This is a genomic window from Halopelagius fulvigenes (assembly GCF_055398025.1).
Genome location: NZ_AP043846.1, coordinates 2,368,766 through 2,425,542, shown reverse-complemented (window position 1 = coordinate 2,425,542; position 56,777 = coordinate 2,368,766). Strand labels below are relative to the sequence as shown.

The 56,777-nt window shown below is 66.5% G+C and carries 51 protein-coding genes, 2 tRNA genes and 3 pseudogenes (2 of these 56 running past the window's edge); 30 read left to right on the top strand and 26 right to left on the bottom strand.

From position 1 onward, the window contains the following. Together ACZ522_RS17300 and ACZ522_RS17295 are read left to right on the top strand one after the other, a co-directional pair. A pseudogene (locus ACZ522_RS17300) lies at positions 1-923 on the top strand (LEA/WHy family protein); it begins 302 nt to the left of the window's first position. 179 nt (positions 924-1,102) lie between these two features. Then, positions 1,103-1,513 (top strand): DUF7528 family protein, encoded by a 411-nt coding sequence (locus ACZ522_RS17295; protein WP_379699863.1) that lies wholly within the window; start codon positions 1,103-1,105, stop codon positions 1,511-1,513. A gap of 49 nt (positions 1,514-1,562) precedes the next feature. Here the strand turns inward: ACZ522_RS17295 and ACZ522_RS17290 are convergent, their stop codons facing one another. The 3 genes from ACZ522_RS17290 to ACZ522_RS17280 all read right to left on the bottom strand — a co-directional run bounded on the left by ACZ522_RS17290 (position 1,563) and on the right by ACZ522_RS17280 (position 4,703). Then, entirely contained in the window at positions 1,563-2,594 is a 1,032-nt protein-coding gene (locus ACZ522_RS17290) for a PhoU domain-containing protein (protein WP_379696792.1), read from the bottom strand. A 90-nt stretch (positions 2,595-2,684) separates the two neighbouring features. Beyond that, positions 2,685-3,752: an ATP-NAD kinase family protein gene (locus tag ACZ522_RS17285; protein ID WP_379696795.1), complete on the bottom strand. Its 1,068-nt coding sequence runs from the start codon at positions 3,750-3,752 to the stop codon at positions 2,685-2,687. 237 nt (positions 3,753-3,989) lie between these two features. Beyond that, entirely contained in the window at positions 3,990-4,703 is a 714-nt protein-coding gene (locus tag ACZ522_RS17280) for a competence/damage-inducible protein A (RefSeq protein WP_379696798.1), read from the bottom strand. Between the two features lie 153 nt (positions 4,704-4,856). Between ACZ522_RS17280 and ACZ522_RS17275 the strand changes: the two genes are divergently transcribed. Next, the gene (locus ACZ522_RS17275; protein WP_379696801.1) at positions 4,857-5,861 is read left to right on the top strand and encodes a glycerophosphodiester phosphodiesterase; all 1,005 of its coding nucleotides are present in this window, start codon (positions 4,857-4,859) and stop codon (positions 5,859-5,861) included. Positions 5,862-5,865: 4 nt separating this feature from the next. Here the strand turns inward: ACZ522_RS17275 and ACZ522_RS17270 are convergent, their stop codons facing one another. The 6 genes from ACZ522_RS17270 to ACZ522_RS17245 all read right to left on the bottom strand — a co-directional run bounded on the left by ACZ522_RS17270 (position 5,866) and on the right by ACZ522_RS17245 (position 12,680). Then, positions 5,866-6,663 (bottom strand): DUF5803 family protein, encoded by a 798-nt coding sequence (locus tag ACZ522_RS17270; protein ID WP_379696804.1) that lies wholly within the window; start codon positions 6,661-6,663, stop codon positions 5,866-5,868. Between the two features lie 7 nt (positions 6,664-6,670). Then, positions 6,671-7,348 (bottom strand): DUF2110 family protein, encoded by a 678-nt coding sequence (locus tag ACZ522_RS17265; protein ID WP_379696807.1) that lies wholly within the window; start codon positions 7,346-7,348, stop codon positions 6,671-6,673. Then, the gene (locus ACZ522_RS17260; protein ID WP_379696809.1) at positions 7,348-7,881 is read right to left on the bottom strand and encodes a transcription factor; all 534 of its coding nucleotides are present in this window, start codon (positions 7,879-7,881) and stop codon (positions 7,348-7,350) included. The genes ACZ522_RS17265 and ACZ522_RS17260 overlap by 1 nt, the downstream gene beginning before the upstream one ends. 208 nt (positions 7,882-8,089) lie before the next feature. Next, positions 8,090-9,280, bottom strand: a complete 1,191-nt coding sequence (locus ACZ522_RS17255) for a mechanosensitive ion channel family protein (protein WP_379696811.1) — start codon at positions 9,278-9,280, stop codon at positions 8,090-8,092. 161 nt (positions 9,281-9,441) lie between these two features. Further along, positions 9,442-11,958 carry a collagen binding domain-containing protein gene (locus tag ACZ522_RS17250; protein WP_464391786.1) on the bottom strand — a complete coding sequence of 839 codons (2,517 nt, stop codon included), beginning with the start codon at positions 11,956-11,958 and terminating at the stop codon, positions 9,442-9,444. A 176-nt stretch (positions 11,959-12,134) separates the two neighbouring features. Continuing rightward, the gene (locus ACZ522_RS17245) at positions 12,135-12,680 is read right to left on the bottom strand and encodes a tRNA (cytidine(56)-2'-O)-methyltransferase (RefSeq protein ID WP_379696817.1); all 546 of its coding nucleotides are present in this window, start codon (positions 12,678-12,680) and stop codon (positions 12,135-12,137) included. Between the two features lie 176 nt (positions 12,681-12,856). On the opposite strand from ACZ522_RS17245, the gene ACZ522_RS17240 reads away from it, so the two are divergent. Further along, on the top strand, positions 12,857-13,813 hold the full coding sequence (locus tag ACZ522_RS17240; RefSeq protein ID WP_379696820.1) for an NAD-dependent epimerase/dehydratase family protein: 957 nt from the start codon (positions 12,857-12,859) through the stop codon (positions 13,811-13,813). A 3-nt stretch (positions 13,814-13,816) separates the two neighbouring features. Here ACZ522_RS17240 and ACZ522_RS17235 read toward each other — a convergent pair whose 3' ends face one another. After that, the gene (locus tag ACZ522_RS17235; protein ID WP_379696823.1) at positions 13,817-14,890 is read right to left on the bottom strand and encodes a glutamate-cysteine ligase family protein; all 1,074 of its coding nucleotides are present in this window, start codon (positions 14,888-14,890) and stop codon (positions 13,817-13,819) included. A gap of 277 nt (positions 14,891-15,167) precedes the next feature. Here ACZ522_RS17235 and ACZ522_RS17230 point away from each other — a divergent pair, with 277 nt between their 5' ends. Further along, entirely contained in the window at positions 15,168-15,914 is a 747-nt protein-coding gene (locus ACZ522_RS17230; RefSeq protein ID WP_379696825.1) for a DUF2797 domain-containing protein, read from the top strand. A gap of 80 nt (positions 15,915-15,994) precedes the next feature. Next, the gene (locus ACZ522_RS17225) at positions 15,995-16,399 is read left to right on the top strand and encodes a hypothetical protein (RefSeq protein WP_379696828.1); all 405 of its coding nucleotides are present in this window, start codon (positions 15,995-15,997) and stop codon (positions 16,397-16,399) included. A 9-nt stretch (positions 16,400-16,408) separates the two neighbouring features. Here ACZ522_RS17225 and ACZ522_RS17220 read toward each other — a convergent pair whose 3' ends face one another. Continuing rightward, a complete protein-coding gene (locus tag ACZ522_RS17220; protein WP_379696831.1) occupies positions 16,409-17,539 on the bottom strand; it encodes a glycosyltransferase in 1,131 nt (376 codons plus the stop codon). 41 nt (positions 17,540-17,580) lie between these two features. Then, a complete protein-coding gene (locus tag ACZ522_RS17215) occupies positions 17,581-18,678 on the bottom strand; it encodes a glycosyltransferase family 4 protein (RefSeq protein WP_379699866.1) in 1,098 nt (365 codons plus the stop codon). 101 nt (positions 18,679-18,779) lie between these two features. Between ACZ522_RS17215 and ACZ522_RS17210 the strand changes: the two genes are divergently transcribed. From ACZ522_RS17210 to ACZ522_RS17200, 3 genes are read left to right on the top strand one after another with little or no spacing between them, the layout of a single operon-like run. After that, positions 18,780-19,055 carry a ribonuclease P protein component 4 gene (locus ACZ522_RS17210; RefSeq protein WP_379696833.1) on the top strand — a complete coding sequence of 92 codons (276 nt, stop codon included), beginning with the start codon at positions 18,780-18,782 and terminating at the stop codon, positions 19,053-19,055. A 58-nt stretch (positions 19,056-19,113) separates the two neighbouring features. Continuing rightward, positions 19,114-19,362, top strand: a complete 249-nt coding sequence (locus ACZ522_RS17205) for a YhbY family RNA-binding protein (protein WP_379696836.1) — start codon at positions 19,114-19,116, stop codon at positions 19,360-19,362. Continuing rightward, positions 19,359-20,273 carry a mechanosensitive ion channel family protein gene (locus ACZ522_RS17200; protein ID WP_379696839.1) on the top strand — a complete coding sequence of 305 codons (915 nt, stop codon included), beginning with the start codon at positions 19,359-19,361 and terminating at the stop codon, positions 20,271-20,273. Before ACZ522_RS17205 ends, ACZ522_RS17200 begins: the two co-directional genes overlap by 4 nt. A gap of 39 nt (positions 20,274-20,312) precedes the next feature. On the opposite strand, the gene ACZ522_RS17195 is transcribed toward ACZ522_RS17200, so the two are convergent. Continuing rightward, the gene (locus ACZ522_RS17195; protein ID WP_379696841.1) at positions 20,313-21,125 is read right to left on the bottom strand and encodes an HD domain-containing protein; all 813 of its coding nucleotides are present in this window, start codon (positions 21,123-21,125) and stop codon (positions 20,313-20,315) included. A 60-nt stretch (positions 21,126-21,185) separates the two neighbouring features. Beyond that, the gene (locus ACZ522_RS17190) at positions 21,186-21,665 is read right to left on the bottom strand and encodes a redoxin domain-containing protein (RefSeq protein ID WP_379696844.1); all 480 of its coding nucleotides are present in this window, start codon (positions 21,663-21,665) and stop codon (positions 21,186-21,188) included. Positions 21,666-21,919: 254 nt separating this feature from the next. Between ACZ522_RS17190 and ACZ522_RS17185 the strand changes: the two genes are divergently transcribed. Together ACZ522_RS17185 and ACZ522_RS17180 are read left to right on the top strand one after the other, a co-directional pair. Then, the gene (locus tag ACZ522_RS17185; protein ID WP_379696846.1) at positions 21,920-22,186 is read left to right on the top strand and encodes a Sec-independent protein translocase subunit TatA/TatB; all 267 of its coding nucleotides are present in this window, start codon (positions 21,920-21,922) and stop codon (positions 22,184-22,186) included. Positions 22,187-22,258: 72 nt separating this feature from the next. Further along, positions 22,259-22,331, top strand: a tRNA-Arg gene (locus ACZ522_RS17180). Positions 22,332-22,769: 438 nt separating this feature from the next. On the opposite strand, the gene ACZ522_RS17175 is transcribed toward ACZ522_RS17180, so the two are convergent. Next, positions 22,770-23,300, bottom strand: coding sequence for an NUDIX hydrolase (locus ACZ522_RS17175; RefSeq protein WP_379696848.1), 531 nt, complete (start codon positions 23,298-23,300; stop codon positions 22,770-22,772). A gap of 317 nt (positions 23,301-23,617) precedes the next feature. Between ACZ522_RS17175 and ACZ522_RS17170 the strand changes: the two genes are divergently transcribed. Beyond that, positions 23,618-24,844 carry a sensor histidine kinase gene (locus ACZ522_RS17170; RefSeq protein WP_379696851.1) on the top strand — a complete coding sequence of 409 codons (1,227 nt, stop codon included), beginning with the start codon at positions 23,618-23,620 and terminating at the stop codon, positions 24,842-24,844. A 55-nt stretch (positions 24,845-24,899) separates the two neighbouring features. Continuing rightward, positions 24,900-25,307, top strand: coding sequence for a hypothetical protein (locus ACZ522_RS17165; RefSeq protein WP_379696854.1), 408 nt, complete (start codon positions 24,900-24,902; stop codon positions 25,305-25,307). A 120-nt stretch (positions 25,308-25,427) separates the two neighbouring features. Here ACZ522_RS17165 and ACZ522_RS17160 read toward each other — a convergent pair whose 3' ends face one another. Next, the gene (locus tag ACZ522_RS17160; protein WP_379696857.1) at positions 25,428-26,360 is read right to left on the bottom strand and encodes an alkaline phosphatase family protein; all 933 of its coding nucleotides are present in this window, start codon (positions 26,358-26,360) and stop codon (positions 25,428-25,430) included. Between the two features lie 390 nt (positions 26,361-26,750). Between ACZ522_RS17160 and ACZ522_RS17155 the strand changes: the two are divergent. The 7 genes and pseudogenes from ACZ522_RS17155 to ACZ522_RS17125 all read left to right on the top strand — a co-directional run bounded on the left by ACZ522_RS17155 (position 26,751) and on the right by ACZ522_RS17125 (position 36,523). Further along, positions 26,751-30,219: pseudogene (locus ACZ522_RS17155) on the top strand (type II/IV secretion system ATPase subunit). A 3-nt stretch (positions 30,220-30,222) separates the two neighbouring features. After that, positions 30,223-32,274, top strand: a complete 2,052-nt coding sequence (locus tag ACZ522_RS17150) for a type II secretion system F family protein (RefSeq protein ID WP_379696860.1) — start codon at positions 30,223-30,225, stop codon at positions 32,272-32,274. After that, positions 32,271-32,753 carry a DUF7287 family protein gene (locus tag ACZ522_RS17145; RefSeq protein WP_379696863.1) on the top strand — a complete coding sequence of 161 codons (483 nt, stop codon included), beginning with the start codon at positions 32,271-32,273 and terminating at the stop codon, positions 32,751-32,753. The genes ACZ522_RS17150 and ACZ522_RS17145 overlap by 4 nt, the downstream gene beginning before the upstream one ends. 1 nt (position 32,754) lies before the next feature. Further along, complete coding sequence (locus tag ACZ522_RS17140) at positions 32,755-33,345, top strand: DUF7288 family protein (RefSeq protein ID WP_379696866.1); 591 nt, start codon at positions 32,755-32,757, stop codon at positions 33,343-33,345. Beyond that, on the top strand, positions 33,333-34,355 hold the full coding sequence (locus ACZ522_RS17135; protein WP_379696869.1) for a DUF7261 family protein: 1,023 nt from the start codon (positions 33,333-33,335) through the stop codon (positions 34,353-34,355). The genes ACZ522_RS17140 and ACZ522_RS17135 overlap by 13 nt, the downstream gene beginning before the upstream one ends. Continuing rightward, a complete protein-coding gene (locus tag ACZ522_RS17130; protein ID WP_379696871.1) occupies positions 34,348-35,061 on the top strand; it encodes a DUF7266 family protein in 714 nt (237 codons plus the stop codon). Before ACZ522_RS17135 ends, ACZ522_RS17130 begins: the two co-directional genes overlap by 8 nt. A 1-nt stretch (position 35,062) precedes the next feature. Continuing rightward, on the top strand, positions 35,063-36,523 hold the full coding sequence (locus ACZ522_RS17125; RefSeq protein ID WP_379696874.1) for a DUF7289 family protein: 1,461 nt from the start codon (positions 35,063-35,065) through the stop codon (positions 36,521-36,523). Between the two features lie 48 nt (positions 36,524-36,571). On the opposite strand, the gene ACZ522_RS17120 is transcribed toward ACZ522_RS17125, so the two are convergent. Further along, a complete protein-coding gene (locus tag ACZ522_RS17120) occupies positions 36,572-37,345 on the bottom strand; it encodes a DUF7289 family protein (protein WP_379696876.1) in 774 nt (257 codons plus the stop codon). Between the two features lie 99 nt (positions 37,346-37,444). Here ACZ522_RS17120 and ACZ522_RS17115 point away from each other — a divergent pair, with 99 nt between their 5' ends. Beyond that, the gene (locus ACZ522_RS17115) at positions 37,445-37,735 is read left to right on the top strand and encodes a DUF8066 domain-containing protein (protein WP_379696878.1); all 291 of its coding nucleotides are present in this window, start codon (positions 37,445-37,447) and stop codon (positions 37,733-37,735) included. An 18-nt stretch (positions 37,736-37,753) separates the two neighbouring features. Here ACZ522_RS17115 and ACZ522_RS17110 read toward each other — a convergent pair whose 3' ends face one another. Continuing rightward, complete coding sequence (locus tag ACZ522_RS17110) at positions 37,754-38,623, bottom strand: alpha/beta fold hydrolase (protein ID WP_379696881.1); 870 nt, start codon at positions 38,621-38,623, stop codon at positions 37,754-37,756. A gap of 209 nt (positions 38,624-38,832) precedes the next feature. Here ACZ522_RS17110 and ACZ522_RS17105 point away from each other — a divergent pair. Next, positions 38,833-39,657: pseudogene (locus ACZ522_RS17105) on the top strand (DMT family transporter). Positions 39,658-39,864: 207 nt separating this feature from the next. Further along, positions 39,865-40,083: a hypothetical protein gene (locus tag ACZ522_RS17100; RefSeq protein WP_379696883.1), complete on the top strand. Its 219-nt coding sequence runs from the start codon at positions 39,865-39,867 to the stop codon at positions 40,081-40,083. Between the two features lie 83 nt (positions 40,084-40,166). Here ACZ522_RS17100 and ACZ522_RS17095 read toward each other — a convergent pair whose 3' ends face one another. The 4 genes from ACZ522_RS17095 to ACZ522_RS17080 form a co-directional block, all read right to left on the bottom strand. Next, positions 40,167-40,517, bottom strand: a complete 351-nt coding sequence (locus ACZ522_RS17095) for a DUF7344 domain-containing protein (RefSeq protein WP_379696885.1) — start codon at positions 40,515-40,517, stop codon at positions 40,167-40,169. A gap of 59 nt (positions 40,518-40,576) precedes the next feature. Next, entirely contained in the window at positions 40,577-45,982 is a 5,406-nt protein-coding gene (locus ACZ522_RS17090; RefSeq protein WP_379696888.1) for a PAS domain S-box protein, read from the bottom strand. Between the two features lie 117 nt (positions 45,983-46,099). Further along, on the bottom strand, positions 46,100-47,203 hold the full coding sequence (locus tag ACZ522_RS17085) for a GNAT family N-acetyltransferase (RefSeq protein WP_379696890.1): 1,104 nt from the start codon (positions 47,201-47,203) through the stop codon (positions 46,100-46,102). A gap of 286 nt (positions 47,204-47,489) precedes the next feature. Next, complete coding sequence (locus ACZ522_RS17080; protein ID WP_379696893.1) at positions 47,490-49,787, bottom strand: PAS domain S-box protein; 2,298 nt, start codon at positions 49,785-49,787, stop codon at positions 47,490-47,492. 137 nt (positions 49,788-49,924) lie between these two features. On the opposite strand from ACZ522_RS17080, the gene ACZ522_RS17075 reads away from it, so the two are divergent. Further along, positions 49,925-50,542, top strand: coding sequence for a class I SAM-dependent methyltransferase (locus ACZ522_RS17075; RefSeq protein WP_379696896.1), 618 nt, complete (start codon positions 49,925-49,927; stop codon positions 50,540-50,542). A gap of 9 nt (positions 50,543-50,551) precedes the next feature. On the opposite strand, the gene ACZ522_RS17070 is transcribed toward ACZ522_RS17075, so the two are convergent. Next, the gene (locus ACZ522_RS17070) at positions 50,552-51,451 is read right to left on the bottom strand and encodes an aldo/keto reductase (protein ID WP_379696899.1); all 900 of its coding nucleotides are present in this window, start codon (positions 51,449-51,451) and stop codon (positions 50,552-50,554) included. A gap of 64 nt (positions 51,452-51,515) precedes the next feature. Between ACZ522_RS17070 and ACZ522_RS17065 the strand changes: the two genes are divergently transcribed. Then, entirely contained in the window at positions 51,516-51,653 is a 138-nt protein-coding gene (locus ACZ522_RS17065) for a hypothetical protein (protein WP_379696901.1), read from the top strand. A 48-nt stretch (positions 51,654-51,701) separates the two neighbouring features. Here the strand turns inward: ACZ522_RS17065 and ACZ522_RS17060 are convergent, their stop codons facing one another. Continuing rightward, complete coding sequence (locus tag ACZ522_RS17060; protein ID WP_379696903.1) at positions 51,702-52,229, bottom strand: metal-dependent hydrolase; 528 nt, start codon at positions 52,227-52,229, stop codon at positions 51,702-51,704. Positions 52,230-52,568: 339 nt separating this feature from the next. Beyond that, a tRNA-Ala gene (locus tag ACZ522_RS17055) sits at positions 52,569-52,640 on the bottom strand. A gap of 240 nt (positions 52,641-52,880) precedes the next feature. Between ACZ522_RS17055 and ACZ522_RS17050 the strand changes: the two genes are divergently transcribed. The 4 genes from ACZ522_RS17050 to ACZ522_RS17035 are packed head-to-tail and all read left to right on the top strand — an operon-like array spanning position 52,881 to position 55,536. Next, positions 52,881-53,348: a 30S ribosomal protein S15 gene (locus ACZ522_RS17050; RefSeq protein ID WP_379696905.1), complete on the top strand. Its 468-nt coding sequence runs from the start codon at positions 52,881-52,883 to the stop codon at positions 53,346-53,348. 24 nt (positions 53,349-53,372) lie between these two features. After that, positions 53,373-54,617: a hypothetical protein gene (locus tag ACZ522_RS17045; RefSeq protein ID WP_379696907.1), complete on the top strand. Its 1,245-nt coding sequence runs from the start codon at positions 53,373-53,375 to the stop codon at positions 54,615-54,617. Beyond that, positions 54,614-54,895, top strand: coding sequence for a KEOPS complex subunit Pcc1 (locus ACZ522_RS17040; RefSeq protein ID WP_379696909.1), 282 nt, complete (start codon positions 54,614-54,616; stop codon positions 54,893-54,895). Before ACZ522_RS17045 ends, ACZ522_RS17040 begins: the two co-directional genes overlap by 4 nt. Further along, a complete protein-coding gene (locus tag ACZ522_RS17035; RefSeq protein ID WP_379696911.1) occupies positions 54,892-55,536 on the top strand; it encodes a 30S ribosomal protein S3ae in 645 nt (214 codons plus the stop codon). Before ACZ522_RS17040 ends, ACZ522_RS17035 begins: the two co-directional genes overlap by 4 nt. A gap of 135 nt (positions 55,537-55,671) precedes the next feature. On the opposite strand, the gene ACZ522_RS17030 is transcribed toward ACZ522_RS17035, so the two are convergent. After that, positions 55,672-56,112 (bottom strand): cupredoxin domain-containing protein, encoded by a 441-nt coding sequence (locus ACZ522_RS17030; protein WP_379696913.1) that lies wholly within the window; start codon positions 56,110-56,112, stop codon positions 55,672-55,674. A gap of 134 nt (positions 56,113-56,246) precedes the next feature. Between ACZ522_RS17030 and ACZ522_RS17025 the strand changes: the two genes are divergently transcribed. Further along, positions 56,247-56,777, top strand: the 5' portion of a protein-coding gene (locus ACZ522_RS17025) for a protein sorting system archaetidylserine synthase (RefSeq protein WP_379696915.1). Its footprint extends 147 nt past the window's final position; only the first 531 of its 678 coding nucleotides appear in the window; it begins with the start codon at positions 56,247-56,249; its stop codon lies off the right edge, out of view.

Here is a 56,777-nt window from a genome sequence, read left to right as displayed (position 1 = left end):
TCGGGTCGGGTAACTCGACGCTCGCGTTCGAGACGACGATGCGGAACGAACGCATCTCCGCGTGGTGGCGGTCCCACGTGAGCAACGGCGAACACTCCGACGTGACCGTGGACGCCACCGTTGAGTCCTCGACGCTGGGTCGATCCGCCGACGCGCCGAACGTCACGCGGTCGGTTGACACCGACGTGCTCTCGCAGTTCAACTCCTCGGAAACGCGCGAGGTGAACGCGAACTCGCCGTTCGTCTCCGACCCGGTGCTGTACATCAACCGGACGAACGCCTCGTGGGGCGAGGTGAACGAGTCGGTGACGCCGTTGGAACTGCGATTCGTCGTCTACAACCCCAAATCCTACCCCATCACCGTCTCGAAACTCGGCTACGACATCACGATGAACGACGTGGACGTCGGCGACGGCACGACCGGATCGGAGTACGTCGTCCCGCCGAAGTCCACGAAGACCATCGAGGCGACGACGTACGTCCGCAACGAGAGACTCGACGAGTGGTGGGTGACCCACCTCGAACGGAATCAGGTGACCGACCTCCGAATCGACTTCGCCGCGCAGTTCGACGTTAGCGGCGGTCACACCGTCGAAGTCCCCCTCGACCCCCTCACCTACGAGAAGACCATCGAGACGGACATCTTCAGGACGAAGGGCGAGTCCGCGCCGAGCGACGCCGCGCCGAACGGGACGGAGACGGCCGCCCCGACGACGACGGCCGACGAGTCGGAGACCGCCGACGCGGGCGCGACGGAGACGACCGCCGACTCGGGCTTCCTCGGCGGCGACTCGACCGACTCGACGGCGACACAGACGGAGCCGACGACTTCGACGCCGACCGAAGCGACGGCACCGACGCCGACGGAGACGAGTTCGGCGACGACGACGGGCGACGGGTTGCTCGCCCTCTCTGAGTCGTAGTCGGGGAACGGCGGTCAACGGTACCGACAGTATTTTGTCGAGTCCGGCGGAACGCGGAAGTACAATGACACGGAGTACCCACGCTCCTGATCGAGTTCTTCTCGTGCGATGAGAGTTCCGTCGTCGTATCCGCAGACGACGACGCGGTAGTCGTCCAGATCGGTGACCAATCCTGCGAACTGTCCAGAACCGACGCCGCCGACCTGCAGGACGCCATCGGCGCGGCCATCACCGAGAAGCGCGAGTTCTTCCGGACCGCCGGCGAGTACCGCTCCGACGGCAGTTACGTCGTCTCCCGGCGCGGCGCGGACTCGACGGGGAACGCGAAGGTGTTCGACGACTTCGAGAACCTGATGCGCCTGTACGACCGCCTGCCGGAGGAGTTCTCGGCGGCCGACGTCGGTCGGACCGGCATCACCGGTTCCCGGCGACACATGCTCGTCCGACACTTCGGCGAACATCCGGCGTTCGACTGCCGCATCTCGCGCCGGAATCCGCTGACCGCCGCGAAGGAGGCGTCCGACTCGGACGTCTCCGAGTCGGTCGACGCCACGGACGCGGGGGAGTCAGCCGACGCGACGGCGGACTGACCGCATCCGGGAGAGACTCCGGAAGAAGACGGAGAGTCCGGCCGCGGGGTCACCCGATGGTGACGTGTTCGGACTCCTCGTTGAGCGCCAAGTTGGCCGCGATTTCGGCGTTCCGCATGGCGTACTGCGCCGTCTGCTGGAGGCTTACGAGGACCTCGCGCACCCGCAGCAGTTCCTCGTTGTCCATCTCGGGGAGGTCCTGGAGGATGTCCTGTTCGCGGTCCTTTATCTCGCGGAACAGTTCGCGGCACTCCACCGTGAGGTCGTAGTCCCGTTCGACCACCGACTGGACGGCCTTCTCCGTGATCTCGTCCACTTGGTCGGTGAACTCGCGGATGCGCCGCATCGTCGCCGCCTCGACTTCGAGGGTGTGGCCCTCGGCGTTCATGACGATGTTGGCGATGTCCTCGGCGTTGTCGGCGGTGAGTTCGAGATTTTTCGCCACAGACCGGTAGCCGATGAGGGGAAAGCCCGATTCGAGGCCGACCGCCCGACAGAGGTTCGGGTTCTGGTAGGCCGTGAAGATGAGACGAAGCAGGAGGACGAAAATCTTGTTCGCCTGCCGTTCGCGGTTGAGGGCGCGTTGCGCGAGGTCGGCGTTGCCGTGCGCGAGGGCCTTGACCGCCTCGCCGCGCATCGTGCTTCCGGTGTTCTCCAGTCGTTCGAGGAGGTTGTCGAGGGTGAAGTCCTCCGGGTCCACCGAGCACCGGATGGCGATGCGTTCGGGGGTCTCCTCGATGACGCCGAGACCCATCAGTTGGGTTTCGGCCTTGTACACCGCGTTGATGTGTTCGGAGTCGAGCGCACCGTCGCCCTTCTCGATGTGGATGACGCGCCGCCCGAGGACGTACTGCGCGACGATGGCCCGTTCGAGGGCGTCCGCGTTCAGCGCGTCCGCGCGGATGCTCGCCGTCGAGTCCTCCTGACTCGCCGACTCCGGGAGGACCGTCAGCGTCCCCTTGCCGCCCATCCGAAGCGACACCTCGTCGCCCTTCTCCACACCGTGTTCTTTGGCCCACTCCGCCGGAAGGGTCATCGCCAGCGTCGAGGGACCGAGGCGCTGTACCTTGCGTGTCTCCATATCTCACCCCTTGCATCCGACTACCTTAATCTTCACTATATCACCCTTATATGGATGGAATAGGAGGGCGCTCTCACCCCCGACGCGCGGTCAGACGATGCGCATCATCCGGCGTTCGAATCGCCCGACGCGGACGCGGGTCCACCCGCGGAGTTCCTCGTCGAGTTCCGGGTCGTCGGTGTCCACCCGCAGTTCGCCCACGTCGTCGAGTTTCGACCGGGAGGCGACGATTTCCACGTCGCACCGCCGAATCACCGCGGGCGACAGCTGGGGGTTGCCGCGCCCGAAGACGAACCCTTGGCCGCCGATGGGCGAGACGACGACGACGTTCTCGCCCGCCGGTCCGAGGGCGTCGAGAATCTCCGATTCGGCGGCGTCGAGGGCGACCACTTCCCCGTCCCGCCAGATATCGACGCCGATGGGCGACCCCTCGAAGCCGAGTTCCTCCTTCACCGCGCCGACGGTGCTCCCGGGCCCGAGGACGTACGTCTTCTCTGGACTCGCGCGGACGTCGTCGGCGACGCCCGCGGCGAGTGCTTCGACGGTGCCGCCGCCGAGCTGCTTCGAGGACTGCACGTCGTCGGCGACGGGGACGCGCGCGACGGCGCGGAGCTCCGGGCGCACCTCGCCCTCGCGGTACTCGTCCTCGTCGATGTCCATCACCTCCCGGCGTTCGGCCCGTTCGAATGTCGTCGCCACGGCGGCGGCGTCCTCCGGCGAGACTGCGAACACCGACGAGTACACCTTCACGCCCGCGGGCGCGCCGAGGATGGGAACGTCGGTTCCGACCGCCTCCGCGACGTCCGCGGCCGTTCCGTCGCCGCCGACGAAGAGGACGAGGTCGACGCCCGCCTCGACGAACGCCTCGACGGCGCGAACGGTGTCTTCGGCCGTCGTCTCCCCGTCCTCCGGGCGTCCAAGGACCGTCGGGTCGAGACCCGCCGCCCGCGCCTCCGCTTCGCCCATCGGTTCGCCCCACGCGAGAAGTTCGACGTCCGCGCCGGCGTCGGCTATCGCCTCGAACGTCCGGCGCGCGCGGTCCGGCGCGCGCGGGTCGGCCCCGAGGGCGCGCGCCTCCGCTACCTTCCCGTCGGTCCCCTTCAGACCGACTCGCCCGCCCATCCCCGCGACGGGGTTCACCACGGCGCCGATTCGCATGGTTCGAGGGTGCGTCGGGCGGCACAAAAGCGCCGCGGTGCGGAACGTCGCGGCGTCGGCGTCGCTCGGGTCGCGTCGCTGACGCGTCCGAAACTCGAACGTTTAAGAAGTGGCCCCGCGACCCTCAGACACGACAATGATTCCGCTTGCTACACAGGAAGCGCTTCCCATCGAGGCGACCGGTGCCGTCGTCCTCCTCGTGAGTATCCTGATAACCGTCGCGTGGCTCTGGCACCTCTACCGCTGAGTCTTCTCCTCGCCGTCCTCTCGCACTTCGACCCGTTCCCGTAGCCACGCCGCCGCCTCCTCGAGGACGCCCTCGTCCGCGGCGGTCAGCTTCAGTCGGACCGTCTCGCCGGGGTAGCTGCCGACGGTCACGTCGAACCGGTCTCGGACCTCGCGCAACCGACCCACGAGTTCGCTCTCGGGTTCGTCGGCGACGATAGACTCCGTGTACGTCGCTTCGCCGCTGAACTCCTCTTCGATCGACTCGAACATCGCCTTCATCTCCTCGGGGACGCCCGGCAGGACGTAGATCCCCTCGACCACCGCGCCGGGGGCGACGCCCTCCTCGTTCGGGAGCATCCGCGCCCGCGCCGGGAGGTGCGTCGTCCCTTCCGCGAGGTCGTCGGCGTCGTAGCCGCCGTGTTCGGTCAACCACTCGGTCGCTTCGGGGTGCTCCTCGACGGGCCGTCCGACCGCCGCGGCGACGCCCTCCATCGTCAGGTCGTCGTGCGTGGGGCCGAGGCCGCCGGTGACGATGACGGCGTCGTACTCGGCTCTGTACTCGTTTACGACCCGAGCGATGTCGGCGACCCGGTCGGGAATCGTGGTCACTCGTTCGACGTCGACGCCGCGCGCGTCGAGTTGACCGCACAACCACGCCGCGTTCGTGTTCACCGTGTCGCCCGCCAGCAGTTCGTCTCCGACGGTCACCACTGCGACTCGCATGACCCCCACTAACCCGGAGGCGGGGAAAAGCCCCGCGGCCGCCGCCCCCGCGCTCCGATCTGCCGGAAATTCTTCCGGCCTAACCAGTAAAAGAATTAGAAGTATATAATGGAAATATAAAATCATATATTCTCACCGATTGCATAACTATGTATGTCGCGTGACAAACTCACACTCGACCGACGAGCGTTCGTCGCCGGAACAGGTGCTGCGGTCGGAACGGCGTCGTTAGGCGGGGTTGCGAGCGCCGGCGGGGACGACTCCTCGAAAGAGAAGGAAAAGGAGAAGAAAGGCGAGAAGGGCGACGACCGAACGCCGAAGGTGATCGCCCACCGCGGGTTCGCCGGACTCTATCCGGAGAACACCCTTGGAGCGTTCCGACGCGCCACGATGTGCCACGACGCGGACATGGTGGAGATAGACATCATCCCCGCCTCCGACGGGACGGTGATGGTCACTCACGACCCGAAGATGAACAGCCGTGACGGCGGCGAACAGGGCCTGACGGAGGAAGACGGATACGTCTGGGATTACACCGCGGACGAACTGAACGACATCGAAGTGCTGGAGAGCGGCGAGACGATACCGACCCTCGAACAGTCGCTCGAGGTCATCCCCGACGATGTCGCCGTGAACATCGAGTTCAAGAACCCCGGCGTGCCCGAGGAGGAACTGGAGTTCGCGAAGAACCTCTCCGGCGACGCGCTGGAAACGCAGAAAGAGAAGTGGCAGCCGATAACCGAACGCACCCTCGACGTCGCCTCGCATTTCGAAAACGACGTCCTCGTGTCCTCGTTCTACGAGGCGGCGTTGGCCACCGTCCGCGACGTCGACTCCGACGTTCCCATCGCGTTCCTCTTCTGGGACTCTATCGAAGAGGGCCTGAAGATAACCCGCGAGTACGACTGCGAGGCGGTCCACCCGCCGTACAACATGATAAAGGGAGCGCCGTTCTTCAACGATAAGTACTACCTCGAAGGCGGGTCGTTCGAGGATATCGATCTCGTACAGAAAGCGCACGACGAAGGGCGGGCGGTGAACACGTGGACCGTCACCACGTGGTACCAGGCCGAACAACTGGCCGCGGCCGGAGTGGACGGCCTCATCGCCGACTACCCGAACCTCATGTGGAACGGCGGGTCGCCCGACGACGAGTAGCGTACTACATCCCCGGCGGCGGACCGCCGCCGCCGACATCGTCGTCCTCCTCGACGTCGAGACCCAACTCCTGGCGCTTCTCTTTCAGCGACTCTATCTGCCGCCGGTAGTACAGCAGACCGCCGATGCCGACCACCGCGAGCACCGAGAGGATGCCCGCGAAGATGTACAGGTCGCGTTGGAGGTAGTACTGCACCGCCACGGTGTCCGCCGTCACCTCGTCCCACCGGAGGGTCACCCGCCCGTCCGCGGTCGTCGCCCGGTCGTCCGCGGGCGGACTGACCGACCCGAAGACGGGGAACTCGACGTGCCGGTTCTCCGGGAGGACGACTTCGTAGGAGCCGTCGACGTACGTCGGCAGGGTGAACCGCTTCGGCGACCCGCTACTGGTGAACGCGAGTTGGCCGCCGCCGTTCGGCGGGGCGTCGTTCGGGAGTTGGACGGTGGTGACGCTCCGCGTCTGACTTACCGCGCCGCCGCGTTCGCGTATCTCCGTCCCGTTGATGACCGTCCCGTTGGGGTAGCGGTAGCGAACCGCCTCCACCGAGAGGGGGTTCCGCCCGCCGAACCCGTCGCGGCGGTAGAGTTGTATCTCGCTCTGGTTCATCTCGTAGACGGCGCGGAAGTCCGCGTTCTCCTGGATGGTGATGTGCGTCGTGACGTTCGAGTCCCACGCGTACTGCGACTGCGGCGCGGCGTCGATACGCTCTGCGGGCACGTCGCCCGTCCCGATGCCGAGACACCCGGCGGTCATCGCGAGGACGGCGAGTGCGAACCCGGCGAGGAGCAGTCGTCGATTCATGCGGCGGTCAGGAGATGACGCACTTCAGTTCCGCGGGGAGGTACGAACCGATGCTCGCCAGCAGTCCGGGCGGGTCCGTCCCCTCCGCGCAGACGATGCTCTGTTCGAGGAGGCCGAGGCGTTCGACGGTGACGATGTCCTCGGCGTGCCCCGCGCGGTTCACCGTCGCGCGGACTTCGCCGCGGGTCGAACTGTTGACGTTCACGCGCCCGCCCGTCTCCTCGCGGGTCCAGTTGAACAGTCGGTTGCGCGCGCCGTCCGAGAGGCGCGGCGTCTCGCCGTGGACGAACTCCAGCGGCACGTGCTGGACGATGCCGAACCGGTCGCGAATCTGCGTCGCCGTCCCGGTTCCCAATCCGAGCTCCTCCGTCGGGACGCGGACGTCGTTTCCGTACCCAGCGTCGAGGACGAACCCCTCGTCGTCCCACGACTCGAGCGTGCCGACGTACGTCTCGCCCTCCGAGAGGTGCGGCGTCACCTCGCCCCACTCCTCGGCCAGGACGTTCCGCGCGATGGTCTCGTCCTCGCCCGTCACCGTCACCGAGATGAAGTCGTCGTCGCGGACGCCGATGTCCCACTCCGCGTCGAGTTCGCCGATATCGTTCCGGACGAGAGAGTCGAGGCTGTCGAGCGCGCGTTCTCGGGCGTCGCCCGAGACGTAGCACTTCGTTGCGAGAACGACCATCAGTTGGACTGTCTCTTCACGTCGACGTTGAGTTCGTCTCGCAGGTCCTCGATGCGTCGCTCCATCGACTCGACCATGTCGTCGTTCTCCATGGGTTCGAGCGGAGCGCCGGTCTCCGGGCACTGGAAGCCGAGTTCCATCGCCTCGGAGAACTCGAAGCGGATGCCCGCGGGTTCCGAGAGGTAGAACTCGTGGGTCCGTTCGTAGTCGAGTCGCTCTTCGAGCGCGTCGAGAAGTCGGTACATCTCCTCTTCGAGGTTCTCCGGGATGTTCTCGTAGTGGAACGTCCAGAGATAGGTGAGCCACCCGGAGTCCTCGTCGCGAACTCTGCGGTACGACGCGAGGTCGTTCTCGTAGAGGATGAAGAGCGCCCGTCGCACGTCGTTGAGCTCGAGGCCGAGCTCTTCGGCGAGTTCCTCGTCCGTCACCTCGCCGTCCGGCGGCGCGGCGGCCACCGGCATCCCCGTCGGTCCGACAAGTTCGTGGAGGTACTTTTGGATGACAGGGTCGTTCAGCAGCTCCTCAAAAGCCATTATCGAACATCCGTCGGTGCGCCCATTAAGTCTTTTGAGGTACCGGTGCGACTGCGAGGGGAGTAACGCTCGGACCGCGGCGCGCTCTGTCGATCCGAGTTCGGAAAAATCGCCGCGGAATCGATCGCACTGCGGCGGGCGAGTCGATCCCGTCGACGCGAGAGTTTGCGCCGTACAGCGAGCGTCCCTCCCGGCCGAGACGAAGCCGTCAGTTGCGGTCCGCGACGGAGGTCGGAGCGTCGTCCGGCGCGACGCGGAACCCCGAGTCGTCACGCGAGTCCACGACTCGTTGGGGGTACGGGATATCGATTCCCTCCCGGTCGAAGGCGCTCCGTATCGCTCGAATCGCCTCCGTCCGAGCGTCCTCGACGCGTCGCTTCGTCGGGCGGTCTATCCACGCGTGCAGTTCGATCACGACCGCGGAGTCGCCGAACTCCCGGAGCACGGCCTTCGGAGCGGGCGAGGTGCGGAACGCGTCGCTGTCTTCGGCGGCCTCCTCTACGACGTCGAGAGCTCGCTGGAGGTCCGTGTCGTAATCGACCCCGACCGACACGTCGATTCGAAGCTGGTCGTTGTCCGTGAGGTTGAGGAGTTCGTTGCTCGTGACCCGGTCGTTCGGGATCAGCACGTGCTTGTCGCTGAACGTCTGGAGTTTCGTGTTGAACAGGGTGACGTCGATGACGACGCCCGACTGGCCGTTGACCTGAATCCAATCGCCCACCTCGAACGGGCGCGAGAACAGGAGGACGAACCCCGCGACCATGGCGGACAGCGTCGCCCGGGCGGCCAACCCCACGACGACGCTGAGCGCTCCGGCGCTTATGAACACGTTCGTCAGGTCGACGCCCCAAAGCGAGAGGGCGATGCTCCCGGCGACGAGGAAGATGCCGAGGTCGGCGAGGTGGTAGGCTATCTCCGATTGGTGTTCGGTGAGCGCCTCGGTCTCGCCGAGTTTGTCGATGGAGCGGTTGACGGACCGGACGAGGAGGTACGCGGTAACGAACAGGGCGACGGTGATAACCTGCCGCATCGCCGTCCACCGATCGACGATCACCGAGTTGACGGCGAACTCGACGAGGAACGTCATGTTCCAGACGGACGCGACTCCCACCACCGCGACGCTGATGAGCCCCGACGTCAGCACCGTCTCGACGAACTCGGCCGTCGTCGTCCCGAACCGGTCGTCGAGGCGGTCGCCCGCGAGGCGGACGAGTTGGACGCCGACCGCGAGGCCGAAGACGAGAGCGACGGTCGCGTAGAGCGGGTTCGACACGTCGAGGAAATCGACCCCCTGTATCAGGCTGTCCGCCCCGCCCGCGGTCCGGCCGGAGAGATCGAACGACGGCGCTTCCGCGGCGGACGGGCGTCCGCGGTTCGGTGGGGTGTTCGGCAGTGCCACGACGGCGCGGGCATCCGTACCGCGCGAATAAAAGTAGCCGGTTCGTGGCTCGCCGAACGGACCGCCTAACGACCCCCGGAGGACGTTCCGCCGGGTCGCCGGACGACGCGACGGACGCTCCGCCCGACGGCCGCGGTACTCCGCCGTCCGCGCGTCTCCGTCTACTGCACCGCGGTCGCGTTCAGCGTCGCAGTCTCGGTTCCGGTCGGCGTCTGCGTCGCAGTCTCGGTCGCAGTCTCCGTTTGCGTCGCCGTCTCCGTTTCGGCTTCCGTCGCCGTTTCGGTCGGAGTCGCCGTTTCAGTCTCGGCGGGTGTCGCCGTCGCATTCGGCGTCGGCGTCTCCGTTTCGGTCGGCGTCGCGGTTTCGTTGGGCGTCTCCGTCCCGTTCTCCGCGGCCGTCTCGGCGGGCGTCGGCGTCTCCTCGATGCTGAACGCGAAGTCCGTCTCGTCGTTCACGTCCACCGGCGTGCCGTCCTCCATCGCCGCCGTCAGGACGTAGTCGCCCGGCGCGAGTCCCTCGACGCTCGCGTTCCCGCCGGCCGGGACGGTGACGGACGCGACGACTCCCGTCTCGTTCGTGACGTTCGCCGTGACCGGGACGTCGTTCGGATTAGCGACGGTCACGTTGTCCTCACCGACGGTCGCTTCGAGGCTCTCGACGGGCGGCGCTTCGACCGTGAGAGTCGCGGACTGTTCGCCGTTCACGTCCACGGGTACGCCGTCCTCCGTCGCCGCGGTGACGGTGTAGTCGCCCGGCGAGAGTTCGGTCGTCGTCGCGTTCTCGCCGGCCGGGACGCTGACGGACGCGATGACTCCCGTCTCGTTCGTGACGTTGACCGTCACCGGGACGGCGTTGGGGTTCGCCACCGCGACGGAGCCGTTTTCGACCGTCGCCGTCGTCGAGCGCGGTTCGACGGTGAACTCGACGCTCTCGCCGTCGTTCACCGGCACGAGCATCCCGTCCTCCGTCTCCGCCGTGAGCGTGTAGTTGCCCGGCGGGAGTTCGGCCGTCGTCGCGTTCTCGCCCGCGGGCACCGTCAGCGATTCGACCGCGTCGCCCGTCTCGTTCGTGACGTTGACCGTCACCGGGACGACGTTAGGGTTCGCCACCGCGACGGAGCCGTTTTCGACCGTCGCCGTCGTCGAGAGCGGTTCGAGCGTGAATTCGTACTCGGCTCGGCCGTTCACGTCCACGGACGTGCCGTCCCCCGTCTCCGCGGTGAGGGTGTAGTTACCCGGCGGGAGGGCTTCGACCGTCTCGCTCTCGCCGGCCGGCACCGTCGCCGACGTCACCGCGCCGGTGTCGTTCGAGACGGTCACCGTCACCGGAACGTCGTTGGGGTTCTCGACCGTGACGTTGCTCTCGCCGGTAGTCGCGTTCACGCTCTCCAGTTCGGGTTCGGCGGCGGGTTCCTCCGGTTCGGGTTCTTCCGGCGTCTCGTCGGGCGTTGGTTCGGGCGTCTCCGCGCCGCTCTCCTCCGAGAGGCTCTCGTCAACGTTCTCCCGGCCGCTCTCGACGATCACTTCGACGTCGGTCGTTCCGCTCTCGGCCGCCTGCTCCGCGGTCGTCGAGGCGGACTGCTCGACGATGATCTGTATCTGGTAGATATTCACGACCTGCGTCTGCGTAATCTGAACGACCGCCCCCTGACTCACGCCCCGCGCGGCCGCCTGAATCTGCGTGGCGGACGCCTGCTGGGACTGCGAGAGAGCGCCGCCGGCGGCCGAGTCGGCGATCACCTGAATCTGGACGACAGTGACGTTCTGAACCTGCGTGACGGTCCCCGCCGCCGCCCCGTTCGCGGCGGACTGGACCTGTTCGACCGTCGCTTGCTGGCTCTGTCGGACCGCGCCCGAGGACGCGCCCATCGCGATGACCTGGACCTGCTTGATGTTGACCGACTGGACCTGCGTCAGGACGCCGTCGGCACCGCCTCTGGCACCCGCTTCGACCTTCTCTAACGCCGCGCCGTCGCTACTCTCCAGCGCGCCGTAGGCCGCACCCTGTGCGGCCTCCTGTATCGTCGCGATATCCACCGTCTCGTTTACGGGTTCCGCGCAGGCACCCGCGGCCGCGCCCTCCGCGGCCACCTGTATCTGCTCGACCGTCACCGACTGACGCTGGGCGAGGGCCCCGTGGGAGGCGCCGTACGCCGCCGCCTGAGTTTGCCTCGCGCTCGCGTTCTGGGTCTGCGATAGCGCTCCGGCCGTACTCCCGCCGACGGCCGCCTGCACCTGTTCGACGCTCGCGTTCTGGCTCTGAACGAACGTCCCGTGGGCCGCGCCGGCGGCGGCGCGCTGAATCTGCGTGACGTTCGCCGACTGGCTCTGCGCCACCGCCTCTATCGTCCCGTTCACGGCGGCCTGCCGGTGCGACTGGTTCACCGTCGCGCCCTGCATCTGCGCCAGTCGCGCGCCGCGTCGGACGCCGCTCTCGACGGCCTGCCGTTCCTCGTCGGTGAGTTGCGCCCCCTCGTCGCTCACCTGAAGCGGCGGCGCGGCCGCCGAATCGTCGCCGTCCTGCGCGGACGCCGCGCCCGCGACGCCGACGCCCGCGACGCCGACGCCCGCGACGAGCGCACTCGTTACCACGGTCCAAGCGAGAACCGCGGCGACGACGCGACGGTACCGACCGTCTGTCGCCCCGGCCCCTCCGCCCTCTACTCTTTCTCTTGACATAAATTCCGAGACGCAAGTATTGCGCTTGGATCTGTGGCTTACCTCTGCAGGTTCTGTACCTGCCGTGAACGTAACGGAGCGGGGTGATTCCGCCGAGAATTGACATGCTGATTACCGTTTCTCCGCGCCTCCCGAGTCCGCCTCCGGACGGGACGGGACAGGGCGGGGCGGGCGCTTCACTCCTCGTCGTCGGCTTCGACGACTCGCTTGCCGGTCTCCATGGGGACGACGCGTCGGTCGGCGTCCTCCCACTCTCGTTCGAGTTCGCGCCCGTCGAACAGTCTATCGAGGAAGACGGCGAGTGCGGCCACCTCCGAGTGGGGTTGACTCGTCACGCCGACGTTGTAGTCCGCCTCCTCGTACACGTCGAACGGCACCTTCTCCGCGCCGACGACGACGAGGACCGGTTCGTCGGCGTGCGCCTCGCGCACTTCGGCTTCCACGTCCTGCACGCGTTCGCCGTACATCGTCAGGTGGACGACGACCCCGTCCCACTCGCGGATTATCGGCCGGTACGACTCGATGACCTCGGCCTCGAACGGCCCGCCGAACCGCGCGGTGATGTCGTCCACCGTCTCCTTCGATTGGCTGGCGTCGCCGACGAACAGCGCTCGGTCCGCCCCGAGTGCGCGCGCCGTCAGTCCGATATGGGTCGTCATCCTGTCGTCTCGGCCGGGTCGGTGTCCGAGACGGAGGACGGCGACGTCCGGTTCGTCCTGCATGCTCGGTCGGTGTCGGTCGGGCCGGTAAGACCCTTCGTTTCCCCCGCGTCGTCCCGCGCCGCCGCGATTTCGCCGGCCGTCTTCCCCCCGATGACCGCCTCCCGAAACGAGCGAACGACTCGGAGGCGGTGAGAGCGACCAGAATGCACTTGAAACCGTACGGTGCAGTACCCCCCATGAACCTCTCCGAGAAGCGAGTCGTCGTCACGGGGGGTGCGGGCCTCGTCGGTTCCCACCTCGCGAAGCATCTCCTCCCCGAGAACGAAGTCGTCGTCGCGGACGACCTCTCGAAGGGCGACAGGGCGCGCGTCCCCGACGGCGCGGAGTTCGTGCGGGCGGACATGACCGACCCCGACGACGTGGCCGAGGCCATCACCGCCGACGTGGACGTGGTCTTCCACTTCGCGGCGTACACTGACACGAACTACGCCAACCCGCGGCAACTGTTCGAGGAGAACACCGAGATGACGTACAACGTCCTCGAACGCATGGAGGAAGTCGGCGTCACGAACCTCGCCTTTACCTCCTCCTCTACGGTCTACGGCGAGGCGCCGCGCCCGACGCCCGAGGATTACGCCCCGCTCGAACCCATCAGCGTCTACGGCGCGTCGAAGCTCGCGGACGAGGGTCTCATCTCCACGTACGCCCACGCGAAGGACTTCACCGTCTGGCTGTTCCGCTTCGCCAACATCGTCGGCCCGCACCAACGCGGCAACGTCGTCCCCGACTTCATCGAGAAACTGCTGGACGACCCCGAGACGCTCACCATCCTCGGCGACGGCCGACAGGAGAAGTCCTACCTCCACGTCACCGACTGCGTGGACGCCATCGCGCACGTCGTCGAGAACGCCGACGACTCGCTGAACACGTACAACCTCGGGACGCGGACGACCACCTCCGTCACCCGCATCGCCGACATCGTCAGCGAGGAGATGGACGTAGACCCCGAGTACGAGTACACCGGCGGCGACAGGGGATGGACCGGCGACGTCCCCCGGATGCGCCTCTCCATCGAGAAGCTCTCGGCGCTCGGGTGGAACCCCGAGGGGTCGAGCGACGAGGCAGTTCGCCGCGCCGCGCGAGAGCTCATCGAGGAACTGCGCGCGGAACGCACCGCGCCCGCGGGCGAGTAGCCCTCAGTTCCGACAGAGGTCGTTCACGTCCTCTCGCAGGAGTTCCCCGTACCGGCGGCGGAGCTCCTTCGCCTCGTCCGGGGCGACCCGCTCGCGCCCGTCGATTTTCCGCGTCAGCGGGTCGTACCCCTGCACGTCGAACCCCATCCGTTCGAGGTACGTCGCGACGTCGGCGGAGTCCAACCCCTCGTAGATGGCGTCTCCGACGTAGTCGCGCACCGTCTCGAACTCGGGGAGGACGATTTCGTCGTCCGTCACCTCGCCCGTCGCCCCTTCCACTCGGACGTTCGCGTGGTGGAGTCGCTCCATCACGGCGTCCATCTCCTCGGCCAAGCGCAGGATCTGGCTCGGAAGCGCCGCGTCCGGGGCGCGCCACTCGACGGTCGGCATCTCGTCGCGCAACCGAACCGGCGTCCACACCACGTCATCGGCCGTGAAGTTGGCCTCGACGGCCCCCTCGTCGATTCCGGCCTCGACGGCCGCCTCGGTGAACTCCGCTAGCCGCCGGTCGAGACGCCGTTCCCACTCGGCGACGGTGTCGACGTACTCCCACAGCTGCCCGTGCTTCGGGAAGTTCTCGTAGCACCTCTTCCGATAGAGGTAGGCGCGAGCGCCGTTCGCCACCCGTTCGCCGCGGAAGTACGGCGACGAGTTCAGAAGCGCCAGCGCGGGGTCGAGGCCCGCGAGCACGTTGAGTTGGTCCACGACGTTCCGCTTCTCGAAGTGCAGGTGCGTCCCCGCGCAGTACTTCGCGTAGTCGAAGTTTGTCCCGAGGACGCGCTTCTGTATCCGACTGCGTTCGCTCGGCCACCGCTCGATCTCCTCGCCGTTTATCGGCGTTCCGAACGGGACGAGCAGTTTGTCGAGTTCGTCGGCCCTCCGAAGCACCCGATCAAGTTGGTCCACGAACGTCGAACGCAGGTCGGCGTACGTCTCGCAGGGCGGCGTCTTCAGCTCGAAGAGCGGCGGGACGAACTCCTCCTCGACGTTCTCCGAGATCTCCGTGAGCTCGTCCGGAGTCGTCAGCGCTCCGTCTCGGTCGACGACCCAGTACTCTACTTCGATGCTCTTTTGCATTGATGGAAGTCCGCCGTCGTTCGCGTCGGAGTCGCTTCGGCCGAGTCGCTTCCGACCGCGAGTCCCGAACTCCGTCGGGAGACGTTGCAACTTCCCTTCGCCCGCCGTACCGAGGGTGTCGCCGTCACTTGATCGCGAAATTCGCCGCTGTAGATGATTAGGGGCTTGCCTGCAGTCGCAAGGGAGTTACCTTCCTCGTCGCCCGATGCGGGCACCGAGCCGAACCGCCCGCGCCGGAACGGCACGCCTTTTACGCCGCCTTCCCCTACCCGGAGTCGTGCAGTTCGTCGGCTACGACACGGGCGGTCCGGGACTCTTTCTGAGTGACGACGGCGAGGTGGAGTACGTCCCCTTGGAACCGGGGACGGAACTCGCCCACACGCTCGAAGACCGCCACTGCGCCGGCGTCCTCGCCGACGACGAACACGTCCCCTGCGACGCCGACCGCGCGCCGTACTGTCGGGACCACAGCTCAACGTGGGTGTGCGCGAAGTGCACCGGCACCTGCCTGAAAGACGAGATGGACTGCCACGACCCCCACGCCGTCTACCTCGCGGCGTTCGCGCCCGACTCGTTCAAGGTCGGCGTGACGAAGGAGTGGCGACTGGAGACGCGCCTCCGCGAACAGGGCGCCGACCGCGGCGCGCACGTGCGGACCGTCTCGGACGGCCGCATCGCGCGGGAACTGGAGGCCGAACTCGCCGAGAACATCCCCGACCGCGTCCGCGTGCCGACGAAGGTGGACGGACTCCACCGCGAGGTGGACGACGCGTCGTGGACCGGTCTGCTCTCGGGGTTCGACGTGATATCGGAGTTCTCCTTCGACTACGGTCTGGACCTCGACGACCGACCGGTGGCCGAGACGATGGCGACGGGAACCGTCCGCGGCGTGCAGGGGCGAGTCCTCGTCCTCGACCGCGCCGGAAGCGCCTACGCCGTCGATCTGCGCGACCTCGTGGGCTACGACGTGGTGCCGGAGGCGACGACGCGCGACGTGCAGTCGAGTCTCGGCGCGTTCGGGTGAGCGGGACGTAATCGACCGCCCCCGGCGACTCGCCTTCGCGTACCAACAGTCCTTTGCGGCCGCGGGTTGAACCGGGAGGTATGTCCGACGAACCCGACGAACCCGACGAACCGACCGAGGAGGCAGGGGACGGCGAGGAAGAGGAGAAGTCGTTCCGAGAGCGAGTCGAGGAGATTCGCCAGCGACGCGAGGAGGAACGCGAGGAGGGCGACGGCGAACGCCCCTCGCCCGAGGAGATGATGGGCGGCGGCGGCCCCGGCGGCGCGGGCGGCAACCCCTTCGCGCAGATGATGAGCGGGATGATGGGCGGCGGCGGCCCGCCGGGCATGGGCGGCGGCGGCATGGGCGGCGGTCCGGGCGGCCGCGGCGAGAGCGAGTCCGTCGGCAACGAGGAACTCGTCCGCGAGGTTCGACAGCTCCGCGACGAAGTCCGCGACGCGACGCGACAGCTCCAGCGCATCGCGCAGGCGTTAGAAGACGACTGAACCGCGGATTCAGCGACGACCGGCCTTTTTCTTCGAGCGGACGCGGTCGTACAGCGTCGCCAGTTCGTCCACGGCGCGTTCGACGCTGAGGTCGTCCCGCCGCGACAGACACGACTCCGAGAGCGATTCCCGCTCGTCCAGCACGCGCCGGATGGCGTCGCGGCAGTCCCCGACGTCGCCGCGGACGTAGTGATAGCCCGTCACGCCGTCCACGACGGTGTCCGAGAGCGCACCCTCGTCCACGCCGACGACGGGCGTCCCGCAGGCGTTCGCCTCCAAGGCGACCAACCCCTGCGTCTCGACCGGACTCGGGAAGACGAACGCGTCGAGCGCCGAGTAGAACGCCGGCAGTTCCTCGCGGGGGAGAAAGCCCAAGAACCGGGCGTCCACGTCGAGTTCGCGGGCGAGCGATTCGAGGTGGTCCCGGGCGGGGCCGTCGCCGCCGAACACCAGCGTCGCGTCGAGTCCCTCCGCCGCGCGGACGAACTCCGCGAGGTTCTTCTCGTACCCGTGTCGGCCCGTGTAGCCGAGGAGGGGTCCGTCCGGCAGGTCGTGACGCCTGCGGAAGTCGGCGGCGTCCGTCGGGACGAACTGACCCACGTCGATTCCGTTCGAGAGGACGGTCACCTCCGTCTCGACGCCGACTTCCGAGACGAGGTGCTCGCAGGCGTCCTCGCTCGGGCAGACGACGGCGTCGGCCCGGTCGAAGAACCAGCGCTCGTACCGTTCCGAGAGCGACTCGATGCCGGACTCGACTCGCGCGCGCGAGGTGAGGTAGTCGGCGTACTCGCCAGTCGGCGTGTGGTAGGAGGCGACGAAGGGAATCTCCCGCCGTCGAGCGAGGCGCATCCCGCTCAGACCGAGGGCGAACGGCGTGTGCGCGTGGACGAGGTCGACGTCCCGCACCGCCTCGGGGACGCGCGGCACGCCCAAGCGGAACCCGTCGTAGAAGGGGAAGGCGACGCTCCGAACCGGGAACTCGCCGTCGTCGGGGTCGTACCCGTCGCTCCCGGGGAAGACCACGTCCATCCGACCGCCGCGCTCCCGCCAGCAGTCGCGCCACGTCTCTATCGTGTACGTGACGCCGTTGACCGTCGGCAGGTACGTGTCTGTGAAGGCGGCGACCGAGACCGGTTCCATCGGTCGTGCTTCGGCACTGTCCGTTTAATCGCTTGTGACTTTCACCGGAGGCGCGATACGTCCACGGGCCGCCCCTCCCGTTTCGCCTCGTACGCCTCGCGGTACGTCGCCGCCAGTCGGTCACCCACCCGGTCGAGACTGTGTTCCGCCGCCGTCTCGCGGGCGTTCTCCCCGAGTCGCTTCCTGAGGTCCTCGTCGCGCGCAAGCAGTTCGAGGGCGCGGCGGAACTCCGCCTTCGTCGAGCACTTCAGGCAGTCGCGGCCGTGCGTGTAGAACTCCTCGAAGACGGGGATGTCCCGGAGGACGACGGCCTTCCCGCACGCCATCGCTTCGAGGACGGCGATGCCCTGATTCTCGTTCTTCGTCGGGAACAGGTAGACGTCGCCCGCGCCGAACGCGCCGCGGATGTCGTCCACCCACCCGGTGAAGGTGACGTTCTCCGGCGGGTCTCTCACCCACTTTTTCACCGTCTTCGAGGCGTGCGGCCCGGTGTCGTACGGTCCGAACCACGCGAAGTCGTAGTCGGTCTCCTCGGCGAGTTCGCAGAACGTCGTGAGGCCCTTCCGTTCGAAGACGTTGCCGACGGCGAAGACGACCATCCCGTCGAGTTCGTACCGGTCGCGGTACTCCTCGCGCAGGTCCTCGAACCCCGACAGCGACTCGGCGTCGACGCCGTTCGACATCGGCAGGACAGGCGCGTCCACGGGGTACGATTCGAGGACGCGCTTGGTGTACTCGGAGGGGCAGAGCACCAGGTCGGCCTGCGAGTAGAACCACCGGAGGTACCGCCCGAGGAACGGCCCGACGGCGTTCGACCCGCGGAACGACTCGGCGAAGTCCTCCCGGGTGACGTGCGTGTGGAGAATCAGCGGGATGTCGTTGCGCTTCGCGTGGCGGGCGACGGCGACCGACCCCGGGCCGACGAGGTTGCAGTGGGCCACGTCGTACCCGCGGAAGAACCCCCGTCCCGCCGCCGCCGAAAGCGGCGCCCGCGCCGGATGTCCGCCGCGCCACGGCGATGTGACGACGTCCACGTCCGCGTCGGCGCGAGAGAGGGCCGCGCGTTGCTGGTCCGTCGCCGTGCCGATGCCGCTTCGGTGCAACTCGGATTCGAGTTCCAGGTAGTTGAGGACGCGCAGGCTCACGTTGCCGCCGATTTTTTCGGGCGGCGGTTTGACGCTACCGACTTCCGCGTCCGGGAGACGGAACGTCTTTGGTCGGCCGCCCCCCTCGTCGGACCATGGAAATCGCGGCGGAACGCATCGAACGCCTGCACGAACTCGCGCGGGAGGCCACCGCCGAACGGGAGTTCGACCGCGCCCGCGAGTACGTCCGCCTCGCGCGGCGCATCGCGGAGCGGAACCGGACCGGCCTCCCGCGGACGTTCCGTCGCTACACCTGCGACGACTGCGACGCGTACCTCCGGCCCGGCGTCAACGCGCGCGTCCGACTCCGCCCCGGTCGGGTGGTCGTTCGCTGCGACTGCGGCGCGACGAAGCGGTACCCGCACGATTGACCGGGCACGACGTTCACGGACCCTTAACGTTCAAACGTACTCGGCCGGTAACGGAAGTATGGACAAACAGGAACTGCGGAAGGAAGCGCACGACGTGGACGTGACGGTGTGGGTCGGCAAGAGCGGGATCGGCGCGGTGACGGACGAACTGTCGGACCAACTGGCCGACAGGAAACTCGTGAAGGTGAAGTTCCTCCGCGCGGCGCGGGCCGGGACCACGGTCGAGGAACTCGCCGACGACCTGGCGGGACGAATCAACGCGGACGTGGTCGAAACGAGAGGGAACACCGCCGTCGTCACTCGATGAGCGGAGTCGGTCTCGCCCTCCAAGTGAACGGCTTAGACGGCGCAATCGCGCAACTGTTCGAGGGTTTTCTCGGAGAGGCGGCGGCCGCCCTCCTCGGCAAGACGGTCGCCTTCGTCGTCGCGTTCGCCGTCGTCTACCTCGTCGGGAAAGCGGCCCTCCTCCCCTTCCTCTCGCGGGTGATGAACCGGCGGGGGCTCGAACCGCACGCGAGGCGACCGCTCAGGCGAATCGCCAGCGTCCTCGTCGTGTTCGCAGCGTTGACCGTCGCGTTGACCGCTGCGGGGTTGCCGAACTTCCTGCAGTCGGTGGCGACCATCGCCGCGGCGGCGACGCTCGCGATCGGGTTGGCGATGCAGGACGTCCTGCAGAACTTCGTCGCGGGCGTGTTCATCTTCACCGACAAGCCGTTCAGAATCGGCGACTGGATAGAGTGGGAGGGTAACTCCGGCATCGTCGAGGACATCAGCTTCCGCGTCACGCGGGTTCGGACGTTCGACAACGAACTGCTGACGGTGCCGAACTCCGAACTGACCGACGGCGTCATCAAGAACCCCGTGGCGAAGGACAAACTCCGCCTGCAGGTGCCGTTCGGCATCGGCTACGACGACGACATCGACGCCGCGACGGAGATAATCGTGGCGGAGGCCGAGGCCAACCCAGACATCCTCGACGACCCCGCGCCGTCGGTCCGCCTGACGGAACTCGGCGACTCGTCGGTCACGCTCACCTCGCGCGTCTGGATAGCGAACCCGAGTCGCTCCGACTTCGTGAAGACGCGCGCGAAGTACGTTCAGCGGGTGAAGGAACGGTTCGACGAGGCGGGAATCGACATCCCGTACCCGAACCGGACGCTCAGCGGCGACCTGACCATCGCCGACTCCGATTCGCTCCGCGCCAGCGCGGACGACTGAGCGCCGAGCGACGCGAGAACCCCGTTTTCGTCCGGCGTCTTACAGTTCGATGCGTTCGACCAGTTGGTTCTCGGCCCGCGTGTTGACCGCGACGATGCGGATGTAGTCTTCGAGCATCGAGTTGTCGAGCTTCGCCTTCAGGAGGTTGTCCACCTGATAGACGCCCGCGGCGTTGACCATCTCTATCTCGACGAGGACGGGCCGACTGTCGCCCGGTTCGAGGGCGACGTTGTCGATGGCCCGACTGGAGAGGGTGTTGATGCCGCGTCCGCCCTTCTCGTAGGGGATGCGCGACCGGCCGCGTTCCATGTCGAGTGCGTCCGCGACGCGGATGACGCCCGCCTCCCGCGTGAGGGGGTCCTCCTCGGTGTGGTGACAGAGGATGGCGTGAAGCACCTCCGCCTTCATCCGCACGGCGTCGGGCCTGTCGTAGAACTTCGGGAGGAAGCGGTCGAGAAGGTCCGCGGCGAGGGGGATGGAGTAGTAGGCGTGTTCGTCCCGGTGGACGATGTGTCCGATGTCGTGGAGAGTGGCCGCGAGGGCGACGATGACCGGTTCGTCGGCCTCTTCGAGACCCTGGTCCGACGCGCCGTTGAACTTGACGCCGCCCGCCTTCAGGAGGTCGTACAGGCGGAGCGCGCGGTTACGGACGATTTCGATGTGCTTCGGACCGTGGTCGTTGTACCCCTTCCGCGTGACCGCGTTGACGTTCTGCGCCTCGAGATACGCCTTCACCTCGGGGTCGTCAAGCAACTCCGGCAGTATCTCGTTCAGTTTCTCGTCGGGGTAGGCGTGGTCCTCTTCGGACTGGTACTCACGCCCGCCGTCGTCGTCGCTGTCGGTCACGTCCATGCGCCGTTCCGTTCGTGACGCAGGCGCAAATACCTCCGGGTATCGGCGGCGTCGGCGTCCTCAGGCGCGCGCCGTCTCGGCGGCGTCGGCGACTTCCTCGTAGTCGGGTTCCGCGCCGGGGTCGTCGCTCACCCACGCGTACGTCACCTCGCCGGACCCGTCCACGACGAACACCGCCCGTTTCGCCACCTCCTCGACGCCGTACTTCTCGAAGTCCATCGAGACGCCGTACTCGCGGACTATCTCGCGGTTCGTGTCGCTGAGGAGGGGGAAGTTCAGGTCGTTCTGTTCGCGGAACTCGTTCAGCGCGAACGGCGTATCGACGCTGATTCCGAACACCGTCGCGCCGACGTCCTCGAAGTTCGCCATCCGGTCGCGGAACGTGCACATCTCCGTCGTGCACGTACTCGTGAACGCCGCCGGGAAGAACGCGAGGACGAGTGGTGCGTCGTCGAGGCGGTCCGAGAGCGTCAGGGTGTTCACGTCGCCGTCCGCCATCGGTGCGGTAAAGTCTGGGGCGTCGTCGCCGACTTCGACCATGGGCGTCGTTCGGCCGCGGCGGTGTTGAATGTTCTCCAACCGAGACGCGTTCGGCGTTCGATGCGGGGGTTTCCACCGTCGACCGTCGGGGCGTCGAGCGACGGAGCGCTCTCTCCGGACCGTCGTTCGAATATCCGCGGTGTTGCGGGCCGACTCGGGAGAATTCGGCCGGTATCCCGCACTCTCGGAGCGAGAAACGTTACGTTGAGGGAGCAAAAAGCCTATAATCGAGACTAGGTTAGCATTTGGTAGTGATGTCACCGACCATGACCCCCCTCTTCCCGGGGATACCTGGCGGGCCGGAACTGCTCATCGTTCTGCTCGTCCTCGTGTTGCTGTTCGGCGCGAACAAGATTCCCAAGCTCGCTCGCTCCACGGGTCAGGCGATGGGCGAGTTCAAGCGCGGACGCAACGAAATCGAGGAGGAACTGCAGGACATGCAGGGCGAAAACGAGGACGAGGAGTCCGAGGCGACCGCCTCGACTTCGACCGAGAAGTCCACCTCGACCGAAACCAACTGAGCAGTTCCGTTCTCCGCCCGCGGTCTTTCGAATCACACCCGTTTTAGTCGATGCTCTCTTACTCTCCGTCGAGGGCGTGTGGCCTAGTGGACAGGGCGAGAGGTTCCTAACCTCTCGATCGCGGGTTCGAATCCCGTCACGCCCGTTCACCTCACTTCGTTCGGTTCACGGGCGTTCCTGAGTCCCACTCGCTTCGTCTGCGGGCGACGACAGGTCGCCCGCACGGCCAGCGAGACGGCGAAGCTGTCTCGTGTTGCTCGCGGGACTCCCGTCACGCCCGTTCTCCTCTCAATCGCTTCAGATTGAGCGTACAGCGTCTCGTTGTGGCGGGACGACCGCTCGTTCCGAGATTGATTCGAACACGTCACGCGGCGCACCGCAGCGTCGTCACGGCTTCCGCTAAGTCCGAGCCGCGACGGCGTACTAATATATTATCCAGTAATACCGAACTATACGGTGGTCCCTTTCCAAGACGTTGGAAGACGGATTAGCTGCTAAGTACAGATGACCCATCTATCGCTCAGTACCGGTGTCTCTCACCTCAACCAAACCTAGGCCGGAGAGTGCAAGGAATATCTTACACTTAGGCAGGATAGGGTCTCGTCCGTATCTCGTCAAACAATACGTTCTCAGGTGGCTTTGCAAACCAATCCATTTCGGCGATTTCGCCTTCACGGGGACGTAATTCTCCGCCATTTAGTTCCCCATGGAATGTTACAATTAGTTCAAATACTGATGGATCATCGGATTCAGCGTTCTGATTCTCGATTATATGAACATCGCAAAGGCCTGTGAGTCTACACTCAGCACCTGTTTCTTCTTTGACTTCCCGCTTTGCAGTTGCTTCGTAAGACTCACCGACTTCGGCTTTTCCTCCTGGATCTCCCCATCCTTTGTCTCCCTCGTTCCGTACTAGTAGAACTTCCCCGTTTTCGTTGGTTAGCCAGACACCTGCGCCGCCGAGTGTCCCTTGTTCAAAACGTTCACCGATATTGTCGTACCGTTCCCCTGAATGCTCCCACGTTTTTTCAACAACAGTAAACTCTTCATATTCGTCTTCCAACCTACATACTGTTTCTTCGACTTTTCTTTCACTCCTTTCTCTAATCGACATTATCTGATTCTAAGTGATCCCTCCCTTTACTTAGACCCTCTATTCTTATCAGTAATCGAACCGGCATCTTCAGGAAGGTCGTGATGGTGAAGATGCTCGATTTGCACGCTCTACCTATCGTTCTCATTTGAGCAGAAATCCGGTAGAGTTGCTCACTTGATACTCACAAAGCCCCGTTCTCTGAGTGTTCCCTCGCTCTTATGACTCACATCGTTCTGTCTTGAACCTCTGTTCCTGACGACAGCGGCAGTGGATACGTCGCTCTCGGCCGCGCTCCGGTATGAAAGTTGAAATGGACTTGGCCCCCATTCTGGGTGATGACATCTCGGGCGAACGCCGTGTCTCCGGCCGAGGGGAGAGGTGCCGTCGTCGCGTTCGGCGGGTTCCACCTCGTACTCGGAGTGGGATTGGCGGTCGTGGAACTCCTCCAAGGGAGGGCGGTGTCGAACATCTTAGTCGTCTCGCTGTACGTCACCGTCCCGGGGGTCGTACTCCTCTACGGCGGATATCGGCTCCCGCGTACCGACATCGACCCCCAGTTCTATCCGACCATCGCGTACTGGTGTCTCGGCGGATTCGGGCTGATGCTCGCCAGCCTCGCCCTCTATCAGTTCGAACCCGCCGAGAGCATCAGCGACCCGGTTCGAGGCTTCCTCGTCCTCACGGCGTTCGGTACCGTCGCCGGCTTCGGCGTCGGGAGTCGCGATGCGTTGGCGAAGACGCGCGCTCTCACCGTCGAGTCGCGTAACGAAGAACTGGAGCGAACGAAGGCGAAACTCCAGAAGACGGTGGACCGACTCGAAGAGTCGAACCGCAAACTCGGGGAATCCAACGAGCGCTTAGAGCAGTTCGCCTACGTCGTCTCCCACGACCTCCAAGAGCCGTTGCGCATGGTCACGAACTACCTCACGCTCATCGAGGACCGGTACGGCGAGAAACTGGACGAGGACGGCGAGGAGTTCCTCGAGTACGCCGTCGACGGCGCGGAACGGATGCACGAGATGATCGAGGGGTTACTCAAACTGTCCCGCCTCGGGACGGAGGAGGAGACGTTCCAACAGGTCGACCTGCGCGAGGTGCTCACCGACGTTCAGAAGCACCTCGAAATGCGGATCAGCGAGAGCGACGCCACCGTAGAAGTGGGCGAGTTACACTCCGTCGAGGGGGACCCCGACCAACTGCGCCAACTGCTCCAGAACCTGGTGAGTAACGCTCTCGAGTACAGCGGTGACGCACCCCCGAAAGTGTCCATCTCCGCTCGGAAGGACGGGGACTCGGAGGTGAGAGTCTCCGTTCGAGACGAGGGAATCGGCATCGACCCGGACGAACAGGAGCGCATCTTCGAGATTTTCCAGCGACTCCACACCCGAGAGGAGTACTCCGGTACCGGCATCGGGTTGGCGCTCTGTCAGCGAATCGTCGAACGTCACGGCGGCGAGATCTGGGTCGAGTCGGAACCCGGCGAGGGGTCGACGTTCTCGTTTACGCTCCCAGCCGCCGAGACGCGAACGCGGCGAGCGAACCGACAGCCCCCGGACCAATGACAGATCTTGATAATTGGGGCGCCAAGAATATAGCACTCGTTTATAATTTCAACTCATGCCATCGTTACGGGAGTTGCTTCCGAAGCGGATTCGGAGGAGCTACGCACTCACGTTTCTCACGGGTATCGTAGTCGTTCTGCTGGTGATGGGGAGCATCTCGGCGTACGCCTACACGGACAGCCAAGAATCGGTCAAAGAGGACGTCGCGGGCGTGAGCGCTCAGACGACCGCCGAGGCGCAGAACGTCTCCGCCGCCTCCGAGGAACAGACGTCGTCGCTGACGGAGGTATCGACCAGCGTCCAATCGCTCGCCGACAGGGCCGAACGGTTGCACTCGCTCCTCGAACAGTTCGAGGTGCAAGCGGCGTCCGCCCCGACCGACGCGGGCGCCGAGACGGCGGCAGACGCCGCACCCGCCGCGGCCGACGGTGGAGAGTCCGCCGAAGCACAGTCCGACGACTGACGCCGCCGCCTCCCCGATTTTCCCGTTTTCCGGTCCTCTTCGACTCGCGCCGCGAACCGTAGCCGTCGATAAGCGATCGGACCCCGTACGCACCCCACCGCGCGCCTCGGCCGTCGAGAACTAGAGGTAGCCCATGGACCGCAGGTGTTCGCGAGCCCGTTCGTCGAGTTCGTCGTCGCGCTTTCGCTCGTATCCGCCCTGCGCGTCCCCCGCGACGATGTCCTTCCGGTCGCCCGTGTCGTGGACGAACCACGGAACCTCCACCATCTCCTCGACGTAGAGCCGACTCGGGTGACCGTAACTCCGAATCGGAATCGGACGCTCCCGTTCGCCGAGCAACATCCCGTGGTCCGCGGTGACGACGCTCCGCCCCCGCAGGTCCCGCAGGAGGGGGACGACCTCGTCGAGGGCGAGTTCGAGGTTCTCGCGGTACACCGTCTCGAAGTACTCGTCGGGAACGTCGCGGACGCCGCGGAACTGTTCGGACAGCGGATTCGGCGCTAAGTCGGGGAACAGTTCCCGGCCCCGAGTGCCGATGTACGGCGCGTGCGGTTGGACGAAGTGAACGACGAGTCGCTTCTTCGGGTACTTCTCGGCCGCCTCCCGCGCCGCGTCGGCGACGGTAGAGGGGTGGACGCCGTCTTCGCCGAAGTCGATGCCCTCCTCCCAGACGTCCACCGTCGCGTGCAGGTTCACGTCCACCCCATCTCGGAAGACGTTCTCCTGATACAGCATCGTCGAGGCGGTGACGTAGACGGTGTCGCGTAGGTCGCGCCCGTGGAAGTTGCCGCGGAGGAACTCCTTCGTCGCCGACCCGCGGGAGGTCCGCGACTCCAGTTCACCGTCGATTTCGTACTCCGAAACCGCCTCGGCGAAGTAGTCGTACCGGCATCCGTCGAGGATGAGGAGGTTGTCCCAGTCTTCCTCGAAGATGTCCGTACCGTCCGGATTGTACGCTCGTCGGCCTGCCCGGTCCCAGAAGCGTCGATTGAGTTCTCGGAGGCCGACCTGCGGGTTCTCTAGTCCGTACCGGATTTGGCTGGCCGAGTACATACTCCGGACCGTACGGACGACGAGGTATGGTTACTGTTTGCGTTCTCCGACACCGTCGAGAGATACGTCCAATTTATCTGATAGCACGGGATTCGTAACTATGTTTTTCTGACTACATGTCAGTCCGACGCGGCGCGCGCGCCGCGGCTTAACCACCGATTACGTCGCCGACCGATGCCGGTCAAGTGACGTTTAAGCAACACATACGTTTGGAACGTCGAGAATGGCGCTATCGGCTTTATCCGGACGTTCGGTTCCTTTCACGGATTAATTCTATCTGCAATATAGATGTTACATGTCTGGTTCATGTAGTATACTGTTAGATTTCAGACTGAACGACTTGTTAAATCTCCAGAAGTCTTTTTGATAGGGGGTGTCCACCGGAGAACAATGGCTAGCGACGACGACGTCGAGATGACCCCCGTTCGTCAGTCCGATTCTGACGACGACGGGTCGAACCTCGACGCGTTGGAGAGGGGGGCCGACTCGGGGCGGTCGGCTCTGGAGGGGGAAGTTGCTCCGGGGGCGCCGCCGAACGAGGCGGCGACCAACCCGGCGTCGGACGGGGATGCGGCCGACGGACCGAGAGTTGCGGTTGGAGAGTACACGTGGGCGCACTTCCTCGATGAGTACGGGGAACCGGGCGACGTCGAGTCGTTGTACGGCGGCGTGGACCCGCGGGACCTGCCGGACGAACCGGCGAGTTCGCGGTGGGACGACTCCGAGGAGGAACCGGTTGAACCCTCGACGCCGACGCGCGAGGACTGGGACGAGGTCAGCGTCGATTCCGAGGAGTACCTCGACTTCCACGCGGTCGAGACGGAGGAGAACGTCTCCGAGTCCGCCGCGGAGGCGAAGCGCATCCAAGCCGAGTTCGAGGCGTTCTGCGACCCCGAGACCACGCCGGTCGTCAAGGACGTCTGGATGTGGGAACACTACAAGCGCGAGTACTACTACGAGGACGACGGCAGTCGTCCCCGCGACGAGGAGGGGGACATCGTCCGCTTCGACGCCGAAGATGCACTCGGGTTCGACCCCGAGTACACCGAGAACGCACTCGCGCGGGAACCAACGCGCCGACGAACTCGCGGAGATTATCGACGAACGCACCGTCGACGTCAACGAGGACCTCGACGAGGACGCCTTCTTCTCGGACGAACGCGGCGCGACCACCGTCGTCAACCGGTACGACCTGGAGAAGGCCGTGCCGATGGAGAAGAAGACGCACTTCCGCGAGGTGGAGCGCTACTGGGTGAACAAGCCCCACTCCTTCATCATCATCTTCCAATCGATAAAGGAGAACGAGAAGAAGTACTACCAGATCGAACCGTACCAGAACCGCATCGAAGCCGACCTGACGGAGTTCCTCACCGGGAAACTCCGGACGGCCATCAAGTACGACGACGAGAGTTCCGTCGGCGTCGGCGAGGGCACCCGCCGCCGCGTCATCGAACGGCAGGCCCTCGACCTGTTGGACCGGTACGACGTGTACGAACGGCCGGACGACGGCTACTCCGACTCGCTCTCTCTGGCTCCCGACCCGGCGGAGACGGACGACGCCGAGGAGCCCGGCGAGGGCGCGATGAAGGCGCTTCTCTCCCGGTTCGGCATCGACGCCGGCGGCGCGGACGCCGACTCGACGCCCGACGCCGGGGCGAAGGACTCCTCGCTGGGGTCGTTCGCCCGCCGCCTCGGACTGAACGAGGGCGCGTTCGGCGGGCGTCTCGACGGCCTGTTCGCCACACCGCCCGCCGCGGAGTCGCCCTCCCTCGACGGCATCGCCGCCCGGCCCGAGTCCGCCGTGCTGGCGGACGACGCCGAGACGCTGACGGAGTATCAGGTCGAGAAGCTGCTGTACTTCCTCCGCCGGGACTTCATCGGCTACGAGCGAATCGACGGCATCAAACACGACATCAACGTCGAGGACATCTCCTGCGACGGCTACAACTCGCCGGTGTTCGTCTACCACTCGGACTACGAGCAGATAATCTCGAACGTCTACCACGGCGAGACGGAACTCGACGACTTCGTCGTCAAACTCGCCCAGCGCTCCGGGAAGGGCATCTCGAAGCGACGCCCGCAGGTGGACGCCACCCTCCCCGACGGGTCCCGCGCGCAGTTGACGCTCGGACGGGAGGTGTCCGACCACGGGACGAACTACACCATCCGGCAGTTCAAGGACGTCCCGTTCACCCCCATCGACCTCATCAACTGGAACACCTTCTCCCTTGACGAGATGGCGTTCCTGTGGCTCTGCATCGAGAACAACAAGAGCCTCATCTTCGCCGGCGGCACCGCCTCCGGGAAGACCACCTCGCTGAACGCGGTGTCGCTCTTCATCCCGTCGAACTCGAAGATCGTCTCCATCGAGGACACCCGCGAGGTCGAACTGCCGCAGCGAAACTGGATCGCCTCCGTCACCCGGCCGTCGTTCAGCGACGACGACAAGGGCGACGTCGACGAGTTCGACCTGCTCGAAGCCGCACTCCGGCAACGGCCGGACTACATCGTGATGGGCGAGATCCGGGGCGAGGAGGGGCGGACGCTGTTTCAGGTCATGTCCACCGGGCACACGACGTACACGACGTTCCACGCCGACAGCGTCGGCGAGGTGCTGAAGCGCTTCACCACCGAGCCCATCAACGTCTCGAAGACGATGTTCACGGCCCTCGACCTGGTGTCGATTCAGACCTCCACGCGCGTGCAAGGGAACAAAGTCCGGCGGAACAAGTCGCTCACCGAGATAAACCACTACGACCCCGAGAACGACGAGATAAACGTTCAGGACGTGTTCCAGTGGCAGGCCGAGACCGACGAGTACCTCAAGATGGGCTCTTCGAACACCTTAGAGGAGATAAAGTTCGACCGCGGGTGGAGTCAAGAGACGCTCGAACTGCAGTTGTTCAAGCGGCAGGTCGTCCTCGCGTACCTCATCAAACACGGCTTGAACACGTACACGCAGGTGGCCGCGACGCTGCAGGCGTACATCAACGACCCCGAGACCATCCTCGCGCTGATGGCGAACGACGAGCTCGAACGGAGCCTCGAAGACCTCCGCGAGATGGAGTCGGTCCAGATCAACGTCGACCCCGAGAAAGAGGAGATGGTCCCGCGACCGGATCCGACCGAGGAGATACTCGACCTCTGCGAGCGGATTCTCCGGCGGGCCGAGGAGGAACTGTTCCCGGACTTCCGCGGGCAGGACCCCGGTGACGTCGCGGACGCCCTGACTCACCTCAGAGACCAACCCGACGTGACCGCCGACACCGGCGGCGAGCGGCACGAACTCGACGCGTTGGACGAACGGACGACCGACCCCGAACTCGACGAGGGCGGCGACGGACCGCCGGGACTGGACGAGGGCGCGGACGGCCCCTCCGGACTGGACGAGGGTGCCGACGAACCCTCGGAGCTCGAGGGCGACTCGACGCCCGCGTTGGACGCCGGCGACGACCCCTCCGAGTCGGCCGAGGCGGGGGACGACGGCGCGGACGGTGCCGACGGCGTAGAGGACGCAGACAGCGCAGGCGACGCGGACGAACCCGCGGCGGAGGCGGGCGGCGCGTCGGCGGAGGCGGACGGTTCGCACGACGCGGACGGCACGGACGACACGGACGCCACGAACGACGCAGACGGCACGGACGATGCGAACGCCCCCGACGACGCGTCGGACCGCGCGTGGACAGAGGACGACGAGTTCGGCATCGAGGACATCCTCAACCAAGAGGTGGACGTCGTCGAGTTGGACGAAGAGGCCGACGGGTGGGGCTTCGGGGAGTTCGAGGGCGTCGAACCCGAGACAGACGACCGTACGGACGACGCCGACGCGTCGGGCGAAGCGACCGGCGAGGGGGACTGACGCGTGAGTCTCGACTCGAAGACGTCGGAGTCCGGCGGCCTCGACCGGAGCACGGACGCCCTCGGCGACGCGTTCTACCCGCTGTTCCAACTGCTGTTCGACGGGGACGGCGACTTCGTGGCCGACGTGGAGACGAAGCTCCAACAGGCGCGGATGCCGGCGACGGTGGAACTGTACCTCTCGAACGCCCTCGCCGTCGGCACCCTCGTCGGCCTGCTTCTGTGGGTCGTCGGGTCGCTGCTCGGCTACTCGCTGTTCGCGTTCGGCATCGTCTCGGCGGACTCGCTGAGTCTCGGCATCCCCGTGGGGAACGAGTCCACGGCGCAGTTCCTGAAGTCGCTCACGATGCCGGCGGGCGTCGTCGTCTCCGGCGTCGTCTTCGGGAGCGTCGGCTTCGGACTCGGGTTCGGCACCCTCGTGGCGATGCCCTACTCGACGGCGTCGTCCCGGGAGCGCGAGATAAACATGCTGCTGCCCGACGCGGTGTCGTTCATGTACGCCCTCTCCGTGGGCGGGTTGAACCAACTGGAGATTCTGGAGGCGATGGGCCGCGCCGAGGACACCTACGGCGAAGTCGCCTGCGAGTTCCAGAGCATCGTCCAGGAGACGGAGTACTTCGGCACCGACTACCGGAACGCCATCCGGGAGCAGGCGATGATTACGCCGTCGGACGACCTCTCGCAGTTCCTGACGGACATGCTCTCCATCGTCAACTCCGGCGGGAACATGGAGCAGTTCTTAGACGACAAGAAGGAGAAGCACCTCCGGACGGCGAAACAGGAGCAGGAGACGATACTGGAGACGCTGGAACTGTTCGGCGAGATGTACATGACGCTGTCTCTGTTCCCGCTTCTGCTCATCATTATCCTCGTCATCATGAGCATGCTGAATCAGGCGCAGGAGTCGCTCCTGTACGCCACCGTCTACGGCCTGATTCCGCTCACCGGCGTGGGCTTTCTCGTCCTCGTCTCGACGGTGAAGCAGGACGAACCCGGCGACGGCTACCTCCGACCGTCCGGCGGGAGCGAACGCCTGCAGCAACAACACCGCGAGGGCCTCCTCCACATGGGGTTAGTCGAGAGTTTCGTCGGCGACTTCGGCGTCTTCGACCGCATCCGCAGTCGGGAGGGGACGTACAAGACGCGGGAACTGCTCCGGCAACCGCACGTCTTCTTCCGCGACAACCCGCTGTACTCCCTCGTCGTCACCGTCCCGGCGGCGCTGATGTTCGTCGCCGTCACCGCCTCGGGCGGCGGCGCGCCCATGACGTGGGAGGGGATGTTGGAGCAACCCGTCTGGGGGACGTTCGTCTGGTGGTACATCCCCGTCTACCTCGTCGGCATCCCGCTGGCGTTCTTCTACGAGTGGAACGTCCGGTCGCGGAAGGCCGTCGTCGGCAAACTCTCGGACAACCTCCGGAAACTCTCCAGCGCGAACGACACCGGCCAGACCTTACTTGAGTCCATCAAGACGGTTTCCGACACCTCCTCGGGCAAACTCGCGGACGAGTTCGATATCATGCACGCGAAGGTGAACTACGGGATGAGCCTCCGGAGCGCCATGGTCGAGTTCAACAACAAGTACCACATCCCGCGCCTCGCCCGGACGGTCAAACTCATCTCGAAGGCCCAGGAGGCGTCCAGCCAGATCACGGACGTGCTGACGACGGCGGCGCAGGCCTCCGAGAATCAGGACGACATCGAACGGGAGCGCATCTCCCGGACGCGGATGCAGGTGGCGATCATCCTCATGACGTACCTCACCCTGCTCGCGGTGATGGCCATCCTGAAGACGCAGTTCCTCGACGTGATGGCCGGCCTGTCGTCGCAGACGGGTGGCGGAGGCGGCGGCGCGGCCGCACAACAGGGCGCGAGTTTCGGCGGGAGCGTGGACATCAACCTGCTGTCGGTGCTGTTCTTCCACGCGGTCACCCTGCAGGCGGCGCTCTCGGGGTTCATAAGCGGCTACATCCGAAGCGCGCAGCTCGTCTCCGGGGTGAAGTTCGTCGTGATACTCCAGACTATCGCGCTGGCGGTGTGGGTGGTGGTGGGGTGACGCGCGCCGACCGGGCGCAGATGACGCTCGACTTCGCCATCGGCGTCGGACTGTTCCTCCTCGTGGTCGCGTTCGTCGTCGCGTTCGTCCCCGGCATCTTCGAGCCGTTCGAGCGAACCGAGAGCGGAACCCAAGTGGCGGACAGACTCGCCACGTCGCTCTCGACGGACCTCCTCGGTGACCCCGCGGAGCCGTACGTCCTCAACGACGACTGCACCGTCGAGTTCTTCGACGGAAGCGGCGGTTCGACCGACTGCCGGTTCGACGCTAGCGCGGACGCTCCGGACGGGGTGTTCGCGCTCGACTCGGGAACGAACGCGAACGTCACCGTCAGGAACCGCGGCGGCGACATCGCCTCCCTCGGCGGAACGACGCTGGCCGCGGGAGACGCCGTCCCCGACGATCGGTCGGTGACGACGGCCCGCCGCGCCGTCCGCCTGAACGGGACGACCTACTTCCTGTACGTGAGGGTGTGGTGAGATGACCGACAGACGCGCCCAAGCGCACACCTTGGAGGCCCTCGCCGCGGGCATCCTCCTGCTTTCGAGCCTCCTCTTCGCGCTTCAGGTGACGGCGGTGACGCCGCTGACCGGCAGTACGTCGAGTCAGCACATCGAGAACCAGCAGGCGTCCATCGCCGACGGCATCCTCGCGTCGGAGGCGGCCAACGGGACGCTGAAGCCGACGACGCTCCACTGGAACGCCTCGGGGTCCGACTGGCACGGCGCGACGAGCGACGGCTACCCCCTCGGCGGGCCGCCGACGCCGTTCGGGACGGTGCTGAACGAGACGCTCGCGGATAGAGGCATCGCGTTCAACGTGAACGTCTACTACACGCGGAGCGACGAACGGCGGCGGATCCGGATGGTCTACCTCGGGCAACCGAGCGACCACGCGTCGGTGGCGACGCGCACCGTCACCCTCTACGACGACGACGAACTCCTCGACGCGGACCGGAACCCGACGGGGACCACCGTCTCGGAGACGACGGAGTTCTACGCGCCCGACGCGTCGCCGGACTCTCCGCTGTACAACGTCGTGGAAGTGGAGGTGGTCGCGTGGCGGATGTGAGGCCGCGGCGGCCGCCGACCGACGCCCGACGGGGCGGGAAGTCCGCCCGCGGACGCCGCCGCGACGACAGGGGACAGCTGATGCTCGTCGCCGCGTTGGCGCTGGCGGTGCTTTTCGTCTCGCTGGCGTTACTCCTGAACACCGTCATCTACACGGGCAACCTCGCCACCCGGTCCGTCGGCGGTAACTCCGACGCCGTCGCAGAGTACCGCACCGCCGCGACCGACGCCGCCCGCGAGTCGCTCCGACGGGTGAACGCCGACCACGACGCCGACTACTCCGAACTGGAGACCACGTTCGGCGCGGCGATGCGCGACTGGGACGCCGCGACGAGTCGGCACCGCGCCGTCGCGAGTTCCGCGACGGAGGCGCGCGTCGTCTCACGGACCAACGGGACGCGACTCCGACAGGACGACTTCGGCCGGTCGTTCGTGAACGAGTCGGGGGCCGAGAACTGGTCGGTCGCCGAGGGTATCGGCGCGTACCGCGACTTCTCGATGACCGTCAACCGATCGACGCTGACCTACGTGGGGGGCCTCGACCCGACCGACGCGTCCGTCCTCGATTCGGCGGGCGTGTTCAACGTGACACTCGAAACTGCCGCGGACGAGCGGTACACGGCCTTCGTCGGCACCGACGGGACGAACGTCGTCGTCTCCGTGTTCGGACCGTCGGGGACGCACCGCGACACCTGCACCGCCGCGACGGGCGGCGACGCGACGGTGGACTTCTCGAACGGCACCGTCGGCGGGGCGGACTGCGAAGCGCTCACCTTCGAAGACGACGCCGCCGACCCGTTCACGCTCCGGTACGAGAACGGCGACGCCGCCGCGGGGACGTACTCGCTCGTGACGGACACGCCGTACGTCGAGTACGACGAGGACTTCGCCGACTCTGCGGGCAGTACGCCCTACCGGACCTACGCGCTGTACGGCGTCGAACTCGAACTGACGTACCGAACGTCCTCCACGTACTACCAGTCGAACGTGACGGTGGTCCCCGATGCGTGAGCCGAGCGACCGCCGGGGGCCGTCGCTCGCCGCCGTCGGGGGAACGGACCGCGCCGTCTCGACGGCCATCGGCTACGTCCTCACCCTCACCATCACGGCCATGCTCGTCTCCGGACTCCTGTTCGCGGGCGGGCAGTTCGTCGAGAACGAGCGGGAACAGGTCGTCCGCGAGGAACTCTCGACGCTCGCCGAGCAGGTGGCCGCGAGCATCGCCGACGCCGACCGCACGGCGGCGGGAGACGACGGGAGCACCGTGCGCGTCGCCGCGGACCTCCCGACGCGCGTCGCCGGGAACGCGTACCACGTGGAGGTGTCGAACGAACCGACGCCGGCCGGCGAACCGAACCGGACCGTCGTCACCCTCACGGACACCGCAGACGGCGTCTCCGCGTCGGTGACGCTCCCGACGACGCACGAGGCGGCCCCGCGGACGGTGCCCGGCGGTTCGCTCGTCGTCGTCGTCCGCGACGCCGACGGCGACGGCGACCGGGAGTTGGTGACGACGACGGAGTCGCTGTCGCCGGACGACCCCAGTAACTCGCTCGACCGCGAGGCGGCGGCCGTCGGCCTCGTCCGCCCGGCGGCGTCGGACCGAACGGAGAGAGTACCCGTGAATCACAGAGACACCATGCCCGAGAGCCGAATCGACCGGAGGCCCGCCTCCGGCGGCGTCGAACGCCCGGAAACGCCCGCGGAGGTGGCCTGAGATGGACCGCGCGCAGTCGTCCACCATCGCCGTCGTCCTCCTCGTGGGGATGACCGTCACCGCCGCCGGACTGACCGTCGCGCTCGGGTCGACGGCCATCGACGGGACGGCGCGGACGACGGAACTCAGTCGGGCGGAACACGCGATGACGCTGTTCGACGCGCGGACGGCGATGGTCGGCCTCGGAGAGACCGGCGGCCAGTCCGTGACGCTCGGCCGCGCCTCCGGGGGAACGTACGCGGCGTCGCCGGACACCGGTCGGATAGTCGTCAGACACAGGAACTACACCGGGACGTACACCGAGGAACTGTACAACCGGTCGCTCGGCGAGGTGACGTACACGAACGGCGACACCGTCGTCGCGTATCAGGGCGGCGGCGTCTGGCGGCACACGGACAACGGCACGGTGATGGTGTCGCCGCCGGAGTTCCACTACCGCGCCGCGACGCTCACGTTACCCGTCATCCGCGTCACGTCGGCGGACGCCTCCGGCGGGCCGTCGAGCGCGTTCGTGAAGCGCGAGAGCGAGACGCTCCGCGTCTATCCGAACCGGAGTTCGACGTACGAGCACGGGTCGCTCCGCTACCACAACCCCGTCAGAAACGGGACCGTCTCGGTCGAGGTGCAGAGCGCCTACTACCGGGGGTGGGCCGACTACTTCCGCGAACGGACGACCGGGAACGTCACCGTCGACCACTCGACGCGGACGGCCACCGTCGTCTTGGAGACGGTCGGAGAGGTCGGGAACTTCGCGCTCCCCGCGAAGGACGACGGCGTCGAGGTTCGCGGGAAAGCGCCCGGCCACTCGGTGGACCAGTTCGACGTGGACATCGCGCAGTCGGGCGGGTCGTTCAACAACATGAAGTTCTCCTTCTACGCCGAGAAGGAGGGCCGCAAGTACGAGGTGCTCCTCCGCGTGGACAAAGACCGCGGGAACTGCGGCGTAAAGAGCAGCGACACGCTCACGATGTGGGTCCTCTACGACGACCCGAACGACGGCAAGCCGAAGCACGTGTGGGTGAACGACGGCATCCCCGCCGACAGCGGTCCGATTCGCTTGGAGTGCGACGGCAAGGACACGCGCATCGTCGCGGACTACCTCACGGACGACACCTCTCTGGAGATGACCAACGACACGTCGCTCCCGTCGAAGACGGGCCTCGCGTGGGACGAACCGAGTGCGGACTCGGTGTCGTTCAACCACTCCGGGTACGACGGCGAGAACAAGACGCACACCGCCGACGGGAGCACCGAGACGGTCGGCAACCTCTCGCGTCACTACCTCACGGCGATGGGGTCGGACTTCAAACTGAAGGTGTACCACGGCGGCGGGTCCAGCGGTACCGCCCACGTGGACGGAAGCGGGTCGTCCGGCGCGCTCTACTACGACACCTCCACCGGATCGCGGTACATCACCTACCTCCACGTGACCGAGAACAACGTCAGCGTCCAGTTCCGCTGAGTTCGGACCCCGATTCCCCTTTCCTCTCCGTCCGCCTCGGACCCCGCCTCACTCGAACGTAGTCGTGAGTTTCACGTAGACGAGGTGGAGTCGCCGCACGTCCGTCTTCGTACAGGAGACGCGGTTCGGGTCGTCGCCGTCCAGTTCACAGGAGAACCCCTCGGACTCGAAGTACTCGCCCCAGACGGGCGCGTACTGCGACGTGACGTTCACCGTCACCTCGTCGTACGTCCCGGACTCCGCGACGAGAACGTCGCGGACGGACTGCTCGGTTCGGATGCGGACCGTCTGCGACCCCGCGACGACCGGCGACCCGCGCGGTTCGAGTTGGACCACCGTGAGCACCGTCCGGTCCTCGTCGAGGACGTTGGCCGGCGGGCGAACCATCCGCCCGTTCCCCACCGCGCCGTCGTCGCGGATGACCGCGCCGCCGATGTACCGGATGCGGCCGGTTCCGCCCGCCTCGAAGGTGAGCGGTGAGAGGGTTATGTTCCCGGTGGAGAAGTCGCGGGAGTCGCTCACCCCCGTCCGGTAGTCGCCCGTCACGTTGACCTGCGCCTCCCCCTCGGTGCGAAGCGACGCGTCGGCGAGTTTGATCTCCGTCCCGCGACTGGGCGCGCCGCGTTGGCTCACGTCCTCGACGTTGTCCGCGAACACGTCGAACGCCCGTTCGGCGTTGTTCAACCGTTCGTAGTCCCGCACGTCCGTCAGTTCCTGCGCCCCGACCGCGTACACGAGGCCGACGGACGTCACGATGAGCGAGAAGATGAGGACGAAACTGATAGCCTCGCTGACGCCGCGCCGGTCGGTCCGGAGTTTCACGCCTACGCCTTCCTCGGCACCCTCATTAAGTCTGAGTGTTAATTCCACGACAAGAGACTGTCGTAGCGTTTAGATAGGTATCGCGCGACTACCTCGAATATGTCGAACGCCCTCCTCGGCCGAGAGCTCTCCTCGGCCGCGAAAGTCGCAATCGCCGTCGCCCTCGTCGTCTCGTTCGCCTACTCCGTCGTCATCGCCGGACAGATTCTGCTGTGGTTCTCCCTCGTCTTCCTCGCCGTCGCCATCGTCATCGGAGTGCGACTGACCTCTGCCTTCCTCCGACTCGCCGATTCGGTCGAACGAATCGCGGACGCGGTAGAGCGAACGGACGCGGAGACGACCGAACGCATCGCGGACGCGGTAGAGGAGACGGACCGCGAGCCGCGGTGAACGCCCGGTCCCGCGCAGTCACCCCTCCGTCGGCGCGCCCGCGCGCGCCCCCGCTGCCGTTCCGTCCTCGCCGAAGTCGATGACCGCGAGGAACGCCCGCACCGCGTCGGTGAAGAAGGCCGGGTCGTCGAGGTTCGAGACGTGCCCCGCGCCGGGCACCTCGCGGACGGTGACGCGCGCGATTTCGGACTCCATCTTCGCCGCGTGCCGCCGGACGAACGACGGTTCGCGCTCGCCGTACAGGACCAGCGTCGGGGCGGCGATGGCGGCGTACTCGACCTCCGTCTCGTGGAAGGTGGCGACGGCGCGAACCACCTTGGCGAACTCGGCCGTCTCCAGCTTCGGCCCCTCGGCCCGGAGCCCCTCTATCCGCTCGTAGTCGCCGCTGACCCCCTTCGAGAACCGCTCGTGGAGCCACACCATCGCCCGTTCGACCCGTTCGTAGCCGACGAGTCGGACGAACGGGACGGCGGCCCGGAGCATCGCCGACCGCTGAAGCCACTCGCGCCGGTCGAACAGTTCCGGCGTGAACGTGTCGGCGAGCACCAACCCGGCCACCTCGTCGGGGTGGGCGGCGGCGTACACCTGCGCGATGCATCCGCCCATCGATAGCCCGCAGACGACGGGCCGGTCGAGGTCCAAGGCGGCGACGAGTGCGCGGAGGTCCTCCGCGAGGAGTTCGACGGAGTACGACTCCCTCGCCGACCCGCCGGTGCGGCCGTGGCCGCGAACGTCGTACGCGACGGTCGTATACTCGCCTTCGAGGGCGTCCACCTGCGGCGTCCACTGCGCGGAATCGAGGATAGCGCCGTGGACGAACACGACGGGCGGGCCGTCTCCGCGTCGCTCGTAGTACGTCTCGACGCCGTTCGTTCGGACGGTGGGCATGGGATACCGTAGCGCTCGTAACGAGATGAACTCGTCTACGGGGGCGCGAACGCGGACGGGCGCGGAGAGGAACAGTAATGCGGCCGTGTCCGCACGTCGTTCGCATGGGCTCGGGCGAGACGGAGACCGAACGGGCGTCCGCCGCCGACGGCGGGGCGTTCGCGCCCGCCGCGGCCGGACCGTTGCTCGCGGCGTCGCTGTGGGGCGGCATGTACGTCGTGAGCAAGTGGGGGTTCGCCGCCGTCCCGCCGGTGACGCTCACGTTCCTGCGCCTCGCGGTGGGGGCGGCGACGCTCCTCGCCGTCGTCCGCCTGACGCGGCCCGACCGGTCGTTCTCCGCGTCGGAGCGCCGGCAGTTCGTCGGATTGGGCGCGCTCGTCGGCCTCACCTTGGTCGCGCAGTTCGTCGGCACGGACCTCACGAACGCGAGTCAGGGGTCGCTCCTGACCGTCTCGACGCCCGTGTTCACCCTCCTCTTGGGCGTCGCCGTCTTAGACGAGTCGCTGACGCGGCGGCGAGCGGTCGGGATGGCGTTCGCCGTCGTCGGAACGCTCGTCGTCGTCGCCGGGCAGTACGACCTCTCGTCGCTCGGCGGGTCGAACCTCGCCGGCGTCGCGTTCCTCCTCCTCGGGAGCCTCGGGTGAGCCGGCTACACGGTGTACGGCGCGCCCATCGTCCGCCGGTACTCGGCGATAGAGGCGGCGACGTACTCGACGGTCGCCGCCGTCCCGATGGTCGCCGTCTTCGTCCCCGTGGAACTGTTCGTCTTCGACGCGCCCGTGACGACGACGGTGACGCCGACGCTCGCCGCCGCCGTCGTCTACCTCGGCGTCTTCAGCACCGCCGCCGCGTGGTACGCGTGGTACAAGGGGTTGGAGTCGCTGGACGCCGGGGTCGTCGCGGTGTTCTTCTTCGCGCAACCGGTCGTCGGCACCATACTGGGCGTGACGCTCCTCGGAGAGAGCGTCGGCCCCGCGTTCGTCGCCGGCGGCGTCGTGATGGCGTTCGGCGTCTCCCTCGTCAGTACCGACTGACGCCGGATCCCGCCCCGTTCTTCCCGTCGCCGCGTCGGAGGACGACGGCGACGACGATTCGAGAGAGCGTCTTCACGGCGAGAGAGACGCGCCCCGCGGAGATAACGTGGAGCGCGATTCTCCGGATTCGAGAACGTCACTGGCCCGGGCGCGGACCGTTCGCGCGAACCGATTGCGTTTTTCCGCCGTCCCGCGAACGCCGAGGTAATGTCGAACGACTCCGACGAGGAACCCCGCGTTCCCATCGTCTGCGACGAGTGCGAGACGACGTCCCGCGTGCCCCTCCCGGAGGTGGCCGACGCGGTAGCGAAACACAACGACCGGTTACACGACGGCGAGGACGTGGCCGGAATCGACCCGGAGATCATCCGTCACGTCACCGACCTCGCGGCCGAGGACCTCGGTCTGACCGGGGACGGAGAGTAGCGGCGCTCTCGGGACGGTCGAAGGAGAATCGAACGGGGAATCGAGAGAAATCGCGCGCCGCAGAGTGGCAAACCGACCGGAGATTATCGTTCGTCGTGCGACACGAGCCACGAGTAGATGCGGTCGAAGCGGGGACCGCGGGAGACGATGCCCGACTCGGGGTCGTACTCTAACACGTCCCGTTGGGCGAGCTTCGGGACGTGGACGTGGTGGAGTCTCAGTTCGAGTTCGTCGAGCGCCGCCGAATCGGTCGCGGACGCCGGGTCCTCGCGGGCGAGGAGGCGTTCGCCGAGGCCGCCGATGGAGACGGGTTCGCCGACGCGCCCGAGGACCAACAGGAGGGTGCGTCGTTGGCTGTCGGCCAAAAGCGTGAACTTCTCGTCTAACGTCAGCGGGTCGAGCGTCGCGCGGGGGGACTCGGTTGTGCCACTCATCGTGTGCGTAGAGAGTTACTACGGGGGGTTAAGGCTATCACCAAAGTGTTTAGGAGAGGTCAGTGGACCGGCCCGGACCGCTCGAAGAGGGCCGCGAATATCTTGTTTTCGGCCGATCGGATGTGCTGGGAGAACGTCGGCGCGGAGATGCCCAGCGAGTTCGCCACCTCCTGACCGCTGCTCTCTCTGGGCCACTCGAAGAATCCCGAGAAGTACGCCGACTCGAGGACGCTCCGCTGTCGGTCGGTCAACTCCTCGTTGAGTGCCGAGACGATCCGGTTGGGTCCCCTCTCCGTGCGGTCTACCTGCCGTTGGGCGCGCACCCTCGCGGCGGGGTACGCCGACTGGACGCGTTCGATGGCGTCCCGCACGTCGGTTCCGACGGGGAGGTGAACCGTCATCTGGTAGTCGCCGTCGCGAATCACCGCTCGGTGGACGTAGCCGCCGAGCGACGCCATCGCCATCAGCACCGGCGGTTCCTCCAGTCGGGCCTCGAACCGCACCCGCCCGACGTCCTCGCCGACGACGCGGACTGACGTCCAATGGGGGACGCTCTCGACGATGGCCTCGATGGTTTCGACGCCGCCCTCGTCGGCCGTCCCGTAGACGAGGTAGTCGTCGTCGGTCGGAACCGCCTGTTCGAGCACGATGTCCCCGTCCGTCGCGGCCGGGATGTTCAACTCCGAGAACACGTCGGGTATCTCGAAGTCCACCTCGATTATCTGGTCGCTGGTCAGGGCGCGCTTGCGTTCGACGGCGGCGATGGCGTGGCCGACGATTTCGCCGAGTTGACCGATGACCACCTGTTCCTCGTCGGCGAACGCGTCGGGGCGCGCCGCGTACACGTTCAGCGTTCCGTAGACGACGCCCTCGTGGACGATGGGGATCGACGCCGACGACTGGTAGCCGTACGTCTCGGCGTTCGACCGCCACTCCTCGTACTCGGAGTTTTTCAGCACGTTCCGGGCGACCTGAATCTCCTGCGTCCGGAACGCCCGCCCCGTCGGTCCGCGACTCGACGGGCGGTCCTCGTCGACCGAGATGCTCGTCCCTTCGAGGTAGTTCTCGACGCCCGCCTCCTGTCGGACGTACACCTCGTCGCTCCCGCGCGCGACGGCCCCGACCCACGCGAACTCGTATGACTCCGACTCCGCGAGGGCCTCGCAGACGGTCTTTTCTATCTCCTCGCGGGTGGACTGTTCGATGACCGCCTCCGTCGTCTCCCGGACGACCGCGTTGAGGCTGTTCAGCGCCGTGAGGCGGTCGGTGTTACGTTGCCGTTCGAGTTCGTTGCCCACCCAGTTGCTGAGGATGTCGACGAACGTCACCTCCCAGTCGGTGAACGCCTCGGTTCGCTCCTCCGTGCCGTAGAAGCAGAACGTGCCGTACACCTCCCCGTCGACGAACACCGGCGCGCCGAGGTAGTTCTCGACGCCCAACGTCTCGTCGGCGAGTTCCGGCGCTTCCTCCGCGACGCTCCGCACGGCGAGCGTCCGTGCGCTGTCTACGACGTGCTTGCAGTTGGGGAGTTCCGCCACCGGCACCGACTCGCCCGCCCGGAGGTCGACACCCTCGGGAACGTCCACCGCATCGAAGATGTACTTCTCCTCCCGCACCCGCGAGAGCGTCGCGTAGTCGGTTCCCAACGCCTCCCGGACGACGCCCAAGAGGTCCTCGATTCGTTCGTCGAACGAGAGGTCGGGGTCCGCGATTATCTCGTAGGCGTTGCGCAGGGTCCGTTCGCGCTTCTGCAGTTCCGCCCGCTGGTCGACCAACTCCCGTTCGTACGTTCGGCGATCTATCGCGGCCGCGAGGACGTACGCGACGCTCTGCAGGAAGCTCGCGTCTCGCTGCGTGAACATCCGCCTCTCCGCGTCGTGGACGCCGAGAATCCCCCACGGGTCGTCCCGCGGACCGACGACGACGGTCATCCCGCTCTTGATTCCGCGCTCCGTGAGAACGGGGTTGTCGAATCGCGTCTCGTCGTCGAAGTCGTCCACGATGACGGGGTCGGCGGAGCGGAGCGTGTAGCCCGCTTGGCGATTCTCGTCGGCCCTCGTCAGCGCGGAGCCGACGGCTTCCTCGCTCCACCCGACGCCGCCCCTGAGGAGCAGACTCTCCCCGTCCGGTTGCAGGTCGAGGACGCCGCAGTAGTCCATATCGAGCGTCTCAGCGACCGTCTCGGCCACGTGCTGCGCGAGAGCGTCTATGTCGCGTTCGGAGAGCGCACGCTGGCCGAGTTCGGCCACGACGTTCTGTTGTCGAACCCGCTCGTGGAGTTCGCTCTCGTGTTCGACCCGGGCGTACGCCGCCTCCGCGTTCGCCGCGAGCACTTCGACGAGTTCCCGCGTCTGTTCGTCGAGGACGTCGGACTCGGTGGACCCGACGGCGAGGACGCCGTAGTCGCCCATCGGGACGCCGAACCCGCTCCGGACTCTCGTCACCGATCTGTCCACCTGCAGCGTCGGCGACTCGCGGATGTCGTCGTAGTACTTCGCCTCGTCCGTCGTGAAGATGTGGCCGATGAGGCTCTCGTCCCTCTCGGCCACCGGCGGGAACTCGTGGCGACTGATGCCCGCCTTCACCGACTTGGCGTCCGCGACGAGGTGGTCCTCCGCCTCGTCGTACCGGTAGACGACGACGCCCGAGAGGTCGAGTACGTCCGTCGCCGCGTCGATGATTATCTCGCTCACGTCGTCGTCGGAGACGGCGTTCAGGAAGGCGCGCGAGGACTCGTGGAGTGCGGTCAGCGTCTCCTCGAACTGCTTTCGCTCCGTCACGTCGCGGACGACGCCGCAACGGCCGTACACCCCGTCGTCGTACTCGTAGGGGCCGAACCGGGCCTCGACTGGGACCGTCCCGCCGTCCTTCCGCATCACGTCGAACTGGAGGGTTCCCTCCGTCTCGCCGCCGGACAGCATCTCCGCTTGGAGTTCGTTCGCCGCTCGGTTCACCTCCACGCTGTTGACGAGCGTCGGGTGCTCGCCCAACAACTCGTCGCGGTCGTACCCGGTGAGTTCGCATATCGCCTCGTTGGCGAGGACGATCTGGCCGTCGGGGTCGAGGGCGTAGAGGCCGTCCCACACCGTCTCGACCAGTTGCTCGTACCGTTCGAGCTCTCGCTGTCTCTCCTTTCGCTCCGAGATGTCGCGGACGACGCCGACCGTCCCGCGGAACTCGCCGTCGCTCACGAGGGGCGTGAACGTGCTCTCGACGGGGAGGGCGCTCCCGTCTCGCCGCCGCATCTCGAACTCCATCCGACCGCTCTCCTCCTCGCCGTCCGCTATCGCGTCCTCGAACTCCTCGAGGCGTTCGGTCACGTCCTCGCCGACGATGAGCGAGTAGTGCGAGCCTTCGAGCTTCTCGCGGTCGTACCCGGTCATCTCGGCGCAGGCGTCGTTCATCCGACGGAACCGCCCCTCCTCGTCGAGGACGTAGACCCCGTCGCCCACCGTCTCGACGATGGTCTCGTACTCCTCTAACTCGTGTTGGCGCTCCTTCCGGTCGCCGATATCCTGAAAGTAGACGGAGAGTCCCGTCTCCGAGGGGTACGCGCGCACCTCGAACCACGTCCCGACCGACGTCGAGTAGTGTTCGAAGGTTACCGACTCCTGTCGCTCCATCGCGCGCTCGTACTCCGCCCGGAAGGGCGAGTTGGCGGCGTGTTCGAACTCGTCCCAGATGCGCGCGCCGAGCAGTTCGGACGCGTCGCGTTCGAGCATCTCCTCCGCCCGGTCGTTGACGTGCGTGAACCGCCACTCCTCGTCCAGCGCGTAGAACGCGTCCGTCACGCGGTCGAACACGTCCGCGAGCTCCGACTCCAGCTCGTCGCGGCGGCGACTCAGCCGCCGCGTCTGCTCTTCGAGTCGGGTGATGTCCGTGACCGTCGCGACGACGTAGTTCAGCTCGCCGTCGTCGCCCCCGAGGGGAGTCGCGTTTATCGACAGCCACCGCCGTTCGCCCCCCCGCGTCTCGATTTGGACGTGCTGGTCCGTGACGGGCTCGCCCGTCTCGATGGCCCGCACGCCGGGGCGTCGCTCGTACGGGAGGGGGTCGCCATCCCCGTCGAAGAATGTCCTATCGCCCATCTCATACCTGTCGAACGCGTCGGGCGAGAGGTCGAGCAGCTCCGCCATCCGCTCGTTCGCCTTGGCCAATCGCCCGTCGGGCTCGAAGACGGCGATACCGATGGGGCTGGTCTCGAACACGCGGTCCCGCAAGTCGCGCTCCTCGCGGAGCTGACGCTCGCGTCGACGCCGTTCGGTCATGTCGCGCGCGACCGTCGCGAACCCCTGTAGCTCGCCCTCGTCGTCGCGAATCGCGGTGACGGTGACGTTCGCCCAGAACTTCGAACCGTCCTCGCGGACGAGCCACCCCTCGTCCTCCGTCCACCTGGTTTCGGCCGCCTCGACGAGGTTGCGGTGGGGGACGCCCGCCTCCACGTCCTCGTCGGTGTAGAACGTCGAGACGTGTTCGCCGACGATGTCGTCTTCGTCGTACCCTTCGAGCCGTTCGGCCCCCGAGTTCCAACTCTCGACGTACCCCTCGACGTCGAGTCTGACGAGCGCGTACCCCTCGATGGCCTCCACGAGCGAACGGACCTCGGTCTCGCGGTCTCGCAGCTCCCGTTCGGTCCGCTTCCGCTCCGTGATGTCCGTGACGACGCCTTCGAGCGTGGCCGGGTCCGCGTCCCCGTCGGCGCTCTCGCGGCCGACCGGTTCGACCGCCCGCCCGCGTTCCGCGACCCACTGCGTCTCGCCGTCCGCGGTTCGGATGCGGTACTCGACGGTGAACGTCTCGCCGCGTTCGACGCCCCGCCGAATCTCCTCTCGCACCCGGTCGGCGTCGTCCGGATGGACCGCGTCGTCTCCCCAGCGTCTCGTTCCGGAGACGAACTCCTCGGGGTCGTAGCCCGTCAGCTCGGCGCACTCGTCGCTCAGGAACTCCATCGGCCGCCCCGGTTCGTTCCGGCAGCGGTAGACGACGCCGGGCACGTTCTCGACGAGGCGGGCGCGCGCCCGTTCGGACCGTTCGAGGGAGTCGGCGGCGTCCCGTCGGGGCGTCGCGTCGCGGACGACGCCGACCGTCCCGCGAAACTCGCCGTCCGCGCGGAGGGCGCTACACTGCAGTTCGCAGGGGACGCTCTCCCCCCGCGCCGTTTCGAGGGCCAGCTCCAACGTGGCGACAGCGCCGCCGCCCTCTCGAAGCGTCTCGACGACGTTCTCGAAGTGAGAGGCGCCGTCGTCGTCGAGGAGCACCGAGACGCGCTCCCCGAGCAGACCGTTCTGCCCGTAGTCCAGCATCTCGATCAGAACGTCGTTGACGGCGACGAACCGCCCGTCCGAGTCGAGCTGATACACCCCGTCGGCGAGCGAACTCGCGAGCGCTTCGAACCGCTCTCCGACCTCGGATTCGCCGTCGGTTCGCCGGAAATACTCCGGGGTCTCTTCGGAGTGCTTCACCATACGATATCGGGGGACTGACACGGGATAAACCCCTTGTCCGTCGCTATTTCGTATGTTTCAGGGATTCTGACCCGGCGGCGCTTCCGGGGCGTTCCGCCCAGAAAATCACGCGGCATCTCAGCTGGTGTCTTGCTCGGAGAACGTGAACCACCAGTTCTTCTCGTCGGCGATATTCACGCCGTTCTGCACCCACTCGCCGTTCGACGGCCGGACGACGTGCGTCGTCCGACTCGCCACGAAGGAGATGGGCGGCCGGTCGTCGCCGCGAAAGCCTGTCTTCCGCATCGACGACTCCGGGAGGACGGCCGGGGCGGCCAACAGGTCCGAGTCGGCGTGGTCGACGACCGCCCGGCGGAGCAACGCCTCCAGTCCGTCGCTCGCCGGGTCCGGCGGTACCGGCACCACGTCCGTCACCTTCGTCGTCGTCGGCCCAGGACCGACCGAGGTGCCGACGACCATTCCCGCGACCGGTTCGCCCGCCTCCTCCGCGACGTACGCGACGTACTTCCACTTCGGGTTGTCGAACCGCCAGTCGTAGAACCGTTCGTCCCGGAGGGCGTGGATTCCGCGCTTCGGCGCTCCGTCGCCTATCGCCGCCATCGTCGCCGCCGGGACGGACTCGTACCGCCTGACGGTGACGCCCTCCCCGGACGCCGCCCGAGCGTTCGACAGTCGGTTGTACCCGCTGAGCAAGGGGTCCAGGACGGCGCCGCCGACGGACGCCAGGGCGTCCGAATCGCGGTGGCGGGCCAACTCGCTCGGGTTCTGAATCCGGTAGTACGTCGGTTGCTCCGTCACCTTGCGCCACCCGAGGTTCAGGTAGCCGGAACTGGAGTTATCGTTGGGGAAGTTGAAGAAGAAACTCGGTTCCGCGCCGCCGTACTCCTCGATGGCCGTCTCCGTCATTCGGGTGAACAGGCCGCGCCGGCGGTGGTCGGGGTGGACCATCGTGTCCGCAGGCTGAAGCGCCAGTCGTCGCTCACCCCCGACGGACATATCGAGCGCGAAGAACGGTCGCGCGCCGACGAGCGTTCCGTCCGCCTCGGCGACGAATATCGGCACGTGATCCACGTACGGATTCTCCTCGTACTTCCACGCGAACCACCGCCGACCGCGCTCGGAGTCGAAGGTCGCAGAGAAGAGATCGAGAAAGTCGTCCACGTCCTCCGCTCGGAAGGCTCGGATGGTGTACTCGACTCGGTGTGCCTCTGAGTGACTCACGAGCCGTCTCTACGGAGGCGTGGGGGATAGTTATCGGCACCGTAGCGCCGAACACGTCGGATGGTGCAGACGTTAGTCGAACCGGCGCGGCGGATCGGACCACCGTTTCACGTTTCCGCCGAGTTTCAGACGCCCCGCTCGGAGCGTCTCGGCGCTTGTCTCAGATTAATCAACAGTCAACGGTGACGGTAGCGCAGTCCCGGAACTATCGTTCGGTGACGCGTTCGGGGCGTCGGTCGGATCCACGCTCGGACGCTCGTGCGGTCCTCCGGAGGTCGAACCGGGTTCAGTCTCCGCGCTCGTCGGCGGTCTCTACCGCGGGGAGCGTAAACGAGAACGTCGCCCCCTCGCCGGGTTCCGACTCGACCCAGATCTCGCCGCCGTGACGCTCGACGATTCGCTGACAGAGCGCCAACCCGATTCCGGTGCCGGGGTGTTCCTCGTGGCTGTGGAGTCGTTGGAACACCTCGAAGACGCGGTCCTGACCGTCGGGGTCGATGCCGATGCCCTCGTCGCGCACCGAGATCAGGTGCTCCCGTCGGTTCCGTTCCGCCTCGACTCGGATTCGCGGCGGTTCCTCGCCGCTGTACTCGATGGCGTTGCTCAGCAGGTTCTGAAACACCTGCTGGAGCTGACTCGCGTCGCCGTACACGGCGGGGAGCGGTTCCGCCGTTGTCTCGGCGTCGGTCTCCTCTATCTGCATCTGCAGGTTTTCGAGCGTGTCTCCGAGAACGTCGTTCAGGTCGGTTGGTTCGAGCGGGTCGCCCTGCGTATCGACGCGCGAGTACTGGAGCAAGCCGTCGATCATCTCGCGCATCCGCTCTGCGCCGTCGACGGCGAACTCGAGGAACTCCTCGCCGTCCTCGTCCAGTTCGTCGCCGTACCGCCGTTCGATGAGCGAGAGGTAGCTTGACACCATCCGGAGCGGTTCCTGGAGGTCGTGAGACGCCGCGTACGCGAACTGCTCTAAGCGCTCGTTAGACTCCTCCAGTTTCCGCTGGTACTCCTTGCGTTCGGTGATGTCGTGACCGATGGTCATCCCGCCGAACACCTCGCCGTCGACGTCGGTGATGGGAACCACGTAGACTATCCATTCTCGGTCGGCGTACTCGAACTCGATCTCCTGCGCCTCGCCGTCGAGCGCGGCCTGATACGCGGATTCGAGCGCGTCGGAGACGTGGTCGGGCCACACGTCCCCGACCAACTGCCCCTCCACGTCGGTCGGTGCGATCGGGAGTTCGTCGAACGCCCGCCCCGCGGCGAGCGAGTACCGAAGGTCGTCGTCGAACAGCGTGATGATGCCATTCGGGATGTTCTCGGCGAGCGTCCGGTACTGCTGTTCGGACTCTGTGAGTCTGCGCTCCCGCTTCCGACGCTCCGTGATGTCGCGGGCGACGGCTACCATGTACTCTCGGTCCAACTCGACGCACGTCACGTTGACCTCCGCCGGGTACGTGGTGCCGTCCTTCCGGACGTGCACTCCCTCGGCGGTCACCGCGCCCTCCTCCCGCACTTCTTCGACGTGGGCGTGCCACTCTTCGATGTCGGCGAACCGCCGTTCCATGTCGGGGACCGACAGTTCGAGCAGTTCGTCCCGGTCGTACCCGAGGCGACGGCAGGCGGTTTCGTTGACGTCGATGAAGTCGGCCGTCTCCGGGTCGATGACGAGGACGCTATCGGTGGTGTTGTCGAGTAGCGTCCGGAACAGTTCGAGCTCCTGTTCGCGCTCCTTCCGTTCGCTCACGTCCCGGAAGTAGACGGAGAGGCCGGTCTCGGAGGGGTACGCGCGCACCTCGAACCAACTGTCGAGCGGTTCGGGGTAGTACTCCTCGAAGGAGACCGTCTCCTGTTCGTACATCGCCCGCTCGTACTCCGACTTGAACGCCCGACTGAGCGTGGCCGGGAACAGTTCCCAGATGTTCTCTCCGACCAGCGTCAGCCCCTCCGGGTTGATGAGTTCGTGGGCTCGCTCGTTGAGGTAGGTGAAGTTCCACTCCTCGTCCAACGCGAAGAACGCGTCCGAGATGCGGCCGTAAATCTCCTCCAGTTCGCGCCGCGTCTGGCGGTTCTCTATCGCCGTCGCGAGGACGTTCGCGACGCTCTGGACGAAGTTGGCGTCGTACTGCGTGAACTCGCGTTCCTCGGTCGTGTGCGTCCCCAGCACGCCCCACGGGTTCTCGACAGATCCGATGACGACGCTGATGCCGCTGACGACGCCGTGGTCGGTGAGCAGTTCCGGCCCGGAGAAGCGCTCCTCGGTCCGCAGGTCATCCACCACGACCGGCGCTTCCGAGAGGAGCGTGTACCCCGCCTGCGAGTCCCGGTCGGTCGGAACGGTCGCCGACCCGACGAGCCCGTCGCGCCACCCGACGCCCTGTCGAAGGAACACCTCCTCGCCGTCGGGGAGCAACTCCAGTACCTTCGCGTACTCCACGTCCAACGTCTCGGCGACGGCGGCGACGGCGTCGCGCATCAGCTGGTCGAGGTCGTCCGTTTCGAGCGCTCGCTGACCGAGTTCCGCGACGACCTCCTGTTGGCGGATGCGGACCGCCGACTCCACATCCGCGTCAGGAGACGAAGTCATTCAGGTCATCTATCGGCGGGCGCTGTATAAGCGCTTCTGTCAATACGCGTGACACCGCCCGCCTCCTCCGAACCGGCCCCGACGAGCGGTGCGCGAACTTCGCGAATTCTATATTCCTCGAACTCGTCGCGTCACCCGTGGAACCGGACGACAACCGTCGCGGCTGGGCCGAACGCTCCGGAGACTTCTCCCCGGAGTACTACGCGCGGATCGGGCCGAACGAAGTCAGCGAGACGCTCCTCGCGGTATTCGAACACTACGTGGACGACGACGCCGACGTCCTCGAAGTCGGCTGCAGCTCCGGTCGCCATCTCGCGCACCTCCGAGACAACGGGTACGAGAACCTGACCGGCATCGACATCAACGACGAGTCGTTCGACGTGATGGCGGAGTACTTCCCGGAACTCGCCGAGACGGGGACGTTCTACACGGGCGCAGTCGAGGACGTCGTCCCCGAGTTCGACGACGACGAGTTCGACGTTATCTACTCGGTGGAGACGCTCCAGCACGTCCACCCCGAAGACGAGTGGGTGTTCGAGGAGTTGATTCGCGTCACCTCGGACCTGCTCATCACCGCGGAGAACGAGGGCAACAGCCCCCACCGCGGACGAGAGGGCGCGGAAGTCAGTTACGTCAACGACGAGTTCCCCCTGTATCACCGCAACTGGAAGCGCGTCTTCTCCGAGTTGGGCCTCGCGCAACTCCTCTCGGAACCGGGGAAGCGGGATACGGTTCGCGTGTTCCGGGTTCTGTGAGGCCCCGCCTCAGGGCGCGGGCACGGGCGAGTCGTCGCCGTCGCGTTCCTCGCGCAGTCTGGTCTGGTCGGGCTCCGGCAGTTCCTCGAATCGACGGGCCGCCTCGAGAATCGGAGGGACGAGAGCGGGATCGCCGGCACTGGGGATGGAGGTCATCCCCTGCGAGAGCGCGTATCGGAGGCACTCTTCGAGGTCGTCCGGGTCGTCGTAGGGTTCGTACCACGTGTCGTACGGTCGCTCCTCCTCCGGGACGTCGTCGGGCCACGGTCGCTTCGCGAAGGCCTTGATGCAGAGGGTTCCCAGCCCTCGTTCGCGCGCGAGGTCGAGAACGGAGCGGTAGTCGTACTCGGGGCCCTCGCGAGCGTCGAGGGTGGCGTTGAACGGGAACATCACGGTTTCGAGCTCCGGTATCCGTTTAATGGCGCTCCGGACGAGGCTCGGGTCGCCGTGGCTCGTCAGACCGATGTGGTCGATTATCCCCTCCTCTTTGGCCTCCTCGAACGCCCGGAGTGCGCCGCCGTGGTCGCCCTCGCCGCGTCCGCGACTCGCCTCGCCGGTGATGGCGTCGAGTTGGTCGTATCGAGTCACCGCGTGGAACTGGAACAGGTCGATCGTGTCGACGCCCAACCGGTCTAACGACCGTTCGAGCGACCCCCACGCCCCGTAGTAGGACCGCTCCTGCGTCTTACAGCCGAGGAATATCTCGTCGCGGTGTTCGTTCAGCTTCGGCGCGAGTTTCACCTCGGCGTCGCCGTACGACGGCGCAACGTCGAAGTGGTCCACGCCGGCGTCCAACACCGACTCGACCATCTCGTTCGCGTCCTCCTGGTCGAGGTAGTTCAACGCGATGGTTCCGAACGTCAGCACGGAACTCTCGTGGCCGGTGTCGCCAAGCGCACGGGTCTTCATACGTCGCGTACGGAAGCGAGACGTAAAATTGTGAACCCGAAACAGTAGCCGCCTGCATCCAGCGGTGCTCGAACCGATCACACCACGACGGGCGAAGGAACCGTACCTCGAAGACCGAACCGCCCCCGGCGACTCCTCCGGACAGAGTCACGACTACCGCACCGAACACCACGACTCCAGTGTGCCGATGATACGAGTCTGACGGGCTTCCTCGCCGTTTGGCTCGGGTGCGTGCGACGGCGACCGGAGTTCACGAGGGCTCGGAGGATTCCCTCTTGTGCCTCGAATACAGGCGTTTCCCGAAGTAAAGGACGCTCCACGTGAGAGAGAGCACGGTGAGCCAGAACGGCAGATCACTGTAGTAGAGGAGTGGTGGAACCGCGAGGAGGATTCCGACGAGAAGGTCTCCCGAACTACCGGCGTGATCGATAATCTTCTTCGGTCCGACCCACTTCCCGCGTGGATGGAGATACAGGACGCCGTCACCGTCGGTTTCGTCGCTGGGTTTGTCGATTCCGACGAAGTAATCGGTGTAACAGTGGAGAGCGGCCGCTCCGAAGAAGTACAGTCCTGCCACTACGACCACCGAGTCGGATACGACTGCCAAAGAGAGGAGCAGTAGCGTCACGACCCCGTAGTAGACCGGAAAGTGGAGCGTCTTCCTGTGTTCCCACCGAAACGCATCGAAGTCGGGGAACACTCCCCCGAAAAAGGCGCAGAGGGCTACGATCCCCCCTAACTCCGGACGCCATTCCGTAACTGTGAGGGAGAGAAGCAACCCAGCGGTACCGTGATTTGGCGTCATCATCGTTGGCGGGTGCCCCTTCGGAGTCAACGATTGTGAAGCAACTGGCGGTCAGAACGTGTGTCCCTGTTCGACCGTGCTGAGAGGCACGTCGGACGGACTCGCCGGGAGTCCCACGAGCGAGTGGGACTACGGTGAGTCCACGAACGACTGACGGAGCGAAGCGACGGAAGGAACTGAGTGGACTCGCCGGGATTTGAACTCACTCGCTCACTCCGTTCGCTCGCTGTTCAAATCCCGCCTCGAACAGGACACGACTGCACTCGACACACGCGACTCACTCCGTTCGTCGGTGATGTCGAGAGAAAGTAGTGGACTCGCCGGGATTTGAACCCGGGGCCTCTCCCATGCCAAGGGAGTGATCTACCCCTGATCTACGAGCCCTCGAACGCACTCTTTGCTTTTCCGGTGTCGGTATTAAGGGCTTCGACTTTCGGAGACGGCGGCGCGGGTCGCAACCCTTTTCCGCGGAGCGCGGATGGACTCACACGGGAACAGCACGGCCGCAAATCTGACTCGCCGCGCCTCGCGCGGCTTGGGATTGCGGAAGTGTGGCGCTCGACCGGTCGCGGTCAGCCGCCAGTCGCGTATTTCTGCGGTCTGTGCCGTTCCAACCGAACAACAATGGCACGAATGCATACCCGCCGCCGTGGCTCGTCCAGTTCGGACAAGCCGGTGGCAGACGAACCCCCGGAGTGGAGCGACGTCGATGCGGACGACGTCGAATCGCGCGTCGTCGAACTCGCGGAACAGGGCTACGACCCCAGTCAGATCGGTCTGAAGCTCCGCGACGAAGGCGTCAAAGGAACCCCCGTCCCCAGCGTCAAACTGGCGACCGGGAAGAAGGTCACCGAGATTCTCGAAGAGAACGACGCCGAGCCCGAGCTTCCGGAGGACCTCCGGAACCTGATGGAGCGCGCAATCGGTCTCCGCCGACACATGGAGGAGAACCCGCAGGACATGCAGAACAAGCGGGCCCTCCAGAACACCGAGTCGAAGATTCGCCGCCTCGTCAACTACTACCGAGGCGACGAGCTCGACGAGGACTTCACGTACAACTACGACGTCGCCGTCCGCCTCCTCGAAGAGTAACGACCCACCTCGATTCCGACTCCGATGTCCGCACAACCGAACCCGGCCGACGCCCCGGACGCCCCCGTCGAGAGCGTCGCCGCCGCGCTGAGAGACGCCCCGTTCGTCAGGGTCGTCTGCCGCGCCGACGGCGACGCACTCGCGGCGGGCGGCCTCGTTGCCCGGACGCTCCGCCGCGTCGGCGTGCCGTTCCACGTGCGCGCCGTCGCGTTCCCCGAGGAAGCGGTCGCGTCCTCGGCGGACGACTCCGAGGGCGAACCGACCGTCGGCGGGAGCGCCGACGACGTGCTCCTCTCGGTGGGGACGCGCATCCCCGGCGCGGACGCGACCATCGCGCCCGGCGACGGGACGGCCAGTCTCCGCGCACACGGCGTCGCCGAGGCGTTGACGCCCGAGGGAGAGTCGGGTCCCGACCCACTTCTCGCCCTCGCGGGCGTCGTCGCCGCCGGCGAACACCCCGGCGCGGCGGACGGCGGCCTCCTCACCGTCGCCGAACGGACCGGCGCGGTGGAGCGACGGCCCGGCATCGCCGCGCCTGTCGCCGACATCGCGGACGGACTCGCCCACAGCACGCTCGCGCACGCGAGTTTCTCGGGCGACAGGGAGGCGGCCACCGCGGCGCTCGCGGGGACCGACCTCCCGGCGGAGCTCGACGCGGACGGGCACCGAACCGTGGCGTCCGTCCTCGCCCTCGACGTCGCGGGCGACGACGACGCGACGCCCCGCGCGGCGGAGGCCGTCGAACGCGCCCTCCGCCCGTACGCGACGCCGAACGCGACGTTCGCGACGCTCGGCGGGTTCGCCGACGTCCTCGACGCGGTGGCCCGGGAACGCCCCGGCACCGGCGTCGCACTCGCGTTGGGGCACGACGCCCGTGTGCCGGCGCTCGACGCGTGGCGCGACCACGCCGTCGCCGTCCACGCGGGCGTCCGCGAGGCGCACACCGGCCGCTACGAGGGCGTCTTCGTTGTTCGCGCGAACGATGGGACGGCCGACAGCGTCGGTCGCCTCGCCACCGTCGCGCGACTCGTCCGCGACTTCCGGTCGCCGGAACCGCTCGTCCTCGTCGTCGGCGACGGCCTCGCGGCCGCCGCGGCGGTCAAACGCGGGGCGGCGGACGCGATGTCCGCCGTCACCGAGGAGTTCGGCGGCGGCGTCGACGCCGACGACGGGGCGTGGGACGGCGACGCGAAGCGAGCGGTCGCGAGATTCGACGCGGACGCGGAGGAAGCGGAGGTAATCGCGGCAGTCAGGGAGGCGTCGACGTGACGCGCGAGAATCGAACCGAACACGACAGCGAAACGCCCGGGGCCGTCGAGTCCCGGACGGCCCGCCTCCGGACGACGCACGACGCCGCCGACGCGGTGGCCGAGTCGCTCCGTCCGGACAACACCGACTCCATCCGGATGGTCGTCGAGGGGGACACCCTCACGACGACCGTCGAACGGGAGACGACGGGCGGGCTGCAGTCCACGGTGGACGACGCCGTGGTCAACCTGACGGTGGCAGACGCCGTCATCGACACAGCACGTAACTACCAATCATGAGCGAACGATCAGTCTCGAAGCAGAAGCGCGGGAAGCGATGGTACACCCTCATCGCTCCGGAGCAGTTCGACCGGCAGGAAATCGGCTCGACGATGGCCGACGAGCCGGAGAAGGTGTACGGACGCACCGTCGAGGTCACCCTCGGCGAACTCACCGGAGACCAGGGTGCGAACAACACGAAGCTCACCTTCAAGGTGAACGACGTGTCCAGCGACGCGGCGTACACGGAGTTCGTCCAGCACGAGCTCACGCGGGACTACCTCCGTAGTCTCGTCCGCCGCGGCGCGTCGAAGGTTGCGGCGAACATCACGATTCTGACGACGGACGACTACCGCGTCCAGGTGCAGCCCGTGGCGTTCACGACGAAGAAGGCCGACCGCTCCCAAGAGCAGGCCATCCGCCGGGTCATGATCGACCTCGTGGAGGAGGCCGCAGAGGAGCGCACCTTCGCGGAACTCGTCGATAGCATCGTCGAGGGCCGCCTCTCCTCGGCCATCTACGGCGAGGCCAAGACCATCTACCCGCTCCGCCGGGTCGAGGTCCAGAAGCTCTCCCTCGAAGCGCGTCCCGAAGAGGTCGCCGCCGAGGAGGAGGCCGCCGTGGACGTGGACGAAGAGGACATCGCCGTCGAAGAAGCCTAACTCGGCCGCCTTCGTCGGGCGATTCGACCGACTCGCACTTTTTGGCGCTCGGGCGGACGGAGCGAACGGAGAGCGGCGCGTCCGCTCCGGACCGGGAGGTGTCGAGAGGCCACCGGCGGCGGACGGCGGTACCGACTACTCCTCGACGACGACGGTGCCGACCATCCCCGACTGTTCGTGCGGGATGCAGACGTACTCGTAGGTTCCGGGCACCTCGAACGTGTGCGAGTACGAACTACCGCTCTCGATGATGCCGTTGACGCCGTTTCTGAACTCCTCGCGCGCCGTCTGTTCGTCCTCGTACCCGCCGCTGGCGAAGTACGCGGCCTCCTCGGGAATCGAGTCCTCGTAGGCGGTGACGGTGTGTCCCCGCGAACTCGTGTTCTGCCAGACCACCTCCTCGCCCGCGGACACCGTTATCTCCGCCGGGTTGAACGCCACGGCGGTCATCCCCACGTCGTACTCCTCGGACCCGGAGTCCGACCCCGACCCGGCGACGCCCGAACACCCGGCGAGTCCGCTCGTTCCGACGGCACCGACGCCGACGAGAAACCTCCGGCGCGACAGACCGTTCATGTTCGTCCCTCGGAACGCGGGGGGTAAAGGCGGCCCGGTTCGGGCGTCGAACGCCGGTTCGCGTTCGGCCGACGACGCGGCGTCACCCGCGCGAAGATATAAAAGCTAAAAACCGCAGTCGCCGACGCCGAAGTATGATGCCCCGGTTCGTCGGCAAGATGGGACTCGCCGACGCAGTGACCGTCTCGAACGCCGCCCTCGGATTCCTCGCGGCGGTGGCCGCGACGGTTGACGTTTCGCTCGCCGCGCGACTCATCCTGCTCGCGGCCATCGCCGACGCCTTAGACGGCGTCATCGCCCGCCGCCGCGGGGGAACAGCGGTCGGCGAGTACCTCGATTCGCTGGCCGACGTGGCCTCGTTCGGCGTCGCGCCGGCGTTCCTCGTCGCCGCCGTCGTGTTGGAGATGCGGTGGGCGGGCGACGTCGGACTCGCCGTCGGCCTCGCGGGGGCGGCGGGGTTCGTCGCCATGGCCGTCGTCAGACTCGGCCTCTACACCGCCTACGACAGCGACGTGGCCGAGACGAAGGGCGTCCAGACGACGCTCGCGGCGACGATTCTCGCCGCGGGCGTCCTCGCGGGGTTCGCGGAACCGGTCGTTCTCGTCCCCCTCGTGTACCTCCTCGCCGCCCTGATGGTGACGACGATAATCTACCCCGACCTGCAC

Bases quoted from the DNA above. Each gene is read 5' to 3' on its own strand.
- ACZ522_RS17290 (WP_379696792.1), bottom strand. From the start codon at position 2,594: ATGGAGACACGCAAGGTACAGCGCCTCGGTCCCTCGACGCTGGCGATG.
- ACZ522_RS17285 (WP_379696795.1), bottom strand. From the start codon at position 3,752: ATGCGAATCGGCGCCGTGGTGAACCCCGTCGCGGGGATGGGCGGGCGA.
- ACZ522_RS17280 (WP_379696798.1), bottom strand. From the start codon at position 4,703: ATGCGAGTCGCAGTGGTGACCGTCGGAGACGAACTGCTGGCGGGCGAC.
- ACZ522_RS17275 (WP_379696801.1), top strand. From the start codon at position 4,857: ATGTCGCGTGACAAACTCACACTCGACCGACGAGCGTTCGTCGCCGGA.
- ACZ522_RS17270 (WP_379696804.1), bottom strand. From the start codon at position 6,663: ATGAATCGACGACTGCTCCTCGCCGGGTTCGCACTCGCCGTCCTCGCG.
- ACZ522_RS17265 (WP_379696807.1), bottom strand. From the start codon at position 7,348: ATGGTCGTTCTCGCAACGAAGTGCTACGTCTCGGGCGACGCCCGAGAA.
- ACZ522_RS17260 (WP_379696809.1), bottom strand. From the start codon at position 7,881: ATGGCTTTTGAGGAGCTGCTGAACGACCCTGTCATCCAAAAGTACCTC.
- ACZ522_RS17250 (WP_464391786.1), bottom strand. From the start codon at position 11,958: ATGTCAAGAGAAAGAGTAGAGGGCGGAGGGGCCGGGGCGACAGACGGT.
- ACZ522_RS17245 (WP_379696817.1), bottom strand. From the start codon at position 12,680: ATGCAGGACGAACCGGACGTCGCCGTCCTCCGTCTCGGACACCGACCC.
- ACZ522_RS17240 (WP_379696820.1), top strand. From the start codon at position 12,857: ATGAACCTCTCCGAGAAGCGAGTCGTCGTCACGGGGGGTGCGGGCCTC.
- ACZ522_RS17235 (WP_379696823.1), bottom strand. From the start codon at position 14,890: ATGCAAAAGAGCATCGAAGTAGAGTACTGGGTCGTCGACCGAGACGGA.
- ACZ522_RS17225 (WP_379696828.1), top strand. From the start codon at position 15,995: ATGTCCGACGAACCCGACGAACCCGACGAACCGACCGAGGAGGCAGGG.
- ACZ522_RS17220 (WP_379696831.1), bottom strand. From the start codon at position 17,539: ATGGAACCGGTCTCGGTCGCCGCCTTCACAGACACGTACCTGCCGACG.
- ACZ522_RS17210 (WP_379696833.1), top strand. From the start codon at position 18,780: ATGGAAATCGCGGCGGAACGCATCGAACGCCTGCACGAACTCGCGCGG.
- ACZ522_RS17205 (WP_379696836.1), top strand. From the start codon at position 19,114: ATGGACAAACAGGAACTGCGGAAGGAAGCGCACGACGTGGACGTGACG.
- ACZ522_RS17200 (WP_379696839.1), top strand. From the start codon at position 19,359: ATGAGCGGAGTCGGTCTCGCCCTCCAAGTGAACGGCTTAGACGGCGCA.
- ACZ522_RS17195 (WP_379696841.1), bottom strand. From the start codon at position 21,125: ATGGACGTGACCGACAGCGACGACGACGGCGGGCGTGAGTACCAGTCC.
- ACZ522_RS17190 (WP_379696844.1), bottom strand. From the start codon at position 21,665: ATGGTCGAAGTCGGCGACGACGCCCCAGACTTTACCGCACCGATGGCG.
- ACZ522_RS17185 (WP_379696846.1), top strand. From the start codon at position 21,920: ATGTCACCGACCATGACCCCCCTCTTCCCGGGGATACCTGGCGGGCCG.
- ACZ522_RS17175 (WP_379696848.1), bottom strand. From the start codon at position 23,300: ATGTCGATTAGAGAAAGGAGTGAAAGAAAAGTCGAAGAAACAGTATGT.
- ACZ522_RS17170 (WP_379696851.1), top strand. From the start codon at position 23,618: ATGACATCTCGGGCGAACGCCGTGTCTCCGGCCGAGGGGAGAGGTGCC.
- ACZ522_RS17165 (WP_379696854.1), top strand. From the start codon at position 24,900: ATGCCATCGTTACGGGAGTTGCTTCCGAAGCGGATTCGGAGGAGCTAC.
- ACZ522_RS17160 (WP_379696857.1), bottom strand. From the start codon at position 26,360: ATGTACTCGGCCAGCCAAATCCGGTACGGACTAGAGAACCCGCAGGTC.
- ACZ522_RS17140 (WP_379696866.1), top strand. From the start codon at position 32,755: ATGACCGACAGACGCGCCCAAGCGCACACCTTGGAGGCCCTCGCCGCG.
- ACZ522_RS17130 (WP_379696871.1), top strand. From the start codon at position 34,348: ATGCGTGAGCCGAGCGACCGCCGGGGGCCGTCGCTCGCCGCCGTCGGG.
- ACZ522_RS17125 (WP_379696874.1), top strand. From the start codon at position 35,063: ATGGACCGCGCGCAGTCGTCCACCATCGCCGTCGTCCTCCTCGTGGGG.
- ACZ522_RS17115 (WP_379696878.1), top strand. From the start codon at position 37,445: ATGTCGAACGCCCTCCTCGGCCGAGAGCTCTCCTCGGCCGCGAAAGTC.
- ACZ522_RS17110 (WP_379696881.1), bottom strand. From the start codon at position 38,623: ATGCCCACCGTCCGAACGAACGGCGTCGAGACGTACTACGAGCGACGC.
- ACZ522_RS17100 (WP_379696883.1), top strand. From the start codon at position 39,865: ATGTCGAACGACTCCGACGAGGAACCCCGCGTTCCCATCGTCTGCGAC.
- ACZ522_RS17095 (WP_379696885.1), bottom strand. From the start codon at position 40,517: ATGAGTGGCACAACCGAGTCCCCCCGCGCGACGCTCGACCCGCTGACG.
- ACZ522_RS17090 (WP_379696888.1), bottom strand. From the start codon at position 45,982: ATGGTGAAGCACTCCGAAGAGACCCCGGAGTATTTCCGGCGAACCGAC.
- ACZ522_RS17080 (WP_379696893.1), bottom strand. From the start codon at position 49,787: ATGACTTCGTCTCCTGACGCGGATGTGGAGTCGGCGGTCCGCATCCGC.
- ACZ522_RS17070 (WP_379696899.1), bottom strand. From the start codon at position 51,451: ATGAAGACCCGTGCGCTTGGCGACACCGGCCACGAGAGTTCCGTGCTG.
- ACZ522_RS17050 (WP_379696905.1), top strand. From the start codon at position 52,881: ATGGCACGAATGCATACCCGCCGCCGTGGCTCGTCCAGTTCGGACAAG.
- ACZ522_RS17045 (WP_379696907.1), top strand. From the start codon at position 53,373: ATGTCCGCACAACCGAACCCGGCCGACGCCCCGGACGCCCCCGTCGAG.
- ACZ522_RS17035 (WP_379696911.1), top strand. From the start codon at position 54,892: ATGAGCGAACGATCAGTCTCGAAGCAGAAGCGCGGGAAGCGATGGTAC.
- ACZ522_RS17030 (WP_379696913.1), bottom strand. From the start codon at position 56,112: ATGAACGGTCTGTCGCGCCGGAGGTTTCTCGTCGGCGTCGGTGCCGTC.